At 39.3% G+C, this 57,671-nt stretch carries 52 protein-coding genes (2 of these 52 cut by a window edge); 21 read left to right on the forward strand and 31 right to left on the reverse strand.

Annotation, left to right across the window (positions count from 1 at the left end; genetic code table 11):
- Positions 1-1,508, reverse strand: the 5' portion of a protein-coding gene (locus tag QZ574_RS05215; RefSeq protein ID WP_297087510.1) for a TonB-dependent receptor. Its footprint begins 760 nt before the window's first position; 1,508 of the gene's 2,268 nt are visible here — the first part of the coding sequence; the start codon lies at positions 1,506-1,508; the stop codon falls past the left edge of the window.
- Positions 1,509-1,559: 51 nt separating this feature from the next.
- Positions 1,560-1,931, reverse strand: coding sequence for a hypothetical protein (locus QZ574_RS05220; protein WP_297087512.1), 372 nt, complete (start codon positions 1,929-1,931; stop codon positions 1,560-1,562).
- Between the two features lie 229 nt (positions 1,932-2,160).
- On the opposite strand from QZ574_RS05220, the gene QZ574_RS05225 reads away from it, so the two are divergent.
- From QZ574_RS05225 to QZ574_RS05255, 7 genes are read left to right on the forward strand one after another with little or no spacing between them, the layout of a single operon-like run.
- Entirely contained in the window at positions 2,161-2,523 is a 363-nt protein-coding gene (locus QZ574_RS05225) for a hypothetical protein (RefSeq protein WP_297087514.1), read from the forward strand.
- 4 nt (positions 2,524-2,527) lie between these two features.
- Positions 2,528-3,217, forward strand: coding sequence for an STAS domain-containing protein (locus QZ574_RS05230; protein WP_297087516.1), 690 nt, complete (start codon positions 2,528-2,530; stop codon positions 3,215-3,217).
- 3 nt (positions 3,218-3,220) lie between these two features.
- Entirely contained in the window at positions 3,221-3,610 is a 390-nt protein-coding gene (locus QZ574_RS05235) for an STAS domain-containing protein (protein WP_297087518.1), read from the forward strand.
- 13 nt (positions 3,611-3,623) lie between these two features.
- The gene (locus QZ574_RS05240) at positions 3,624-4,049 is read left to right on the forward strand and encodes an anti-sigma regulatory factor (RefSeq protein WP_297087520.1); all 426 of its coding nucleotides are present in this window, start codon (positions 3,624-3,626) and stop codon (positions 4,047-4,049) included.
- Positions 4,040-5,101, forward strand: coding sequence for an ATP-binding SpoIIE family protein phosphatase (locus tag QZ574_RS05245; RefSeq protein WP_297087522.1), 1,062 nt, complete (start codon positions 4,040-4,042; stop codon positions 5,099-5,101). The genes QZ574_RS05240 and QZ574_RS05245 overlap by 10 nt, the downstream gene beginning before the upstream one ends.
- A complete protein-coding gene (locus tag QZ574_RS05250) occupies positions 5,061-7,235 on the forward strand; it encodes an ATP-binding protein (RefSeq protein ID WP_297087524.1) in 2,175 nt (724 codons plus the stop codon). Before QZ574_RS05245 ends, QZ574_RS05250 begins: the two co-directional genes overlap by 41 nt.
- A gap of 10 nt (positions 7,236-7,245) precedes the next feature.
- Entirely contained in the window at positions 7,246-8,349 is a 1,104-nt protein-coding gene (locus QZ574_RS05255; RefSeq protein ID WP_297087526.1) for a hybrid sensor histidine kinase/response regulator, read from the forward strand.
- Between the two features lie 44 nt (positions 8,350-8,393).
- Here QZ574_RS05255 and QZ574_RS05260 read toward each other — a convergent pair whose 3' ends face one another.
- Both QZ574_RS05260 and QZ574_RS05265 read right to left on the reverse strand, forming a co-directional pair.
- The gene (locus QZ574_RS05260; RefSeq protein WP_297087528.1) at positions 8,394-11,759 is read right to left on the reverse strand and encodes a PAS domain S-box protein; all 3,366 of its coding nucleotides are present in this window, start codon (positions 11,757-11,759) and stop codon (positions 8,394-8,396) included.
- A gap of 1 nt (position 11,760) precedes the next feature.
- The gene (locus tag QZ574_RS05265) at positions 11,761-12,297 is read right to left on the reverse strand and encodes a heme NO-binding domain-containing protein (protein WP_297087530.1); all 537 of its coding nucleotides are present in this window, start codon (positions 12,295-12,297) and stop codon (positions 11,761-11,763) included.
- A 313-nt stretch (positions 12,298-12,610) separates the two neighbouring features.
- Here QZ574_RS05265 and QZ574_RS05270 point away from each other — a divergent pair, with 313 nt between their 5' ends.
- From QZ574_RS05270 to QZ574_RS05280, 3 genes are all read left to right on the forward strand, one after another.
- Positions 12,611-13,933, forward strand: coding sequence for a UDP-glucose/GDP-mannose dehydrogenase family protein (locus QZ574_RS05270; protein WP_297087532.1), 1,323 nt, complete (start codon positions 12,611-12,613; stop codon positions 13,931-13,933).
- Positions 13,934-13,939: 6 nt separating this feature from the next.
- Positions 13,940-14,890 (forward strand): UDP-glucuronic acid decarboxylase family protein, encoded by a 951-nt coding sequence (locus QZ574_RS05275; protein WP_297087534.1) that lies wholly within the window; start codon positions 13,940-13,942, stop codon positions 14,888-14,890.
- Between the two features lie 104 nt (positions 14,891-14,994).
- The gene (locus QZ574_RS05280) at positions 14,995-16,113 is read left to right on the forward strand and encodes a hybrid sensor histidine kinase/response regulator (protein ID WP_297087535.1); all 1,119 of its coding nucleotides are present in this window, start codon (positions 14,995-14,997) and stop codon (positions 16,111-16,113) included.
- 36 nt (positions 16,114-16,149) lie between these two features.
- Here the strand turns inward: QZ574_RS05280 and QZ574_RS05285 are convergent, their stop codons facing one another.
- The 18 genes from QZ574_RS05285 to QZ574_RS05370 all read right to left on the reverse strand — a co-directional run bounded on the left by QZ574_RS05285 (position 16,150) and on the right by QZ574_RS05370 (position 39,127).
- Positions 16,150-18,174, reverse strand: a complete 2,025-nt coding sequence (locus tag QZ574_RS05285) for a right-handed parallel beta-helix repeat-containing protein (RefSeq protein ID WP_297087537.1) — start codon at positions 18,172-18,174, stop codon at positions 16,150-16,152.
- Positions 18,175-18,327: 153 nt separating this feature from the next.
- Complete coding sequence (locus tag QZ574_RS05290; protein ID WP_297087539.1) at positions 18,328-19,515, reverse strand: glycosyltransferase family 2 protein; 1,188 nt, start codon at positions 19,513-19,515, stop codon at positions 18,328-18,330.
- 21 nt (positions 19,516-19,536) lie between these two features.
- Positions 19,537-20,733, reverse strand: coding sequence for a glycosyltransferase (locus tag QZ574_RS05295; protein ID WP_297087541.1), 1,197 nt, complete (start codon positions 20,731-20,733; stop codon positions 19,537-19,539).
- A gap of 4 nt (positions 20,734-20,737) precedes the next feature.
- Positions 20,738-21,883, reverse strand: a complete 1,146-nt coding sequence (locus QZ574_RS05300; protein ID WP_297087543.1) for a glycosyltransferase family 1 protein — start codon at positions 21,881-21,883, stop codon at positions 20,738-20,740.
- A gap of 11 nt (positions 21,884-21,894) precedes the next feature.
- Positions 21,895-23,103 carry a glycosyltransferase family 2 protein gene (locus QZ574_RS05305; protein WP_297087545.1) on the reverse strand — a complete coding sequence of 403 codons (1,209 nt, stop codon included), beginning with the start codon at positions 23,101-23,103 and terminating at the stop codon, positions 21,895-21,897.
- A gap of 11 nt (positions 23,104-23,114) precedes the next feature.
- Positions 23,115-23,735, reverse strand: coding sequence for an acyltransferase (locus QZ574_RS05310; RefSeq protein WP_297087547.1), 621 nt, complete (start codon positions 23,733-23,735; stop codon positions 23,115-23,117).
- A gap of 6 nt (positions 23,736-23,741) precedes the next feature.
- A complete protein-coding gene (locus QZ574_RS05315; RefSeq protein WP_297087549.1) occupies positions 23,742-24,701 on the reverse strand; it encodes a glycosyltransferase family 2 protein in 960 nt (319 codons plus the stop codon).
- Between the two features lie 2 nt (positions 24,702-24,703).
- Entirely contained in the window at positions 24,704-26,176 is a 1,473-nt protein-coding gene (locus tag QZ574_RS05320) for an O-antigen ligase family protein (RefSeq protein ID WP_297087551.1), read from the reverse strand.
- Positions 26,177-26,187: 11 nt separating this feature from the next.
- The gene (locus QZ574_RS05325; protein WP_297087552.1) at positions 26,188-27,336 is read right to left on the reverse strand and encodes a polysaccharide pyruvyl transferase family protein; all 1,149 of its coding nucleotides are present in this window, start codon (positions 27,334-27,336) and stop codon (positions 26,188-26,190) included.
- Between the two features lie 18 nt (positions 27,337-27,354).
- A complete protein-coding gene (locus QZ574_RS05330) occupies positions 27,355-28,353 on the reverse strand; it encodes a nitroreductase family protein (RefSeq protein WP_297087554.1) in 999 nt (332 codons plus the stop codon).
- A 12-nt stretch (positions 28,354-28,365) separates the two neighbouring features.
- On the reverse strand, positions 28,366-29,901 hold the full coding sequence (locus QZ574_RS05335; RefSeq protein ID WP_297087556.1) for an oligosaccharide flippase family protein: 1,536 nt from the start codon (positions 29,899-29,901) through the stop codon (positions 28,366-28,368).
- 24 nt (positions 29,902-29,925) lie between these two features.
- Positions 29,926-32,691 (reverse strand): SPOR domain-containing protein, encoded by a 2,766-nt coding sequence (locus QZ574_RS05340; RefSeq protein ID WP_297087558.1) that lies wholly within the window; start codon positions 32,689-32,691, stop codon positions 29,926-29,928.
- Positions 32,692-32,696: 5 nt separating this feature from the next.
- A complete protein-coding gene (locus QZ574_RS05345) occupies positions 32,697-33,449 on the reverse strand; it encodes a TolC family protein (RefSeq protein WP_297087560.1) in 753 nt (250 codons plus the stop codon).
- Positions 33,442-34,650, reverse strand: a complete 1,209-nt coding sequence (locus QZ574_RS05350) for a sugar transferase (RefSeq protein ID WP_297087562.1) — start codon at positions 34,648-34,650, stop codon at positions 33,442-33,444. Before QZ574_RS05350 ends, QZ574_RS05345 begins: the two co-directional genes overlap by 8 nt.
- A gap of 9 nt (positions 34,651-34,659) precedes the next feature.
- Positions 34,660-35,025, reverse strand: a complete 366-nt coding sequence (locus QZ574_RS05355; protein ID WP_297087564.1) for a response regulator transcription factor — start codon at positions 35,023-35,025, stop codon at positions 34,660-34,662.
- Positions 35,026-35,152: 127 nt separating this feature from the next.
- Positions 35,153-35,818: a hypothetical protein gene (locus tag QZ574_RS05360; protein WP_297087566.1), complete on the reverse strand. Its 666-nt coding sequence runs from the start codon at positions 35,816-35,818 to the stop codon at positions 35,153-35,155.
- A gap of 38 nt (positions 35,819-35,856) precedes the next feature.
- Positions 35,857-38,169: a type IA DNA topoisomerase gene (locus QZ574_RS05365; protein ID WP_297087569.1), complete on the reverse strand. Its 2,313-nt coding sequence runs from the start codon at positions 38,167-38,169 to the stop codon at positions 35,857-35,859.
- A gap of 373 nt (positions 38,170-38,542) precedes the next feature.
- Positions 38,543-39,127, reverse strand: coding sequence for a thioredoxin family protein (locus tag QZ574_RS05370; RefSeq protein WP_297087571.1), 585 nt, complete (start codon positions 39,125-39,127; stop codon positions 38,543-38,545).
- A gap of 150 nt (positions 39,128-39,277) precedes the next feature.
- On the opposite strand from QZ574_RS05370, the gene ligA reads away from it, so the two are divergent.
- The 8 genes from ligA to QZ574_RS05410 all read left to right on the forward strand — a co-directional run bounded on the left by ligA (position 39,278) and on the right by QZ574_RS05410 (position 49,092).
- Positions 39,278-41,797: an NAD-dependent DNA ligase LigA gene (gene ligA, locus QZ574_RS05375; RefSeq protein WP_297087573.1), complete on the forward strand. Its 2,520-nt coding sequence runs from the start codon at positions 39,278-39,280 to the stop codon at positions 41,795-41,797.
- A gap of 3 nt (positions 41,798-41,800) precedes the next feature.
- Positions 41,801-42,610 carry an exonuclease domain-containing protein gene (locus tag QZ574_RS05380; RefSeq protein ID WP_297087575.1) on the forward strand — a complete coding sequence of 270 codons (810 nt, stop codon included), beginning with the start codon at positions 41,801-41,803 and terminating at the stop codon, positions 42,608-42,610.
- Positions 42,611-42,668: 58 nt separating this feature from the next.
- Positions 42,669-43,244, forward strand: a complete 576-nt coding sequence (locus tag QZ574_RS05385; RefSeq protein ID WP_297087577.1) for a hypothetical protein — start codon at positions 42,669-42,671, stop codon at positions 43,242-43,244.
- Positions 43,245-43,253: 9 nt separating this feature from the next.
- The gene (locus tag QZ574_RS05390) at positions 43,254-43,772 is read left to right on the forward strand and encodes a hypothetical protein (RefSeq protein ID WP_297087580.1); all 519 of its coding nucleotides are present in this window, start codon (positions 43,254-43,256) and stop codon (positions 43,770-43,772) included.
- On the forward strand, positions 43,769-44,650 hold the full coding sequence (gene dapA / locus QZ574_RS05395; protein ID WP_297087582.1) for a 4-hydroxy-tetrahydrodipicolinate synthase: 882 nt from the start codon (positions 43,769-43,771) through the stop codon (positions 44,648-44,650). The genes QZ574_RS05390 and dapA overlap by 4 nt, the downstream gene beginning before the upstream one ends.
- 75 nt (positions 44,651-44,725) lie before the next feature.
- Positions 44,726-45,268 (forward strand): hypothetical protein, encoded by a 543-nt coding sequence (locus QZ574_RS05400; RefSeq protein WP_297087584.1) that lies wholly within the window; start codon positions 44,726-44,728, stop codon positions 45,266-45,268.
- Between the two features lie 55 nt (positions 45,269-45,323).
- Positions 45,324-48,578 carry a UvrD-helicase domain-containing protein gene (locus tag QZ574_RS05405; protein ID WP_297087585.1) on the forward strand — a complete coding sequence of 1,085 codons (3,255 nt, stop codon included), beginning with the start codon at positions 45,324-45,326 and terminating at the stop codon, positions 48,576-48,578.
- Positions 48,579-48,663: 85 nt separating this feature from the next.
- A complete protein-coding gene (locus QZ574_RS05410; protein WP_297087586.1) occupies positions 48,664-49,092 on the forward strand; it encodes a Rieske (2Fe-2S) protein in 429 nt (142 codons plus the stop codon).
- Between the two features lie 8 nt (positions 49,093-49,100).
- Here the strand turns inward: QZ574_RS05410 and QZ574_RS05415 are convergent, their stop codons facing one another.
- The 4 genes from QZ574_RS05415 to QZ574_RS05430 form a co-directional block, all read right to left on the reverse strand.
- On the reverse strand, positions 49,101-50,426 hold the full coding sequence (locus QZ574_RS05415; RefSeq protein WP_297087588.1) for an alpha-L-fucosidase: 1,326 nt from the start codon (positions 50,424-50,426) through the stop codon (positions 49,101-49,103).
- 63 nt (positions 50,427-50,489) lie between these two features.
- The gene (locus tag QZ574_RS05420) at positions 50,490-50,756 is read right to left on the reverse strand and encodes a cupin domain-containing protein (protein WP_297087589.1); all 267 of its coding nucleotides are present in this window, start codon (positions 50,754-50,756) and stop codon (positions 50,490-50,492) included.
- Between the two features lie 74 nt (positions 50,757-50,830).
- Complete coding sequence (locus tag QZ574_RS05425; protein ID WP_363313555.1) at positions 50,831-50,998, reverse strand: YjbQ family protein; 168 nt, start codon at positions 50,996-50,998, stop codon at positions 50,831-50,833.
- A 208-nt stretch (positions 50,999-51,206) separates the two neighbouring features.
- Complete coding sequence (locus QZ574_RS05430) at positions 51,207-51,617, reverse strand: secondary thiamine-phosphate synthase enzyme YjbQ (RefSeq protein WP_297087591.1); 411 nt, start codon at positions 51,615-51,617, stop codon at positions 51,207-51,209.
- Between the two features lie 196 nt (positions 51,618-51,813).
- Between QZ574_RS05430 and QZ574_RS05435 the strand changes: the two genes are divergently transcribed.
- The 3 genes from QZ574_RS05435 to QZ574_RS05445 all read left to right on the forward strand — a co-directional run bounded on the left by QZ574_RS05435 (position 51,814) and on the right by QZ574_RS05445 (position 53,970).
- The gene (locus QZ574_RS05435; RefSeq protein ID WP_297087593.1) at positions 51,814-52,182 is read left to right on the forward strand and encodes a YccF domain-containing protein; all 369 of its coding nucleotides are present in this window, start codon (positions 51,814-51,816) and stop codon (positions 52,180-52,182) included.
- Between the two features lie 172 nt (positions 52,183-52,354).
- Positions 52,355-53,125, forward strand: coding sequence for a DUF432 domain-containing protein (locus QZ574_RS05440; RefSeq protein ID WP_297087595.1), 771 nt, complete (start codon positions 52,355-52,357; stop codon positions 53,123-53,125).
- Positions 53,125-53,970, forward strand: a complete 846-nt coding sequence (locus QZ574_RS05445; protein ID WP_297087596.1) for a mechanosensitive ion channel family protein — start codon at positions 53,125-53,127, stop codon at positions 53,968-53,970. Before QZ574_RS05440 ends, QZ574_RS05445 begins: the two co-directional genes overlap by 1 nt.
- Here the strand turns inward: QZ574_RS05445 and QZ574_RS05450 are convergent.
- The 5 genes from QZ574_RS05450 to QZ574_RS05470 form a co-directional block, all read right to left on the reverse strand.
- Entirely contained in the window at positions 53,967-54,533 is a 567-nt protein-coding gene (locus tag QZ574_RS05450; protein ID WP_297087598.1) for a Crp/Fnr family transcriptional regulator, read from the reverse strand. The genes QZ574_RS05445 and QZ574_RS05450 overlap by 4 nt on opposite strands.
- 54 nt (positions 54,534-54,587) lie before the next feature.
- Positions 54,588-55,901 (reverse strand): pyridoxal phosphate-dependent aminotransferase, encoded by a 1,314-nt coding sequence (locus QZ574_RS05455; RefSeq protein WP_297087600.1) that lies wholly within the window; start codon positions 55,899-55,901, stop codon positions 54,588-54,590.
- A gap of 140 nt (positions 55,902-56,041) precedes the next feature.
- A complete protein-coding gene (locus tag QZ574_RS05460; protein WP_297087602.1) occupies positions 56,042-56,566 on the reverse strand; it encodes a flavodoxin in 525 nt (174 codons plus the stop codon).
- 17 nt (positions 56,567-56,583) lie between these two features.
- A complete protein-coding gene (locus QZ574_RS05465) occupies positions 56,584-57,414 on the reverse strand; it encodes a prephenate dehydratase (RefSeq protein ID WP_297087604.1) in 831 nt (276 codons plus the stop codon).
- Positions 57,415-57,586: 172 nt separating this feature from the next.
- On the reverse strand, positions 57,587-57,671 hold the final stretch of the coding sequence (locus QZ574_RS05470) for an ACT domain-containing protein (protein ID WP_297087606.1). Its footprint extends 344 nt past the window's final position; 85 of the gene's 429 nt are visible here — the last part of the coding sequence; the start codon falls outside the window, past its right edge; its stop codon occupies positions 57,587-57,589.

A 57,671-nucleotide genomic window follows, 5' to 3' on the forward strand; every position in this document is an offset into this window, starting at 1 on the left:
GTTCCACCAAAACTTAATGATGGGTGTACATGCGTCGGTTCAAGATCGCTATAAATGTTCTTAAAACGGGGATCTGGATTATTGGCTTTTGCCGAGTTATAATCCATACGCCCGGAAATTACAAACTTAAAACCAGGTTGTGTAATGTGCCATTCGCCAAATGCGCCTGCCCGGTTTACCTCGGCATCTTGCCAAACATTATCGGTAAATACCTTACCGGCCATAGGTCCCATTAGCATGGTACGCGTGCGATAACCGTCAGCCGATTCAAACCGGTAATCGGCACCCAGGTATAAAAACCCTTTTTTGAAATCAAAACGTAACTCACTCCTGCCACCGTAATTCCGGGTTTCTGCATCAGTTATTGCGTCAGTTTTTCTGGGGTCAAGCACTTTGTCGTAATTATCCATCAGGTGGTCAACCATCGTTCCATACAAACTTGTATTCCACGAGCTCAGCACTTTATCGTAAAAAATCGCCTTGTGGCTGGCATTAACCAACCAGGTGTTATCTTCGCGCAAATCCATTGGTAAAGCCGGAAAATCAACATCTTTGGCAATATTATTAGAGACCAGCAAACCCAGTTGCTGGGTGTTACTTAGTTTCACACCAAACTTTCCGCCCCAGTTTAAACGATTAAAAGCAGCAGGAATAGTAACACCATCGCCATCGGTGTAATCTTTACCTGAAGAATAGGCACCAAAGACCCTAAAATCAGTTTTGGCTCCCGATACACCTGCAACACCTTCTGTTCTAAAAATATTACCGTTACTTTCGTAACTGGTTCCCAATCGGCCAACAGCCTTTGTTTTCTCACTAAATGCCGGAGCCGAACTTTTAAAGTTGATTGTTCCGCCAAAAGCATTGCCATAGCGTAAACTATGTGGTCCTTTCTGCACTTCTGCCTCGGCAATCATATTTATAGGAATCTGACTTGCGGCAGGATCCATACGATTAGGACATGCTGCAGAAGCGGTTTGACTACCATCAAGTACCAGGTTTATCTGGTCGTATTTAAAACCACGTAAAACGGGGTCGAAACCATAGGCCCCGCTCTTTCTAATGCTTGAAATTGAGGGGACAGCCTCCAATAAGCTACCGGCATCGTGTGCGAGTTTGTTTTGTGCCGAAAATTCCAGTTTTCTTTTATCACCGGCTGTAGGATGCACCGCTACCACTGTTACCGGCAAAAAAGCTACCGATTCGGTGAGTCGAAGTGTTCCGTCATTGGCAAACTGTTCTACTTCGCTGTTCTTAAAAACAAGTTTCCCATATTGAAGATGAGAAAGAAAGAGTTCAGCTTCTGCAGTAAGTTCCAGAACAATGTTTCCATTTTCATCTGAAAAACCTTCTTCTCCATTGTATTTAAAATAGATATCTGCTATCCCTTGTTCTGTTTTGGTATCTATTATCCGAATTGATTTCCGCTGAGAATAAGAATAAAAAGTAAACATCGTCAAAATGAATACCCCAATTATTTTTATTCGGGAATTATAATTGTTTTTCATTCCAAAATAATTTATTGATAATACATTTGTCAATGCGAGGGTTACTGTACTTTAAACGGAATAATCAGGCGGATGAAAGACCGAATTAATATTTAATAAAGAATAGTTTTTGTGGTAGGCCCGACCATGTTTTTTATGCTGAGCATATAAAACCAGCATCACGCCATTAGTTTGTGCACAGAAGTCAATATTTTGCTTCTCTTTATGATTTGGAGGAAACTCCTTTTTTTGTTGTTCCTGCTCGTTTATTCGCTTTTTTAACTGGCAACATCCCTTACAGGTGGATCCTTCAATATCTTTCTCTACACACAAATTTTTAGCAATATAATCCTGATTGATTTTGAAGGACAAAAAAACCACCAATTCAGAAAACTGAAAAAGCAGCACCGAACACAATAGTATGATAGAAACAAGGTGTTTCACTAAAGATTGTTGATTTTTATCAAAGTTAGCAAATAAACAAATACATTTTATGCAAGTTCAAAATACTTAGCCCCGGTAGGCAAAATGCCTACCTCCACTCATCCATACACAACCCAAATTCAGCATTTTGCACCGCAAAAAACAGTTTTTGCAATAGCTTAAAACGCCTTGTGTTACCTACGAATTATTTATTTTTACGCCAAGTTTACAAACCATTAAAAGCATTATTATGGAACACAATCTGTGGTATGATGAGAAAACTCAAATCATACACCTTCAATTCACCCGTGATTATCTTACCAGCGACGTAGAGGCCATTCGCAAAGTGATGAACGAAATGGTGGCCGGGAAACCTTACCGGCAAATGGTCATTCAAATTAGTAAAACGGCAAAGGTTGAAAATCGTGAAACACGCGAAAAATCGAACCAGCTCTTAAAGGATTTTGATATTTCGCACGTGGCCTTTATTGGCGGAAGTGCTGCTAACCGAATGATAGCCAAGGTAATGTTAAAAACAGGTGCTTTAAAAATTCAGGGCGATTTTTTTAAAACGATCGACCAGGGAGTTGAATGGATAATGAGTAAACGATAGTATTATGGCAGAAACGATAGTATTTGAAAAAGCAAAAGAGAGAATTGAGCACATTGAAGATGTTTTATCATCGGTAGCTGCCGGCGACTTAGACGTACGAATTGAGGCCGAAATTGAAGATGATTTAACGGGAGTGGAAGAAGCAATTAATATTTTAATTGAAGATCTTACTTACGAGTTAAAACAGAGTAAAAAAATGCGTGAAGAGCTGGAAGAAAAGCTCTCAAAAATTGAAGAGCAACAAAAGACAATAATGCGCCAGCAAGACGATCTTTTGGAACTCTCGAGCCCGGTTACCAAAGTGTGGGATAATATTCTTATTCTACCTGTAATTGGCACCCTCGATAGCCAGCGTGCACAAATAATGATGGAAAACCTGCTGCAAAAAATTGTTGACACCGGTTGCACCATGTCGATACTTGATATTACGGGTGTACCAACCGTTGATACCCAGGTGGCCAACCACTTATTAAAAACGGTAACATCTGCCCGTTTACTTGGAGCCGATTGTATTATCTCGGGTATCAGCCCGGCAATTGCACAAACAATTGTCCACCTCGGAATCGATCTCTCGGTAATTCGAACCAAAGCCACTCTGCAGGATGCGATGATTTACGCCATGCGAAAAAACAAGCTTTTGGTTGATGGCAAAATTAAATCGGAAAATATATCTGAAACGGAAGAAAGCGAATAATTTATGAACTTAGATCTACACGAAAAAAGAATACCCATCATAAAGATTCGTGATTTCCTGATCGTTTCTATTCAGGTTGACATGCACGACAAACTTGCCATTCAGCTGCAATCGCAAATACTCGAAGAAATTGAAAGAACGGGGGCCAAAGGAGTATTGATAGATATTTCGGTACTCGAAATGGTCGATTCTTTTATTGGGCGGATGTTGTCGGGTATGGCTTCGATGGCAGCAATTATGGATGCTGCAGTGGTTATTGTTGGCATGCAACCGGCTGTAGCAATTACCTTGGTAGAACTGGGATTGGAAATGCCGGGAGTGGACACGGCACTAAACATGGAAAAAGGGATAGAAATGCTGGAACAACGACTGGCAAATTCAGAATTTTTGTAGAAGGAGGTAACCCATGAACGAAATTACTTTCGATAACAATTGGGAACAACTCGGCACATATCCTATTATTACTGAACACGACATTGTAAAAGTAAGGCAATTGGTTCGGCATCATGCCAAAGATTTCCGTATGGGAATTGTTGAACAGACACGAATTACAACTGCCGTTTCAGAGCTTTTTAGAAACATGTATAACTATGCAGGAGGTGGTAAAGTGCTTATAGAACGTGGCGATGTTGAAGGGAAAAATGCGTTAATTGTAACCTGCATTGACGAAGGGCCGGGAATTGAAGACATCGACCTTGCAATGAGCGATGGATATACATCAGGACAAGGTATGGGGTATGGACTACCCGGCACTAAACGCCTGGTTGATCGTTTTGAAATAAAATCGGAGAAAGATAAAGGAACTGTTGTTCGGGTAATGAAATGGAGATAACTCGCAATCAAATACTAACACTTCAAATTGAACATGAATCAGACGTGGGGATTTGCCGACGAAAGTCGGTAAGCCTTGCCAAGCAGCTGGGCTTCGACGAAGTGAAAACCGGGGAAATAGCCATCGTCGTTACCGAGCTGGTAACCAACGTATTGAAACATGGCGGCCGGCAAGGTAAAATTCTGGTTTGCGAGGTAAAAACCAACGACGGACAAAAAGCAATTGAAGTGTGGTGTTGCGATTCGGGGCCGGGTATTCCAGACATTGAAAAAGCCATAAAGGATGGTTTTTCAAATAAAGTTTCACTGGGAATCGGCATGGGCTCCATACGTCGTTTTTCGGATGAGTTTGAGATAAACCCAAATCATTCGCCCTTTAAAAACGACGATGCCCTAAATGGCCTTGAACAATACACTACTTGCATCAGAACGCTAAAATGGGTACCGGCCAAAAAGTGGATTGGCAGCAACCGCGCATTAAGCATTGGCGCCGTATCGCGAAGCAAACCGGGCGAGAAACTAAACGGCGATTGTTATGTGGTTAACCATATTGCAGCAACAAATACCGTAGCTGCAGTAATTGATGGGCTCGGGCACGGTAAGGAAGCACACATGGCATCTCAGCTGGCTCGGGAGCAAATAATAATGAAATCCGGACAACCGGTAAATATGTTATTGCAACACATGAATGCCGGAACAAGAGGAACGCGTGGGCTGGTAGCATCAGTTGTATCAATTGATACTGAAAGAAACAAACTGCAATTCAGTGGAATTGGCAACATCGAAGGATTTGTTGTAACATCGGGGGAGAAAAAAAACCTGCTTTCATATGGCGGAATTATAGGACACAATATGCGGACACCACGCGTATTTGATTACGATTTTAATCCGGGTGATTACCTGTGTATGTCCTCCGACGGAATAACATCGCGGTGGCGACCTGAAGATATTAACTGGAATGATCATCCGCAAAGTATTGCCGAGAGTTTACTAATTAATTATGCACGAGACAATGACGACGCTACCATTCTTATCATCCGCTACAACCCATAGTGTTGGCACCATACTGGTACAGTTCGAGTCGGATGTGGTTCGGGCACGAAACCTGGCATCGTTACTGGCACAGGAAAGTAAGTTTGATAAAACTACCTGTATTCGTATTGGCACAGCCGCCTCAGAGCTAAGCCGGAATATTATTGAACATGCCGGAAATGGTTCAATTGATTTTATGTTGGCCGAACGCGAAAATAAAAGTCCGGGTATTGTTATAATTTTCAAAGACAAAGGCTCTGGAATAAAAGACCTGGATTTGATACAGGCCGGCAACTTCCAATCAAAAAACGGCATGGGCGTTGGGCTTAGTGGATCGCAACGCCTAATGGATGACTTTGATATAAAAACCAGCGAAAAAAACGGCACACAAATAACCATCGCCAAATGGCTTCCACGCTTTTCAAAACAGCTCGATCATAAACGAATTCTTGAAATTAAAAATGCCTTTGAGAAAACCATCGAACGGGGCGACTCGAGTATGGTTGATACCATTAACTCGCAGAATAACGAACTGGTATTTTTGTTGCGCAAACTGCAAGAGCGTAACGAAGAAATAGAAACCATGAACCAGGAGCTGGAAGAAACAAACAAAGGCGTTGTGGCCCTTAACCGCGAACTTGAAGATAAAGCAGTTGATATTGAAAAAGCAAAGCAGGAAGCGATTCAGGCCAATAAAGCAAAAAGTGAATTTTTGGCCAACATGAGCCACGAAATCAGAACACCCATGAATGCCATACTTGGCTTTGCAGAAATTCTGGAAACAAAAATTAACGACGACGCTTTAAAACAATATGCTTCGGCAATTTCTTCCAGCGGATCGGCACTTCTGAGTATTATTAATGATATTCTTGACCTCTCGAAAATTGAGGCTGGAAAAACAGAATTACATTTTCTTCCTGTAAATCTGCCAAACCTATTAAAAGAAGTCGGGCAAATATTTCAACATAAAGCCGATGAAAAGCAAATTCAACTTATTGTTGATATTGAAAAAAACGTTCCTACCTGTATCGTAATCGACGATGTTCGTTTGCGCCAGGTACTTATTAACCTGGTTGGAAATGCCATAAAATTTACCGAAACTGGCTTTGTAAAACTCAAGGTTATTTTTGAAAACGCTGCGAATAACGACCAAAAGTACAACCTGCATTTTATGATACAGGATACAGGAATTGGAATTGACAAAGACCAGCAAGAGCTAATTTTTGGAGCTTTTGAGCAGCAAAAAAACCAAAGTATTAATAAATATGGCGGTACCGGCTTAGGTTTAACCATTACTAAAAGGCTGGTAGATATGATGAATGGATCGATTTGGGTAGAAAGTGAAAAAAACTCGGGAAGTATTTTTCATGTTATCTTAAACCAAATCGAAGTTGGAGCAGCCAACGATTTAACAACACAAGACGAAACCGATTTTGAAGGAGAAATAATATTCGAACCCGCATCGATATTAATTGTGGATGACATCTCTACCAACCGAAAACTGGTAAAAACCTTTCTGAAAGATTTTGATTTCACCCTTAATAGTGCCCGCAATGGAGAAGAAGCAATAAATGCTGCCCGCGAAATAAAACCTGATTTAATACTTATGGACATAAAAATGCCCATTATGGATGGATTTACAGCTACCGAAATTTTAAAGAATGATGAAAATTGCAGGCACATTCCAATTATTGCATTTACGGCATCGGCATTAAAAGAAGAAATTGAGAAAATACGTATTTCGAACTTTGATGGTTATTTGTCGAAACCAATATCTAAAAAGAGCATGATAGCTGAACTGGCTAAAGTTTTAAAACATGCCAAAAAGGAATATGACAACACTGATGCCTCAGAAAAGTTAACATTAAAAGATACAGGTAACAGGCAACAAAGTTGTTCTCGGGAATTCTTGGAAGAATTAAACAAAAAGCTCTATCCTCAGTGGGATTCGTTAAAAAACACATTTATTTTAGGAGAGATAAATGACTTTGCATCAAGTTGTTTGCATATTGGAAACAGCTACAATGCCAAACAATTGCTTGATTGGGGGAATGATATTCAGAAACAAGTTGTAAATTTAGACATGGAAAATCTGCCAGTTACAATAAAAAAGTTTGAGACCATTTGGCAGAATTATAACACTTGTGAAGAATAAACACAAATCTATGCAACAAAAAAAACCGGTAATTCTTATTGTTGATGATGTTCCTAAAAACATTCAGGTACTTGGTACCTTATTAGCCAAATTTAAATGCGAACTGGCCGTTGCCATGAACGGACAACAAGCACTTGATACCGTTGAAAAAGTTAAACCCGACCTGATTTTACTGGATGTAATGATGCCCATAATGGATGGACATGAAACTTGTCGGCAGTTAAAAAGCAATGAAGCAACCAAAGACATTCCGGTTATATTTTTATCGGCAAAAACCGAAACCGAAGATATTGTTGAAGGTTTTAAACTGGGTGCTGTTGATTATGTAACCAAACCATTTATTGGCAAAGAACTGGTTGCCCGCGTAAAAACACACCTTACCCTGAGGCAAACCCAGCAAACACTTAGCGAGGAGGTACATTCGAAAAATAAATTCTTTTCAATAATGTCGCACGACCTTCGCGGAGCTTTTGGCATAATAACCAACTTCGTTCAATTGATTCAGGAAGGAGGAGAATTTCTTACTCCCGATGAAACCAACGAGTTGTTAAAAGATATTGAAACCACATCAAAAAATACGCTCGAGTTACTCGAAAATCTATTAAAGTGGGCTCGTTCGCAAACGGGTGCCATTAAGTTTTCGCCTGAGAATTTAAAAGTTAACTGTGTGTTTGATGAAATTATTCGTAATCACCAAAATATTGCACAGGCCAAAAACATAAGCATTAAAGTGGTTAACAAATCAGAACAAATGGTTTATGGCGACCGGAACATGATTCTTCTGATTATCCGCAACCTGGTATCGAACGCAATTAAATTTACAGAAAAAGGAGGGCAAATATCCTTGAATGTTGCAAACCAGGGCGATTTTATGAGAGTGAGTGTTACCGATACAGGGGTTGGTATTGCTCCGAATAAAATAAACGATCTTTTTTCTATTGAAGCAAAAACAACCTCTACCGGAACAGCGAACGAACAAGGCCACGGATTGGGTCTGGTTCTGTGTAAGGAATTTGTAAAAATTAACGGCGGCGAAATTGGTATTAACAGTGCACCGGGCAAAGGAACTGAAGTGTGGTTTACCTTACCTGAAGGTAAAAAAGAACAAGAATAAATGAATAGCAAACATAAAAAACAAATAAAAGGCTAACTTAAAAGTTAGCCTTTTATTTGTTTCAGCTGCTCAATAAGCATCGGAAACTCCGCCAACTTCTTGTCAATCAATTCAATATCAAACGACTGCAAGCCAACATCAAGTTCGGTACAATAGCGCTTAATTGCCGGACAGGCGTTGGAAAATGCCATCTCCGACAGACGTATTTTGAATTCCTCAATTTCGTAAATCACCAGACTTCCTTTAATGTTTTCCCAAAGGGGCAGGTAATCATTTTCAAGTATTTCAATAGTTTTAGGCAACTTCGCGAGGCATTCTTTTGTAAGTTTCTCTTCAAACTCTTCCTCCTTAACACGTTTGTCTTCAACATACATAAATTTATCGGGCAAAAACTTGAGAAGAAGTGTCTCCAACTCTTTCTTAAATACTGGTTTTTGCAGGAAATCATCAAAAAGCATCTCAATTAAATCACTGCGCGATTTTAAGGTAGATGCAGAAAAGGCAATTACGGGTATTTCTTTGAGTTTTTTATCTTCTTTAATAATCCGGGTAACTTCAAATCCATCAATCCCCGGCATACGAATATCCATAAATATCAGATCGGGTTGAACGGTATTAAGTTTTGCCAGTGCTTCCGATCCATCCGAGGCTTCAACATAAGTTACTTCCTCCGAATTTATTAATGCCTTTAAAACATCAATATTGTAGTCAATATCATCAACAATCATAACCGTACACGGCCCCAGTTTGGCATTCAAATTGGGCATTTCGCTACGCTCTTGTTTTTGGTCTCTTACCGTTTTATCAACCTTTACCCCATGCAAAGTAACCGAAATTGTAGTTCCCTTTCCTTCGCTACTTTTTAACGATATTGTTCCATTCAACCTTTTTAGTAATCCATCAACAATAGCCAATCCCAATCCGGTACCTTCATATTTTCGGTTGCTTGTTCCATCCTGTTGCGAAAACGATTTAAAAATTAAATGTTGTTTATCTTTTTTAATTCCTATTCCGGTATCCTCAACGGTTATAACCAAATCCACTTCATCATCTTGTTCGGTTTCGGTGGCAAAAGCAAATACATGAACATACCCTTTTTCAGTAAATTTTACGGCATTACTAACCAGATTAAAAATTATCTGGTAAAACCGCAACTCATCCATTAAAATATATTGTGGCACCGACTCTTCGGTTGTAAGTTTAAAGCTTAAACCTTTTCGCTCCACCTCACTCATAAAAGCCAACTTCACATCCGATATAATTTCATTATAGTTCATCGGATTATATTCCACATCAATTTTTCCTGATTCGATTCTCGAAAGATCGAGAATGTCGTTTATAACATTCAATAAATTTCTACCGCTGTTAATTATGGAAGACAGGTAGCCCTTATGCAGGTTTACGTCGGTATTATCGTATAACCACTGGCTGAATCCGAGTATGGCATTTAACGGGGTACGAATTTCGTGTGAAACATTGGCCAAAAATTCCGATTTCATTTTTGAAGCTTCTTCGGCCTTGTTTTTTGCCTGTTCCAACACCTTTTCGTTTTGTTTTATAATGCTGACATCCCTGATGATTATCAATACCTCTGTCTCATTCAACTTCACCAGGCGAGCTTCATAATACTCTACTTCATCCCAGTTCAGGTTTTTAAACTCAACTTGCGATTCGCTCTCCACCAGGCATTTGGCAATCGATTCAATAAATAATTCAGAAAGTTTTTTGTTAAATGCCTGCTGAATTGATCTGCTTTTATTGTCTTTAACCAGGTTTGACAAATTAGACCCAGGAGCTGCTTTTAAGGCCTTTATCTCTCCTGTGTTTTTAGCATGAATAATTACATCGGGGATGGAATCAATTATAATCCGGTTTTCTTTTTCACTCTCAACAAGTTCGTTCTGAACCCGTTGCCTCAAAAAGTTATGCGAAATCAAGTTTGAGATGGTACGCAGTAATTCTAATTCCGATTGACGCCACATCCTGTTTTTCTCGCATTCATCAAAACCAATAAACCCAAGTTGATTTTCTTTCCCAATTAAAGGCAACACCAATATAGATTTAATTCCCTGTGGCTCTAAAATAGCAATCAGGTCTTCGGGTAATTCCGAGATGTTTTCGGAAAATATTATTCCTTCTTCATCAAGAAATTTTTTCCACGATGGAATGGCAGTATAAGGAATATCCTGCAGTTCATCCATTTGCGGCTCTATTCCCGTGTTGCACCACTCGTAAGTATTGCTGGTAAGATTACCATCAGTACTGTCTTCAAAAATATAAACACGGCTCACGTTTAAATGCTCTCCTACTATACGTAAAGCTGCAGTGGTTTTATTTTCAAAATCAGTTAGCGAGTTATAACTCATTGATATTTCGGAGAGTAAAACCTGTTGCTTTAGGTTTTGTTCGATTTCAAGCTCCTGTTTTTTTCGTAAAGTAATATCAAACATTACTCCTCGTATACCAATAACCTCTCCCTGTAAAATAATCGGGCTGGTATAAACTATTACTGATAAACGTTCGCCGTTTTTCTTTTCAACAATATATTCGTTTGATGAAGTTTCTGAAGTTTTAATAATTTTCCTGATATTATCGCGCACTTTTTTGCGGTACTCATCCGGAAATATTTTAAGAATATTAAAATTGTTGCTTAGCACTTCCTGCTTGGTATAACCAAACTTCTCAACAGCAAAATGATTGGCGTAGGTTACAAATCCATTTTTATCCAATTCGCAAATCATTTCCGGCAGCGACTCGGTAAGTTCCCGGTAACGTTTTTCACTTTTTTCCAGTCGTTCCTGATCAAGTTTTTGTTGTGTAATATCATGGGCCACAACTATTATTTCAGAAAAAACACAATCTTTCTCTGATAACAATTCAACGTTTGGTTTTGAAAGGGCCTGTTGTTTTATTACACAAAACTTACATTTTTCGCTCGAGAATTGCAGGTTGATGCGCAACCAAATCCGATTGCCAGCTTTTGATTTCACCGAAATCTCGTAATAATTCAAACAACTCTTCTCCAGAAACTTGCGGGCAAAATGTATAAATGTCTTTTTTCGTTCGGCAGGAGCAAGAAAATCCATTACATTTTTTCCTTGTAACTTTTCATCTTTGGTGCCAATAATTTTATCAACAATCTGGTTGGTAAACTTGATGTTTCCTTTCATGTCAAGCCGGAATATCATGTCGTTGATACTCTCAACCATGGTTTGGTATTCCAACTCCGATTCATGAAGCGCCCTTGTTCTTTTTTCAACCAGCGATTCCAGATTGGCGTTTAAGTCTTTTAACTGTTCATTTGAATGGTATAATTCCAGCGACTTTTTTTCCAATAATTGTTCTGCTTCTTCTCTGGCTGCACTCTCTCTAGCCAGTTTTCGTTTTATGAGTTCAATCTCCTTGCTCATATTATTTTACCATTCTGAATCGAACCACCGATCCATCCTTTTCAATGTTTTCCTTTTCTATGGTTACCTTCTCTCCAAAATGCTTTATGCATCCGTGTATTAATCCTTCCGCAAAATCACCAAGTTTTCGGGCAGAATGGTATACCATAACCATTTTATCTTTGCTTAACTCCTCCACTTGAAAAGTAGGTAACTCTGCATCGGGGTATAGTTTTAATACCTCAACATGAATGGTATTTTCCACATCAGCCAGCAGTTCAAACGAATTGGTTTTTCCTTCAAAAAAAGCAGGATATCCTTTTACAAAAACTTTAAAAGCATACTCTCCAAAGGCATACAATAATTTATCAACAGGAATATTCTTTGTTTTACTCAATGCTACAACCAGGGCAACCATCTCTGCAGCATCGTAGGTTCCAACGTTTGTATAAACACCATTGCGCGGCACCTTTGATTGTTCAATAATGCTATCAACTGTTTCGTAACCGAATTCCTTTTCAACCATTTCAAGAAATTCTTTAAAGATTAATCCTTTCATAAAATATTGATTTTAAAAGTGCGTCTTATCCTTCTGATAGTTATAAAAAATTTGACAAAATCAGATATGAAGATAGTTGTTTTGATTTACGATTGCAACAGTAGATTTCTGTGAACAAAGGTTTTTTTCAAAAAGCGCATATTTACTGCTTTTTTACCCCATTTTTAGGCAAAAAATGATAGGTAAAAATCAAAAATATTCTTATTTTGTAATGGATTGGTTTAATTGTTTTATAATCAGATGATATCAAACAAACCACTTAGTTTTTGACGCGATTAACGATACGAAATTTACAAATTAAATTAAATCAACTATGAAAATTTCTGTAGTAGGAACAGGTTATGTTGGATTGGTTTCAGGAACATGCTTTGCAGAAACCGGTGTTAATGTTGCTTGTGTTGACATTGACGAGAAAAAGATTGAGAACCTGAACAATGGAATAATCCCCATTTATGAGCCGGGCCTGGAAGACATTTACAAAAAGAATGTCGAAAAAGGACGGCTTGAATTTACCACAAATCTTGCCGAAAGTATAAAAGAAGCCGAAGCAGTATTTATTGCTGTTGGTACCCCACCCGACGAAGATGGCAGTGCCGACCTAAAGTATGTGTTGGGTGTTGCCAGGGAAATTGGAAAAAATATGGATCACTACCTGGTAGTTGTTACTAAAAGTACAGTGCCGGTAGGAACTTCGGCTAAAGTAAAACAGGCCATACTTGAAGAACTGGAAAAAAGAAATGAAGATATTCCCTTTGATGTTGCTTCAAATCCGGAGTTCCTGAAAGAAGGTAGTGCTGTTGATGATTTCCTGAAACCCGACCGTATTGTTATCGGGACAGAATCGAAAAAAGCACAAAAAGTAATGAAACGCTTGTATAAACCATTCCTGTTAAATGGTCACCCCATTCTTTTTATGGATATTACTTCTTCTGAAATGACCAAATATGCTGCCAATTCGATGCTGGCTACCAAAATTAGTTTTATAAACGATATTGCCAACCTGTGCGAAATTGTTGGAGCCGATGTGGATAACGTACGTAAAGGAATAGGATCGGACGTACGTATCGGTCATAAATTTATTTATCCCGGTACAGGCTACGGCGGCTCTTGTTTCCCGAAAGATGTACAGGCACTTATTAGAACTGCCGATGAGCACAACTACTCGCTTGAAATTTTAAAAGCTGTTGAAACCGTAAACTACCGCCAAAAAGAGGTACTGTTTAGCAAGTTAAACAAAAGGTTTGGCGGCGATTTAAAAGGTAAAAAGTTTGCCATGTGGGGACTGGCTTTTAAACCCAAAACCGACGATATGCGCGAAGCACCTTCCTTGGTAATCATTGAAAAGTTACTTGCTGCCGGTGCATCTGTTGTAGCCTACGACCCCGTTGCAATGACCGAAGCCAAACGTATTTTAGGCGATAAAATTAGTTATGCAAAAGATGAATACGAAGCCGTAATTGATGCTGATGCACTGATTCTTGTAACCGAATGGTCGGAATTTAGGTTGCCTAACTTTAAAGTGTTGGAGAAACTGTTAAAGAACAAGCTCATTTTTGATGGAAGAAACATTTATGATCCGGAAGAATTAAAAGAAATGGAGTTTGAGTATTATGCAATTGGTAGAAAAACAAACTAAAAAAATATGAAAAGAATTTTAGTAACAGGAGGTGCCGGTTTTGTGGGATCTCATTTATGCGAAAGACTGTTAAATGAGGGAAACGAAGTGATTTGTCTCGATAACTACTTTACCGGTAAAAAACGAAAAATCATACATCTGCTCGACAATCCGTTTTTTGAATTGATTAGGCATGATGTTACTCAACCCTATTTCATTGAGGTAGATGAAATTTATAACCTGGCCTGTCCTGCCTCGCCGGTTCATTACCAATACAACCCCATTAAAACGATTAAAACTTCGGTTATGGGAGCCGTAAATATGTTGGGCCTGGCCAAGCGAATTAAAGCTAAAATTCTTCAGGCATCAACCAGCGAAGTATACGGCGACCCGGCTATTCATCCACAAACTGAAGACTATTGGGGAAATGTAAACCCAATTGGTATTCGCTCGTGTTACGACGAGGGGAAACGATGTGCCGAATCGCTCTTCGTAAATTACCACGCCCAAAACGAAGTTCTAATTAAAATTATACGCATTTTTAATACTTACGGACCAAAAATGGAACCGGATGATGGCCGTGTGGTTTCTAACTTTATTATTCAGGCACTTCAGGGGCAAGACATCACCATTTTTGGCGATGGACAGCAAACACGGAGCTTTCAGTACGTGAGCGACCTGGTTGAAGGTATGATACGAATGATGGCAACGGAAGACAGTTTTACCGGACCGATAAACATTGGGAATCCGGGTGAATTTACCATGCTTGAGTTGGCCAGTGAAATCATTGATATCACCGGGTCAAAATCAAAAATTATTCACCTGCCTTTACCAAAAGATGATCCGACACAACGCCAGCCTGACATTACTTTGGCCAAAGAAAAACTGAATGGTTGGGAGCCGAAAATACCGCTGCGCGATGGACTTACAAAAACCATTAATTATTTCGACCAGCTTTTAAAAGAAGGAAAAGCATAAAGCTACATCCATATTTCGACCTTAATTAAGATGAAATCTGCCGAAAATAACGTTATTTAGCCCCGGCAGTTTTCATCTTTATTTTTTTATTGATAATGAACAGTATGAATAGTAACCTTAAAGAAACAACCCCAACCATTCTTATTGTAGATGACAACCCGAATAATATTAAAATTGTTGCGTTAATATTACGGTCGTTAAAATATAAAATAGTAATTGCAACCAACGGAGAGCAGGCTATTGATTTGGTAGAACAAACAAAACCAGACTTAATATTACTGGATGTGATGATGCCAAAAATGGATGGTTTTGAAGCCTGTAAAATAATAAAATCAAAAGAAGAAAATGAAAGTACTCCGATAATTTTTATTACTGCATTAAATGATTCTGAAAGTCTGGTTAAGGGATTTCAGGCCGGAGGGGTTGATTACATCACCAAACCATTTAACAAAGATGAGCTGGTAAGCAGGGTTAAAACCCACCTTGATTTAAAACAAACGCGCGATAGCCTTGAAAGAACCACCCAACACTTATCAGAGCTAAATGCGTTGAAAGATAAAATGTTTTCGGTTATTGGTCACGACCTCAGATCGCCATTGAGCAGCGTAAAAATGACGCTTGAGTTTTTATCAAAAATTACCAACTCTCCGGATGATCCGATTGCCGAGAACATAAACATTATGCTTAAAACAACCGATGAGGTTTTTGGCTTGCTGGAAAACCTTTTGGGCTGGGCAAAATCGCAAAGCGGCAACTTAAATATTAGTAAAGAAGAAATTCAGATTTCGGATTTAATAAATAGTGTTTACCTGCTAAACAAAGGTAATCTTGAACTTAAAAAAATTTCATTTAAAACAGATGTTGAAGATAGTGATACCGTATTTGCCGATTTAAGTACGATTAAAGTTGTACTTCGTAATTTGGTATCAAATGCCATAAAATTTACGCCTGAAAGTGGAACAATTACAGTTTCGGCCAGCAAAAAAGAGGGAAAAATGCAGATTTGTGTGGCCGACACCGGCATTGGTATTTCGGAGGAGGATTTGCCCAAAATCTTAAATCCGAATACGCATCACACCACTTACGGCACCAACCGCGAAGCAGGTAGCGGACTTGGATTAAACCTGTGCAAGGATTTTGTTGAGAAAAACGGCGGAACCATTTGGGTAGAAAGCGAACAGGGAAAAGGCAGTACCTTTTGCATTGAGCTTGATGGCGTTTAAAGCTGTCTGTTGATTTTAGATTTGTTTTTGGAAAAATTAAAACCCGCTTCGCAAAAATTTAACTGATTTTGAATATCCGGCATTGTTGGTGTAGCGCATTATAAACATGCCCCCACTCACCAGTTTGTCGGATAAACCCACCGACAACTTTGATGAATAACTATGACCAACTTGCATTTCCTGCAATTTAACTCCCCTGATATCGTAAATCTCAATACAAAAATCATCGGCCATATTTTCAGGTATATTAACCAGTAAATTTTCTCTGACAGGGTTTTGTATAATGCTAACCTCTTCCGGTTCCCAGGCATTTATTTGCTGAAGATATTTTTCCATATCTTCTTCCCACAAGGTGCCATTTTTGCTGGCCACTGCTTTTCGTTCAGCAAAATAATAAATCAGAATCTCGTTAACCGCAGCATAAACCGACTCTGTCATGCTAAACCGAATATACCTGCTGGTATCATTAATGTTATGTATTTTCCAGGTGTTATATTTGTCGCAGCTCTCAACAAATAAACGGGTCCAGGCTCCGGGCTCTCCAACTGAGACTTCAAGATTAGCAATTCCATTCATATCGTGTAAGGATATATTGGCCAAACTATATTCCTCTCCAAGATCAATATAAAAATGATATGGGCCTTTATCCATATTATAGGCAGGTTTCCACGACTCACTAATGGGATGCTCTCCAGCATCAGGTGTAAAATCCTGTTCATCAACCAGGTAAGCCGGAGGATTTAAACTTCCTCCATCAACCTCATCTACTAACATATCAGCCGAAAGAATTATTTGTTCCTGGTAAATTTCGTATTTATCGCTGCAATCTTTAAAGTACTCCGGTCCGCCTGGTGCCCCCATACTTTTGTATTCATCGGGGTTATTGTCCTTTAGCGAGTAATCGTTTTGCGATGGATTAACAAACTTTAGTGGTGATAAATTTTGAAGCTCGTTATCCTTTACCTCGTAATTGGTATTTACTGTGGTATAATTTTTAAAAATTACAGAATATTTGTCGTCATAAAAATTGTTTTTTACCTCTAGAAAATTCAATTCATTCATATTTCGAATAATCTCATGCTCCGAATTATTAATGTCGAGAAAATAATTTCCGGAGAACTCGATGGGTGCATTTTCTGTGGTAAATTTTCGGTTGTCGACAAATACACCGCTACAGGAAGCAATGTAATTGTTGTAAAAATAATTGTTACCGCTGCCCATGGTTATAATTCCGTACGAAGCTCCCCCAATTAAAATATTGTTAAACACCGTTGCCACACTGTTGTCGCCAATTTGCAGAATGTTACCCTGAAAAGTATCGCCATCATTACCGGCAAACAGGAAGGTATTGTTGTAAATTTCAACATCTTCAACCATATTGGCAATTTGTAACGATTCGCGACCGGTGTTTTTTACAATGTTATTAAAAACCCGCACATGCCTGAATTCCATTCCCGGACTTTTAGTTTCGCCCAGGTACATACCTTCTGTAACATCTTCAATAAAGCAATCGTGTATCAATAAATTCTGAAATACCGGTGCTGGGTCGGGGGGACTGCCACCATAGTCTTTTTTAGCCATGATACCGGCAAAACCACTGTCGCTAACTTTTACAAACGCTGCCTCGCAATCCGAGCTCAAACCTGAAAAAGCAAGTCCGCAGGTACTTGCCGACAGCAAAAATCCATATTTAAAAAAACCGTGCCCGGTTCCGGTAATCTTTATATGCTGGCAATCATGAAAAGTAATTCCTCCCCATTGTTCTTTATCGTTTATGTGAACCTGACCACCTTTATTGATAAATACAATTGGATTTGACTCTTCTCCCTCCAAATCCATAAATTTTAATGCTTTGGTACGTCCTGAGGTAATAAAAACGGTGTCGCCGGCCACTGGTATAGTTTCCCAGTAACTTGCAGGAATGTAACTCGGTGCAGCATGGTCGATTGTATGGTTTTTGGCAATTGCCTGGTTGACAACACCTACAAACAATAAAAGCAAACCACAACAGAATAAGCTGATGTTATTAATATAATTTATGCACCGAAAGCTGCCTGACATTTATTAACTTTTTGTGATTGATATGGTTTTACACCGGGCAATATACAAAATGTTTAACTCGGTATGTTTAATAGAATTCTGAAAAACACTGTAAAAAATGCTGATTTAAGGCTTAGATCGGCATTTTCGGTATCAGAAATATTGAATATTGTTCTATCCACGTTTTGCCCGTTGCCAGTTAACCGACTGATTTCCTTTCATGTACCGTTTAAAACCCAAAAAAACGGAAAGATTCATGATAAAAAAGTAATACGGTACAAAAAGTACTTTTACTTTTATTTTACGATTTTCAAGAAACCAGCCCAAAAGCGCAGCTACATAAAATAACACCTGGCCGTAAAACAACAGGGTATAAAGGTTTTGAATAGCAAAACCAGACTGCATGGCAAGGAAAAAATTAAGCGGAATGATGCAAAGTAATAGCAATGGGGTAAGCGTCCAGCGTAAAACCCTATGCGAAATATACTGAAACGAAAGTGTTCCGTATTTAAAAACATTAAGCAACGAACGTAAACGCACCACCGATTGTATTCCTCCCGCTGAAATCCGGATTTTTCGTTTTAATTCTTCTTTTACGTTTGCCGATGCCGTTTCAATGGCATAAGCTTCAGGATTATACTGAATGGTATAGCCCGACATGGCCACCCGAAGTGAAATGATAAAATCATCGAGTAAAGTATCTTTTTCAACCTCTTGCCATAGTTCTGTTCTAATGGCAAACAACTCGCCTGCTGCTCCGACAACCGAATACAATTCTGCATCCCATTTTTTCAAAGTCGACTCGTATTTCCAGTAAATCCCCTCTCCTGCTCCGGCAGCTGCATCAGCATCCTTATTTATTATACGTTTTTCTCCGGACACACATCCAACTTTTGGATTTTTAAACAGGTTTACTATTTCCTGAATGGAGTCTTTGCCAAGGGTTGTATTGCCATCAGAAAATATTACGATGGGTGTTTTTACAAATTTCATCCCCCGGTTCATGGCGCCAATTTTTCCTCCGCGTGCATCTTCATGGTACACTTCAACTCCATCGTACTTGCGTAACTCATCAGGGGTACCATCATCGCTACCATCAGTTACCCACACGTGGCGCACCTTTTCGCGCGGATAATTCAAACTAAACGAATTTTTAACTTTTTCATCGATATAATCTTTTTCGTTATAGGCAGCAACAAATAAGGTTACTTCCGGCTCGTAATCATCGTTTCCGGTAAAGGGTTTTGCAATGCCGAGAATTCGTCTGATTTTTATCAGGATAAATAATAAAATGCCATAGCCCAGGTAAGAATAAAAAATAACAAACAACGAACTCCAAAATAATATCTCTACTGCATTCATGGTTGATTGGTTTTAGTGTTATTAATGTTTTGTTTTGTTTAATAATTGTTCAAGCACCTCTGAAAATTCATCGGCTTTATTGTTCCACGAGTTTTTGCTACTAAAAGCTTTCCGCTCAGCAATTTTTTCTTTTGAATCGTTACTCAGTTCCTCATTTAATTGCCGGGTAAACTCCTCTTTATCTGTTGCAAAACGCACAATCTGTTCAAACTCGGGAAGTTTGGCAAACGAAGTTAATACCACCGAAACGCCAACGGCCAGGTATTCATTTATTTTCAGTGGGTAAATATTTTTATTCACCTCGTTAACAATGTATGGAATAACACCGAGATCGTATGATGCTAATAGAGCAGGTACTTCGTGCGGTGCAATTGGCGGAGAGAATTTTACATTCGGATAGCCATCAAGTCGATCTTTAATAAGCTTATTGCGCAGGTCGCCGGTAAACTCGAAATTTACCTCAGATAATTGTTTGATTGCGTATTCCATGGTATCAATATCAAACCGATGATCGAGACTTCCGATGTAACCTATAATTTTTCTTTTTCGATCGGAATGAAGATCCGTTTTTGCTTCGGAAATAAACAGGTCGTAGTCTACACCATTTTTAACCACGTAGCTATTGGGGTTCATCTTTTCCTTGTCAATATTAAGGTAATCAGATGTGGTGATAATGCCATCTACCGCTTTCGAAAAATCTTCATCAATTTTAAAAATCCGCTCCCCATGTCTACGGGTTTCAATACCATCGTAGCAGTAATACACATTCATCTCCTCGTTTAAGCACCCCACAAGTGGCAAACCGTACAAGGCATTAAAAGCAGTAATTACAACCGGCGATTTTATATCCAGCTTTTTCATGGTTTGCTTAATGGCCCAACGATACAGCAAGTTATTCACGCGGTAAAAGGGCTTAAATATTTTCTCGTTCTTTATAAAATCCACCGGAAATACAGGTGGTGCAATTAATTGGTAAACCTCGCTTTCAACATCGGTTTGTAACACCTTTAAGCGATTTTTAAAGCCAAACATTCGAGCCAAAGGCACCTTGGTTTTACCCAGCAAGGTGGTAACTACATCTTTTAAAGTAAAGGGATATTCAATAAAAACAAGCCGATTGTGTTTTGCCAGACGCGACAAAATCTGAACCGTTGATTTAGTGTAAGGTCCGTACCAGGTGGTATACGAGACACAAATTATATCTTTTCCCTTCAGCATAATTCTAAGAATTTAGTTCGTTATAAACTTCTTCGTATAATGCCACATTTCGCTCGGCCATTTTTCGCCACGAGAATTTTTTTGCATTTTCTATTCCCTTCTCGCACAGCATGGCTTTATAGTCCTCGTTGGCTAATATTTTAATAATAGCTTCGGTAATTTCTTCGGGTTTATGCGGATCGACAATTGCAGCAGCATCGCCTGCTATTTCAGGCATCGATGAGGTATTTGATGTTACCACAGGCACTCCACAGGCCATTCCTTCGAGAATTGGAATTCCGAAGCTTTCGCGCAAAGAAGGGTAAAGAAACACGGTGCACTGATTGATTATGGCAGGTAAATCGGTATTTACCACATAACCAGTTAAATAAATATCGTTGCGTAAATCGGGATGTCCAATCTCGTTTAAAATTTTTTGCAAAGCTGTTTCGTCGTAATCAAGCATTACCAGCTTGTATTTTATATCGCTTTGGGCATTAAAATCGGCAAATGCTTTAAGTACATTAGGTGTGTTTTTTTTGGGGTCGGTATTCCCCAGGAAAAACATAAAATTATCGGGCAATTGGTATTTTTCTTTGGCAGCTTTCAGCAGGTTTTCATCTTCAATTTTTTTAAAATGTTCGCCAACTCCATTATAAATGGCCACCAGGTTATCGCCTAAACCCATAAAATTTTTAATGCGGTTTTTCTCGAAATTCGACACGGTAACCACTCTTTTGCTTCGTTTTACAACCGGCGGAACCACCCATCGTCTGTACATGTTTCCCAGCTTTTGATACCAGGTGCCTGCCTTTTTAAAAATACTAACACTTTCAAGATAAATAATATCGTGTAAAATTGTAATTAGCGGCACACTGCTCCAAATAGGTCCGGTGTTGCTGGTACAGTGTAAAATGTCGCAACCCTCGGCTTTGGCGGCACGCGGCAAGGCAAATTGCTCCCATGTAGGATAAGGTCCGCCGCCTAATTCAACCACTTTAAAATTTGGGGCTGCCGGAATGCAGGTATTGTCTTCATCGGGTTTTACAAAAACCACGTATTCGTTGTTTTTATCAATAACCTGGAGGTTTTTTATCAGCTCCAGCGCTACCATATCCATTCCGTGTTTCTTTTTACGGTAGAGTCGTTGTCCTTCAATTCCAATCTTCATGGTTTAGTATTTTAGTTTTCGTTAATTCCGTGTTGTGTATGAATAAACTTTTTATTGGCCCCGCCCAATTTAAAGAGCGAGATAAACATTAAAAAGAAAGCTTTAGGCAAGGTAAGCACTGCACGCAGGGTTTGCATGCTGTAGAATTTACCCGGAATACTCAGCAAGAAGGCAATGAACACCAATGCCCACACCGGCAACCATTGCTGCATGCTGTACTTCAGAAAATCCATGTCGGGGAAAAACACCCCAAGCACAACATAAACAAGTGTTATAATGCTTACCAGCCCGATTAACAAGACCCGTGGCGGAGAAACCATTTGGTACACCTTATCGAAAAAATCGACATTTCCTTTTGTTAACAGATGAAATAAGCCAGAAAAGAAATAACGCCTGAAATACACAAATTGTGCCGACAACCAACGTTTACGCTGTCGGGCAAACACTTCCGATTTTTGCACTTTTTCGTCCAGCACCAGGGCATCGTGCAGGTATTCAATTTTATTCCTGTCGCGTAATAATTTCAATTCCAACTCTTTATCAAAACCACCAATGGCTTTTACATTGGCCATAGTTTCTTTAAAAAAATGATAATCAAAGGCCATTCCAGAACCAATTAATGCTGAAGACAAGCCCAGTTTTCGGTGTCCTTTTCTGAAAATGTGGTTATTAACTTCCTCACTAATGGCATCAAGTACGGCAAAAGAAGTATTTGTATTTTTTGCAACCCGATGCCCCTGAACCACCATAAATCCGTTTTCAAAGGCGTGGTTAACTTTTGTAAGGAAATCTTTTTCCATCAGGTTGTCGGCGTCCAGAATTACTGCCACCTCATAGTCGCCGGGCAATTGGGCCATAGCTTTGTTAAGTGCTTTTGACTTGGTACTAACATCAAAAGAAACCACGACCACTTTAATGGGTAAGCTATTCAACTCATCCAGCGTTTCCTGCTGAAAAGAATCGGCAATTACCACCACATCGTATTTTTCTTCCGGATAATCCTGGTTTAATGCATCTTTTGCTACCTCAACAATTACTGCATCTTCTTTATATCCGGGTATAAGCACGGCCATTTTCCTTTTACGCGGGTTTTTAGGCACAACTGCTTTTAGCGGAAATACACCGACAAATGCAAACAGAAAAATATAAATGGCTGCAAAACCAAAATAAACGAGAAAAACAATCTCGAAACCATGTATGATAAGTTGAATCAGTTCCATAAAAAATAAATTTACTGGTTAATATTTTCGCGGATAACACGAGCGGGTACGCCAACCGCCAAACAGTAATCGGGTACACTTTTGGTAACCACCGAACCGGCAGCAACTACCGAACCTTTACCAATTGTTACCCCTTTTTTCAGAATTACACGGTTGCCTATCCAAACATCATCCTTAATAATTACGGGGTCTGATTTTCCTTCTTCCGATTTATTGCCAACCTGGTGGTGGTCGCCATCTAAAATGAGCAATTCGGGAGCTAAAAAAGTATTGCTGCCAATTTCAACCCGCGACGATACACTGATGCGCACACCGCTAATCCAGTTGTTATCGCCAATTATAAGTTCTGCATTCTTTCTAACGCTTATTCGGGTAATATCAATGTCAGAGTTTATCCGGTTTAGATTACCCATTTTTATAAAACCTTTGTTTTTTATTATCGGACGTTTTTTAGTAAATGTAACCTTTCCTTTCTCCTGAACGTTACGCAGGCGATACCTTGTTACTACCAGGTTTAAGGCATAGGAAACCAAACGAAATAGCAAGATGATTTTCACCTTCAAATTATTGGAAGAATAATCATATTCTTCGCGTATCTTTTGCTGTTCTTTGTTGATTAAAGATCGTATCATAAGGTTTTATTTAAAGTTTGCATAGATAATTTCGTTCTGTTCATTCAGGTATGGGTTTACCTTTACTTTGCAGTGGGTAATATTCCAGAAATAGGCTTGAATTATTTTTGAAATAAATTTCATTTCGCCTTTTAACAGAAACTTAAGCACATTAACCGGCAAAGCCACAAACGAATAGAACAGGAAACTAATAACAGCAATGAGTGGTTTAGCGTTACGACGTACAAATATTAAGCGGTTACGGTTCATGTAAAACACTTTTAACGGATTGTTTTTTCCTACCGACATCGACTCTTTATGGTAAACTGTTGATGTGCCACAGTAATATATTTTAAAACCATTGCGCATTACCATGTGTGCCCAATCGTGCTCTTCGTAATACAAGAAGTAAATTTCGGGCATTAACCCAACCTCGCGAATAACGCGCATTGGCAGCATCATTGCTGCTCCGTGTGGCAGGTTTGTTTCGATGGTATGGTTAAAACTTTCGTTATCCTGCTGTTTAAACCCAATGGTTGACCCCCGTGCTGTAAAAAGGTTAATATGGTTAGACCCCGCATATTGCACCAGGTTTTTGTTCTCGCTAAAAAAATAAACCAGTTTTGGCGAAACAATTCCAATGTTCGGATTATTTTCCAGCAAATTCACCAATGGCTGAAGAAAATCCTTATCCACCTCGGTATCCGAGTTCAGGAACAAAACATATTCGCCGCGGGCCTCCTTTATTCCTAGATTATTTCCACCGGCAAAGCCCAGGTTTTTATCGCTGCGAATAAATTTAATGTTGGGGCATTGCTGTACAATTACCTCAGGATCTTCCTTTGAAGCATTGTCTACAATTATAATTTCGAGATTAGGATAAGACACCTTTTGCAGGCTTTCAATTGTTTCGATGGTAATTTGTGCCTGGTTATAATTTACACTTATCACCGAAACCAGCGGATATAATTCGTTTTTAGCGTCCATAATCAATTTTTGTCGTTTAATGCGTTTAATTCGGTTTGCTCTTTATCAAGCTTTTGGGCCATAAACAAAAAGGCCATGCTTGAATAAATTAAAATACCGGTTGGCATTTGCCCCAAAACACCATTGCCGTATGATGCGCCCATAATTCCGAAGATGCCGCACACCAATGCCGACATTTTTGCCTTAATTTCCTCGTCCTTCAGCTTAAACATAATAACATAAGCACCTTTTCCTACAATGTAAAAGAGAATACACAAATGTAAAACGAGGCCAATTACCCCTTGCTCTGCCCAAATCATTACATACCAGCTATCGGTTGCTGTTTGGGCTAAAAACGTGTGAGGCGAGAAACGTAAGCCCCAGCCTCCGGCCGACCCAATTCCTCCGCCAAATGGTCGGCTGGCAAGGTAAGTTTTAAGCTTGCGCTGATTGGCAAGGCGCACCTGCAACGAAGCATCGTTGGGATCGAAAGCAGTACGCATGCGTTGTATAGTATAGTTGCCGCTACCAATTGATGTGTATTTAAAAAATACTAAAACCGCCACTCCCATTACCAAACCCAAAGCCAGTATTTTTATATTTTTTTTGAGTACAAAATAAAGTGCCCCACCAACAATAGGTACTGCAATGGCTCCGCGGGTTCCGGATATCATCATTCCATACAATCCCAAAAAACCAACCACCAGGTAAAATACTTTAAGTTTAAACGATTTTTTCTCGTGCCAGCCAAGTATGCTAAAAACTACGCCGGTATGCCCCATTGCAGCTCCAAACTGTCCGGCATCAGAATAATAAGAAAACACCCTTAATTTTCCGAATAAGAGATGTGTGCTATCATTTCCTTCATCCAGCCAGGCCTGTTCAAACGGATCAACACCAATAAATTTTTGCATCAGTCCTTTAAGCACGGCAAAAACTGAAAACACTGCCCACAGTTTCAGAAACATATCCAGGTCTTTGTTTTTATTGAAAAGAATAAAGAGCACAGGTATGGCAAAAAGCATATATAACGAAACCCCACGCATGGCATAAAACCACGCTACCCTGCTCACCGCCTCGGGATTTACCAATTGAAACAATGCATAAGCATACCACACCACGGCCAGAAGTGTTAAATCGTTTTTTGCGTTGCTCCACGGTATTTTTCTAAAAAATGCCATAAAAAACAAGGAGGCATAAATTAAAATAAAATGTGCATCGATGGTAAGTCCCATTGGTACACCCTTTACATACCTGCCAATACCAATAGCGGTAAAATTTAAAATATACATTCCAACCAATCCCGCCTTGGGAACCATAAAAACCAGGTAGATGTATGAAATAATAAAGGGAAGTATGATAATACCGATACCCGAAACCATTCCTCCATGAGCAGTAACGTAACCCAGACCCAAAACAACAGCAATAAGCACAGCTGCAAATTGCGGCTTCCTGAGGATTTCGGCACCATATTTTCGGGTAAAGCTATTGGTCATCAACAGTATATTTATGCTTCATCAAGTGCATTTCTTAGAAAAGCAAACGCTTCTTCCTGCTTTTCTGCGAGTTTTGTATTTACGGCCTCAAAGTCAATTTTCTTTTTTGCCAAACTTAATAGATCGTTTCCCGGATCGGTTACCAGACGGTCCTCTAATCCGAGTGCATTTAACAGCGAGGAAAAGCGGGTAACCCCTCTTTTTGCATTACCAACGGAAATAAACGGCTTGTTAAAAATAATGGAGAAAGCGGTACCGTGGAATGAATCGGTGATAACAAACTCAGCATCCATAAACCCGCGTATCCAATTTGTTACGGGCGGAAAAATACAATCATTAAGCCCTTTTTTACCAACTTTTGCAAAATCGCTTTTTGGCATTGTTGAAACAGTTTTAAGTCCCAGTTCTTTTGCAATGGCAGCTATCATTTTTTTCTTTTCCGGCGACTGGTCCAATACGTAGTTTAGCAAGCTTCCATCCAGTTTTGGGGTCTTATCTTTTTCAACCAGGGCTATGTATTCTTCTTTTGGAATAAGCAAAGTAGGATCGAGTACCTGGCGGGCTTCAACGCCCAGGTGTTTTATACAAAGTGCCACTCCCGAATCTTCGCGTACCGAAATGGCATTGTATTTTTTAGCCAGTTTGCTGCAAACCGCTGTCTGGTTTTTTGAGTATTCCCAGTGATCGACACCAAACGATGCAGCAAAAGCAATACGTTTTGCCTTGCTATCTTCGGGTAGAAAGCCTAAAAAATGATTTTCAATACTTGGCGAATACCGCGGGCGCCAAACCTGATCGCTTCCACAAACGTAGGCTTTAAATCCATATTTTTCTAATTGCTGAAAGCCTGCCTCGTCTTTCAACAGATGCGTAACCTTCACATGTTCTTTAATAAACCTATCGGTGTGCTGACGAAGCTTCTCGATTTCATTTTTGCGTGGCCAGGTACGCACAACCACCTTTTTTTGCAACACATAACGAAGAAGAAAACGCTTGCCAAATGAAAGAATTTTCATTTTTAAGGGCACATTAATTTTTGAATTTCGATTAATGGTTAATGCTTCGTGCCCCAGTTTTCGGAGTACAACCTGCAAAGCATAGGTTTGCAATATTCCGCCGTAATTCCAAACAAATGGTAATGTTACTATTCCTATCTTCATTATTCAGCTGTTTTTGAATTAAAGATGCGCTACTGTAATTTGTTTCGCCGTTTTTCGGGGCGATGATGCAATAGCAAGTTGTTCGGGCACCTTTCCACAGGCTATAACCAACAAAACAACTTCGGTATCCGGAATATTTAAAATTTCTCTCATCTTTTGATCCCGGTCGTCAGACACGCTCCAGTTTAAGGAACATGCTCCTATCTTGTAAAAATGTAAGGCATTCAATAAGGTCATGCTAAACATTCCGCCATTCAGGTGGTTTTCGTTACGCTCGTGTATATCTTTTGTAGTTGAAATTACGGAACTGATAACCAGCAATGTTTCAGCCAAATGCCCAAAACCTCTGTTCCCGTTTTGAATTTCAAGAATTGCTTTTTTCTGCTGTTCTGATTTTACAATGTGTACCCGCGTTGGCTGACGGTTGCAAAACGATGGCGATTTCTGTGCCAAATCAATACACTTGTAAAAAGTATCTAAAGGAATTTCTTCGGTAGTAAAGTTACGCACTGTATACCTCGACATACAGAATTTATCAAAACTTGCATTTACATCAGCAAAATACGCTTCCGAATTAATGTGCAGTTGTTTTAATCCCTGCACAGCTTTAAAATCGCTGGCAATTCGTTCCAGTTTTGTTTTTATTTCATCATCCAGGTCATAGCCAACTTCCTGGTGAAATTCAAGATATTCGCGCAGCACCGACACTGCCTGGTTAAATTCGAGGTCGGATTCAAGATTTAGCTCTTTGTATCGAAAAACATTATCTGCAAGGCCATTTACAACAGCTCGTCCAAAACCGTGTCGCGGTTCGGGCATGGTAAGTCCTTTTTCAACAATATGATAAGATAGCGTTAAATCGCGTTTAAGTTTCTCTTCCCGCGAGTTGTTATAAACCTTATCGCGCACCCGTCGTTTTAAATCGGGCAAAACAGCCTTTTTTGCCGTATGTAAATAATACCTGTATAAAACTTGTTTGGGTAAAAGTTTTTTGATTTTTGATGTTATCGTCCCCATAGTTGATTGTGTTTATATGGGCACAATGGCCCTGAGTTTTGTAAGTCCCGTTTTTAATGGTTGATAGATCAGGTCGCGTTCGTACTGGTTCATCGAGGTAAACCAAAAAGTTGGAATATAACAGGCCGAAAAGAGTACAATTGCCAGAGCCAGGTTAAGCACCGAGCTGGTATCAACCTGTTTAAGAATAAAAAAGGTTACGCCCCCAAGTGCGGCAGGTGCAACGGCCATTTTTCCTATTTCTTTCCAGAAAAGCGGTATATCAATCGCTTGTTTTTTGAAATAATAAATATTCATTATTAACACATGCCCAATCACCAGAGCAGAACCGATGGCAAAAGCACATCCAACTCCACCGTATTTTTTTACCAGTAAGAGTTGCATTACCAAACTTAAAACGGCGATGGCTATATATAGTAGTGCCCTGAATTTAATCTGATTACGTGCCTGAAGAATGGTTATACCCACATTCTGGATCAGCGGAATGATGAGTGGAATAAAAAAGCATAAAGTAATTAAATAGGTGTCTTCGTATCCTTTTCCTGCCCACAAATCAATAAACTGTCGGCCAAATAAAATAAAACCGGTTAAAATAAATGCCATTACCACAAACTGAATTCTGCCGGTACGAATAAAAAGGTCTGAGATTTCCTTTTCTGATTTTTCGCGAGTAGCCATTGCAGTAACTTTCGGTAAAAAAACGCCTTGAATAGCGGTTGAAAATCCCATGTACATTTGCTCCAACTGAATGGCTACAGCAAAAACGGCTACCGCTGCAGTTCCGGCAAAGGCTCCCAGCACTAACTGCCCCGAACTCCAGTAAAGCCGATCGATTATGGCCCCAAGGAAAATATAAAAGGAATAACCGGCTAATTCTCCCATAAACTTCCAGTTAAATTTTACATATCTGATTTTAATGCGGAGTTTACTTCGGCAATACCAAAAGTTTAGCAGCTGTGTGCTAACATTAAAAACGGTAATAAGTACCACCATTCCAATGGCTCTAAAACCAAGTTCCAGCAATACAACCATTATTAGTGTATTTAACAAAATACGGCCAATCTGAACTACTTTTAGAAATACAAATTTCTCGTGCGCAGTAATTATGGAGCCAAAAATGCTAAACGGGAAAGTGAAGGTGAGGTTAAAAACCATTAACAGCATTAGTATGCGCGTGGTTTTTAATTCAGCAGGTGTTAAAGTAGCGCCAAAAAGTGTTTCTACATTGGCATACAAAATCATACCTGCGCCAAAGGCAATAACCCCGATTAAAGAATACAGCATAACAAACATGCCATACATAGCCTGCAGTTCGCGCTGTTTTCCTTCGGCTCTGAATTTTGCAGTATAGCGTACAATGGTATTTCCAAAACCCAAATCAAGAATGGTGAGATAAGCAACAACCGAAGCTACGAGCGAATACATTCCATATTCGCTTTGTCCCATCATTCGTAGCATGTACGGTGTATAAACCAAGCCAACCACGTTGCTTAGTCCCATAACAACGTAGGATAATAAAGCCCCTGATTTTAACTGATTAACCTTCATTTTATCGTCCCTGTAACTTAATGGCTACCTAATCACCCAGTTAGGATTCGCTTTCAGAATCCAGGCTTTTGATTCCGGATCGACCTGCAAATATTTTTGCAAAATTGCATTTGCTTCCTGATGTGAATCAAATTCTCCGATGAGCACGGTAAAAAGGTCAGCATTTCGTTTTGCGCGAAGAGGTTTGTAGCCCAATTCGATTAACTGCTCCTGGTATTCCTGTGCATTTGTTTCTTTTGAAAAACTTCCGCCAACCACATAAAATTTTTCCGTGTTTTGCACCAGAGATTTTTGGGTTTGTATTTTTTGGTTTGCTTTTGCTGTTATATTAAAGTCATTATCCTTTATTGTAAGCGATTCAGCATGTTCCTCTTCCGGCATTTGGACTGCTGTTTCATCCGATTGTATTGTAACCACCGGAACAGTTACCAATGCAGGTTGTTTGCGTGCTTTTGCCCTGGCAATTGTATTACGCCCCAGAGTTAACGAAGTAAAAACCGAAAGCAAAACAAGTAGTAACCACAACATGGTGCGGTTGTTGCGCTTTTTCATTTTTCGCTTTCCTCTTTTCGAAAGCAAACTTCGTTTATTAAAAAACTGCAATTGAAAAATATCTTTCATTTTTTGGCGAAAGAACGAACGTTTACGAGGCAAATCGCCAATAACATCCTCCATTTGCTGAAACTCAACGCCATTCAGCCACACTTGTGTTTTTTTGTCGCCACACTGCTCAAGAATATCACTCAATGCATATTTATCAGCTTTTGTCCAGGCCCGGTTAGCACGGGTTACCAGAAAGGAATGATCGGTATTTTTAAATAAATTTATGGGATACGAATGTGTACGAATGCCCGGCAGTTCGATAAAAACATAATCGAACATGCTGGTTGATACCGGGCCAGAATCGGTATGAAGCCCCTCAAGGTTTTCGGTTTTATGAAAACTATTATCAATAGTGTATTTTTTCAGTTCAACGCCCTCAACACCTTCTACATCGTTATAGGTGTAAAACAGCACCTTATACCCTATTTTCGATAATTCTTTAACCAGCAACATTATTAATGTTGTTTTGCCTTCACCTTCAAGATTACTAAAAATGATATTCGTTTCGGGGCCCTTAGGCTGTTCTTTATTTTCGGCGTTCAGAATTAAACGACGTGCAATAATTTGCAGACTTTTTTCCTTTACTGCCGCTATATCAATTTTACCACTGTTTCGGGCCAGGTTTGGAAAAATAGCCGCTACTTTTAAGCCCATAAATTGTTCGGCACGTACCTGCGATTTGATATTACGGTCTAAAAATTCAAGTACAATAATTACAAAAGCAGGAATAAAAACACCGATAATAAAAGCAATGGCCAATAAAAATTTTCGTTTACTTGGTTTGGCAACTATCGGGAAAAGCGGTAGGGCAACAATCTTCAAATTTGAATTCAGCTCTACATTTTGTTGTTTTAGTTTGGCAACTCCAAGGCTGTACAACAACGAGAGGTATTCCTTTTCTGCCACATCAATTTTACGTTCCAAACGTTTCATGGTGGCGCCCAGCGGAGCATAGCTTTCAAACAAGCGATCGAATTCAAGGTTTTGAGCCTCGGCAACAACCAGTTGTGCTTTGGTGGATTCGTATTCAGCCACGCGGTCAACCCATTCGGCTAAAACATTATCGGTAGGCACTCCCTGTGTGCTGTTATCAATGTAATATTGTTCGCCAACTGATGTTCGCAATTGCTGCTCAATTTCAAAAGCCCTGGTGCGCAGGTTGCCAATTTCTTCAATCAATTGCTGTTCATTAACCTCTGACGTCTGGTCTTCAAAGGTTTTCATTGCTATATCAAGGTTTACCTGGGCCAGTTCTTTTCGCAAATCGTAAATACGCTGGTTGGTAATGCGCTGTTTTTCACGGGTTGACATCTTATTTTCGAGTACCTCGATAACTCTTGCTGCACCGGCATTGGCCAGTTTAATATCCAGATGTTTATTATTAAACAGTTCTTTTTCGGCAGCAATATGCCGGGTTTGCTCGTAGTAGTTAATAATTGAATTTGAACGGTTAAATTCCAGCAACTCGTTTTCGGCTTCTTCCAGTTTATCGGTTGCCAAAGCAATTTGGGTTTCAAAATATTGAACAACAGCATCCGATTGATTTACTTTTATGTTGGTATAATTATGGATAAAGCGTTCGCATAAAATATCAAGTGTTCCCTTACATATTCCCGGATCGCTTGACTCGTAAATCAATTCAATTAAGTCTGAAGATTGTACTCTGCGAACCCTTAGTTTTGCTTCAATTTTATTGCTGCTGTAGTGTGGATGGTCATAATTCAGTAACTCATAAATAAAATTGTCATAACTTGAATTTTTAAAGTCATTCAGGTTCTTAATAGTTGCTTCTACATCATCTTTTACCACCAGGTCTTTTACCTTCTGGGGTACAATTTCCATTAAACTGCGGTACGATTTTGCTGAAATTATGGCAGGGTCGGGTTTTTCCAACATTAAGTGTTGGGCCAATAAACCAATCCCCACTTCTTCCATAGTTGTGCGCAACCGAATAATATTGATTAAATTATCAAAAGCCGCGTTGGTGGCAAAAAGATCAAGTTTAGAACTTTCCATTGATACGATTGAGGATCCAGTGGCAATTCCGGTGTAAACCCTGGTGCTGGTGCTGTATATTTTTGGTTGATCTTTGGTAACATAAAACACCATCGCTACAAGCAAAATAGGCAAAACTATCAATAGCCAGATATGTCGTAATAAAAGCCGTATAAAAAATAAAAGGTTCACCTGTTCTATTTTTTTAATTGTATTTTAGTTCCAACCGTTTCCTCGAGAATCATAAATGCCGTAATAAAATCTGTTTTTGCATCTTCCAAAGCCAATACAGCTTTCGACAGCATATCATCCAAACGTGCATAATCCGAGATATTTATTTTACCATTTTGGTAATCGTTTTGTGCCCGTAACATTTGCACCCTGTAATTTTCAACGGCATTATTTTTTATAATCATTCCGCGGTGTTCTTTCACCACATTGCCATACTGGATAATTATAAGCTGACGAAGTTCTTTTATTCTTGCTTCGCGCTGATAACTTAACTTTTCTTTTTCGGCTTTAGCAACTTTTACATTGCTTTTATCGGCTAACGACGAAATAGGCATTTTTAAAAACAGCCCCCCGTAATAGCGGGTTTGCTGTGTTTTAGCTGTTGACAGTTCAACATCACCAAGCTCTTCGCTCAACACAATATTATCGAATAAGCCATATTTTACTCCGCCTTCAAAACCCAGCCAACGCATCCATTCACGTCGTTCTTCTAGGATCATGTATTCTCCAATAGCCACATCGGCATCAAGAATTTTAAAAACGGGTGAATATAAAATCGCATTTTCCTGCAATTCTGCCAATGGAGGCAACATATCCACAATATCTTTCTCAAACGAACTGTTTTCGATAAGTTCGTTATAAGTTTGCGCATTAAGTGCTCCAAAATAGCAGCTAAAAACAAATATTGATGCAAATATTTTTACTAAATTCTTATACATTCTCTTTTTGAAATACAGCTTTAAATGTTCTGATAATAATCCAAATATCTTTCCAGAAAGAAAAACGGCTATTGGCAATTTCCGAATACGTATTATCCAACTGTTTTCTTTCTTCGGGCGACATTTTTGAGGTTTTACCTCTGGCCTCCACCTGCCAGAGTCCGGTTATTCCGGCCGGCCCGTTAAAACGGTCTGTCCAATCGTCAGTCGTTAACATTTCTGCTTCGTAAAGCGGCAAAGGCCTGTTTCCAACTATCGACATATCGCCTTTTAACACATTTATAAGTTGAGGCAATTCGTCGATACTTAATTTACGAATTATATGACCAACTTTTGTTATTCGCGGGTCGTTTTCGAATTTTACAAAAGCGCTTTCCTGCTGTTCCTTTTTTTGCTGAATATGGGAAGCTTCATCTACCTGAACATCGTCGCCAAAAAGAATGGTGCCCGAAGCTGTTTCATTGCTCGTTTCGGTTTCGGCAACCTGCTCCTCAATTGCAGCTTCTTCTTCCTCTGCATTTTTATATTGATTGAGGTGCTGAAATTCTTTAAGGCGCTGGTCAGCATCAGGATACATCGATCGTAGTTTCAGAAAATTAAAAATACGATAACCTGTTCCAACCCTTTTTGAAATGTAATAGACTTTTCCTTTTGACTCCAGACGAATAGCAATGACAAAAACAATTAAAAGCGGAGATAAAAGCAGTAATGCCAGTCCTGAGAAAAAAATATCGAAAGTACGCTTAAAAAAAGGTGTTTTATAAATATGTGTTTCCGGTTCGCTTTTTTCTTTTTTCATAAGTGCCATTCGCGGCTTTAAAACGGTAAGGGTTTTTAGCCGCTTATACACCATCTCTGCATCAACGGGTTTCTGAAAAAAATCGTCAACCTTTTTTTCAAATGCATTTTTTATGTCTTCTTTGGTTTTTTCGGCTGCTAAAACCACATAAGGAATCTGATTTACCCGATCAAACTCTTGAACAAAAGTTTCATGAAAATCGATACCATTAATTCCAGGCATTTCACGCTCACAAATAATACCATCGGCATGATTGCCTTGCTTTAACCAGTTAATGGCATTTAAAGCATTCGGAAACGATATTAATTTGGCATGTCCGGATTGTTCTTTAAACGATTCAGTAATTGTCTCATCTGATCCGATATAAAGAATGTCCAGCCTTCGTTTGTTTTTGATTGCCATAATAATTTTTTAGCGGTTCAGCACACGTTCAATTCTAATCAGTAATTCTTCCGGATTAAAAGGTTTTACGAGGTAATCTTCAGCTCCCATTTTCAAGCATTTAATCCGGTCGCTGCTACTGTCAAGGCTGCTAAGTACAATCATTGGCACATCTTTAAAATAGCCGCTTGATTTAACGTGTTCAATCAGCTCAAATCCATCAAGGTTGGGCATTTGCAAATCGGTAAGAATTAAATCAGGGATGTTACCTTCCTGCAACCAGGTTAAGGCTTGCAGACCATCTTCTTTGGTTTCAACATCAAAATCGGTGCTAAGAAATTGTACGATTAGCTTGCTTATCGACGATTTATCGTCAACAACTAAAATCTTTTTCATTGCTTTTAATTAATGGTTTGTAAAATGTCCTCATAACAAATATATGATACTGAATAAAATAACAGCTATAATCTCTAAGAATTTGCTATATTTTGAGCAAAACGCCCATTGATTCCTTCCAATTTTCCTAGTGTTTTCTAGGAAAAAAGAAAAAACGAACGTACAAATAGCCAAGCCCCTCGCTTAAAACAGTGCGAAGCCCCCTGCTGGTTTGCCACCATCGTTTACCATTATAGCCCATATCTTCCACTGCCACTACTCCTACAGCTATGTGCTCATCAAGAGCTCTATCAAATAAATATTTACTTCTTGCCGCATGGCAACCCACTGCCAGCACATCAATTTTTGTTATATTAAGTTTATTATCCTTTATCCAACTATTTAACTTCAGGGCTGAAGTAAAAGTTCTGTTACGAACTACATTTCCTGTTGGCAAACTGGTAATATTGTCCGCTTCAAACCCCAGTTCAATAAATGTAGCGTAACTAAGTCCGGCCATAGTTTTTATATCAGCAATTGCATACCCAACCGACAGAATTTCGCCGGTTACAACCACCTGTTCATAATTTCCGGATTCGTACAAATCAATTGCAGCTTTAATTGCGTAGTCGGGCATTAAGCCATCGAGAACAAGAATTTGTCCGTTAACCGGATTCGACTGGCTCAGAAATTTGGGGATGAACAGGGCTAAAAAGAACAAAAATGCAGTAAAAAACAGCAGAACCAAAACACGCCCTATCCATGTAAGACGGTAACATTCAGACTTCTTAACAAGCTTCAATTTAGCAGGCATATTGTTCAATTCGGTTTCAACCAAATCTACACAATATTTTAAGAGGAAGCAATAATTTCAAGCACCAAATCTTTTGTTAAATTGCGGCCGGCAGCCTTTTGTCTTATCGCCTCGAAAGAATAACGAAAATCACACCCTTGTTTCCAGTTACTGCAACCATAAGCAGTTTTTCCTTTTACCAGGTGTCCTTTTCCACACTTTGGACACAAGGGCATTCCAGTGTCAGCAAGCTTTTTACCGGGTGATTTATTTTCAAAACTTACGTTAAAATCGCTGGTGAGTTTAAGTATACCTTCCACCATTTTTTCGCCCATTTTAAAACCTTTCAATTTTGTGGTAGCACCTTTTTTTAGCAGCCGTTCAACTTGTTTATCGCTTAGCTTTTTACCCATAAAAACAAATGGCAGCCTAAAATCACAACCTTCCTTCCACCGGTTGCAGCCATAAGCGTTTTTACCTTTCAGCACTTTTCCCTCCGAACATTTTGGGCAAGTCATTACTGCATTGGCGTTGTCAACTGCCTTTTTCCCTTTTCCTGTTTTACTTTTCCCTTTTGCCTTCCTTTCCGGTTCAGGAGCTGCAAGTTTTACCGAGCTCCGATCTCGTAGCACTTCAACAACCAAATCATAAACCATACGTTTCATCTCGTAGATAAACTTCGATGCACTGTACTCTCCCTGCTCAATTTCGCGTAATCGTTTTTCCCATTGCCCCGTTAATTCGGCCGATTTTAACAGTTCGTTTTGAATGGTATCAATTAACTGAATTCCCATTTTTGTTGGATGTATCTGCTTTTTTTGCCGCTCGATATATTTGCGGCGAAACAAGGTTTCTATAATGGCTGCACGTGTTGATGGACGACCAATACCGTTGGCTTTCATCAGGTCGCGCAACTCCTCGTCGTCCACGTTTTTACCGGCAGTTTCCATGGCCCGTAACAACGAAGCTTCGGTGTAATAACGCGGCGGCTTGGTTTCCTTTTCGGTAAACGACGGCTCGTGCGGACCATGTTCTCCTTTCTCAAAAACAGGAAGAATGGTATCGCCATCGCCACTCCTGGAATTCTCATCCTGAAAAACTACACGCCAACCGGGTTGCAGAATTTGTTTCCCCGTAGCCACAAATTGCACCGTATCCACCTCTGCTTTTACCTGTGTTTTTGCCACCTTACAATCGGGATAAAAAGCCGCCAGAAAGCGTCTGGCAATGGCGTCATATACCTTTTTCTCGCTTCCACCCAACAATTTCTCTTCACCAGTTGGAATAATCGCATGGTGATCGGTAACTTTTTTATCATTAAAAACCTTCGTCGATTTTCGGATTTTCTTTGCCAGCAACGGCTGCGCCAATTCGCTGTAACTTTTTAATCCCTTTAAAATTCCAGGTATTTTGGGATACTGATCGTTAGGCAAAAAAGTGGTATCAACACGCGGATAAGTAACCACTTTCATTTCGTACAAGCGTTGTACTGTTTTTAAAGTTTCATCGGCAGTTAGTCCAAAACGCGTGTTACAATGCACCTGCAAACTGGTGAGGTCGAAAAGTTTCGGGGCATATTCTTTTCCGTCTTTCTTTTCAACATCCGTAATATACAAGTCTTTACCCAAAACCTGGTTCAGCAGTTTTTCACCGTCTTCCTTTTTAAAAAATTTCCCTTCGGTATTGCTAAAAACCGTTTCGCGGTATGTGGTCTGCAGCTCCCAGTATGTTTGCGGTTTAAAGTTTTCTATTTCGTAATGACGGCTAACCAACATGGCCAGCGTAGGTGTTTGTACTCTCCCTATTGATAAAACCTGCTTATATCCACCGTATTTTAGTGTGTACAAACGGGTCGCATTCATGCCAAGCAGCCAATCGCCAATGGCCCTTGAGCTTCCGGCATAATACAGTTGATCAAAATCGGTGGCAGCTTTAAGGTTTTTAAAGCCATTTTTAATGGCCTCGTTGGTAAGCGATGATATCCAGAGCCGTTGCACAGGGCCTTTATAGCCGGCTTCTTTCATTACCCAGCGTTGAATAAGTTCTCCCTCCTGCCCGGCATCACCACAGTTGATAACGCTACTAGCGTTATCTAGCAATTTTTTAATGGTATTAAATTGTTTGGTAACGCCTCCGTCGCCTGTCATAACCTTGGTTTCAAAACGATCGGGCAACATAGGCAAAGTCTGAAGGTCCCACTTTTTCCAACTGGCCTTATAGTCCTCGGGAGGCCACAGCGTACAGAAATGGCCAAAGGTCCAGGTTACCTGATAACCGTTTCCCTCGTAATAACCATCTTTTCGCGAACCTGCACCAATTACCTGGGCAATTTCTTTGGCAACACTTGGTTTCTCTGCTATACAAACAATCATAAGTGCTGCAAATATACAACGAATGCGTTGCGCTAAAAAAGGGAGTTATTAACAAGCTTTTAAGAAAGATGGATGCGAAGATTGAATTCAATTGTTAAATTGTAAAACTGTTAGATTGTTAAATTGCAATCTACGACTGAGACTGAAAACTGCGACTGAAACTTTTCCTCCTCTCGGTGAAACTCCGTGTCTCCTTGATGCAACTCTGTGGTAAAAATTAATTATTGAATGGTTAAATTGATAAATTGCAAAACCTAAGATCACTCGCTCCGTAACTTGTGGTCAATAAACGTTTCATCGCAACAGATCTCTCGCTTTGCTTCGAGATGACAGAGCGCCGAAAGTTCTTCCTTTTTACTTTTGCCTTGAAACGCTACCAAACCAAATCACAGGCATCGGCAGGCATCCAGTGTTTATGTTTACCATCCCATTTTACGTTGCAACCAATTGGGTTGGTAACCGGTACCGAAATTTCTTTCCCTCTGGTCAATTCCTCAAGAGCATTATCCAAATCGTTTACTGTGATTTTTGAAGCATCGCGCGGACTGTCAACTCCCCTTCCGGTGTAAACCAGTTCACGATTTTCATTAAACACATAAAAATGTGGTGTTCGCAAAGCTCCGTATGCCAATGCAATTTCCTGCGACTCGTCGTGCAAATACTTCCAGGGGAACCGGTGTTCCTTCATTCGCTCTACCATGTGTTCAAAATCATCTTCCTTGTAAGTGTGTTTACTGTTGGAGTTAATTCCTACAAACTCTACACCCAGCGGTTTAAACCTTTCTGCTGTTTTTCGGGTAATCTCGTCGCTGTTAATCACATAAGGACAGTGGTTGCAGGTAAAAAACACAACAAGGTATTTCGATTCCTTAAAGCTGTCCAAAGTGTAGTTGTTTCCATCGGTTGCCGGAAGATTAAAACCAATTGCTTTTTTTCCTATTTCAAGTGTAAATGCCATAATTCTATTTCTTTTTACTACTTAAAGTATTTCGCGTGAAAATTGTTTAATCGCACCAATTGTAAATTTGGCATGAAAAATTTTATGCTCGTTTCGTCCAACAAATTATCTTTGAAAAATCATCTTGAAACATTTACAATTAGTGTACAAATGAGCAGCGAACAGGACATCAAACGAATTAAAGAATTGCAAGCCGAACTGGCGGAACACAACTATAAATATTACGTTTTAGCGCAACCCTCAATCAGCGATTTTGATTTCGACATGAAGTTGAAAGAGCTGGAGCGCCTGGAAAAACAATACAAGATTAACGATCCGAACTCACCAACACAGCGCGTGGGAAGCGATTTGAGCACGGATTTCAGGCAGGTTACGCACAAATACAATATGCTGTCGTTATCGAATGCTTACTCGCAGGAAGAGCTGAAGGATTTCGACAACCGCATTCAGAAAATTATTGGCACCGACGATTTTGATTATGTGTGTGAACTGAAATTCGATGGTTCATCAATTAGCCTGACTTACGAAAATGGAGAACTGGTGCGTGCGGTAACCCGTGGCGATGGGGTGAAAGGCGACGATGTAACGACCAACGTACGTACCATTCAATCGGTACCCTTAAAGTTGCGAGGAAACGATTACCCCGAAAATTTTGAGATACGTGGCGAAATTTTAATGCCATTCGACGTTTTTAACAAACTGAATGCGGACTTAGAAAAAGCCGGAGAACCTTTATTGGCCAATCCTAGAAACACAGCAGCCGGAACGTTAAAAATGAAAAATTCGTCGGTGGTAGCATCCCGGCAACTGGATGCCTACCTGTATTACCTTTTGGGAGAAAAACTACCGGAAGACGGGCACTACCAAAACCTGCAGAAAGCGCGCGAATGGGGTTTTAAAATTTCGGAACATACGCAGCTGTGTAAAAATATTGATGAAGTGTTTGCTTTTATTGAAAAATGGGACAGCGAACGTTTTAACCTGCCCGTTGCTACCGATGGTGTAGTTATAAAAGTAAACTCCAGGAAACTGCAAAACAACCTTGGTTTTACCGCTAAATCGCCCCGCTGGGCCATTGCCTATAAATTTAAGGCCGAGAGCGTTTCAACAATATTAAAATCGGTTTCGTACCAGGTAGGCCGCACGGGCGCTGTAACACCTGTTGCCAACCTCGAGCCGGTGCACATTGCCGGAACAATTGTTAAACGTGCCTCCTTACACAATGCCGATATTATAAATAACCTTGACCTGCACCTTGACGACACGGTTTTTGTGGAAAAAGGTGGTGAGATCATTCCGAAAATTACAGGTGTTGATCCGGCAAAACGAAATCCGAATGCTCAGCGAGTTAAGTTTATTGAATTCTGCCCAGAGCCTGAATGTAAGACGAGACTAATCAGAAAAGAAGGGGAAGCCGCTCATTACTGTCCGAACGAAGACGGCTGTCCGCCGCAAATAAAAGGCAAGATGGAACACTTCGTCAGTAGAAAAGCAATGGATCTCGAAGGACTTGGTAAAGAAACTTTGAGTTTGTTATTTGATAAACACTTAGTTAAAGATGTATCTGACATTTATAACATACCGAATAACGAAGATCAAATTGTTGGATTAGAGTCATTAAAAGAACCTGAGAATGGACTTTTACTTGGAGAAAATCGTATTCCTGTTGATCGATTATTGTTTTGTGTAAAAGGGGCACCTGCATTGAAACATATACAGTCGTTACTCGAAACTTATTCTAAATCTCAGTTATTTGATTTAGATACAGAATCAATTAAAAACTCGTTAAATATAAAAACTGATTTAGCTGAAAATATTCAAAAGTATTTCAAAAAAATACAACGAGTTAAAAGAGTAGTGCTTAAAATGTCTGAAAATGAAAATTCAGTTTTCCCTTCTGTTGTACTCAATGAAATAGGAGGAATATCAAAAGAGAAAGCCGAACTTCTAGAAGAAAAGTACATTTATTACTATTTTATTAGTCAATTAAAACAGAAAGAAATAGAAGAAATCAGCTTTTTGGATTTCTTTGAGAAAGCACGATTAAACGATTTTTTAAATGATAAAAACATTCAACATCAAAAGCTTAATCATTTAGGGAAAAATAGCATCCAACAAAAAACCTTTGACAATATCGTTCAAGGAATTGAAAAAAGTAAAGAGGTCCCATTTGAACGTGTTTTATATGGTCTTGGAATTCGATTCGCTGGAGAAACAGTAGCGAAAAAGCTTGTCAAAGAATTCAAAAGTATTGAAAGGCTTCAAACAGCTACTATTGAGGAGATGGTTGAAGTTGAAGATATCGGAGAGAGAATCGCTGAAAGTGTGAAAGTTTATTTTCAAAATGAAAAGCATTTGCAGCTCATTGGCAAACTTAAAATAGCTGGTCTTCAATTCGAGGCTCAAGAAAAGGAATCAAGTTCAGACCAAATATTGAATGGTCTAACTTTCGTTGTTACTGGAAACTTTGGTTCAAAAGTTATCAGGGAAAATCTCAAGTTGAAGATTGAAGAACTTGGTGGTAAAGTTTCTTCAAGCATCTCAAAAAACACTGATTACTTAATTGCTGGAGAAAAAGCTGGACCAGAGAAATTGAAAAAAGCAGAAACGATAGGCGTAAAAGTTAGAACTAAAGACCAATTCGAAGAAGAATTTAACATCAACCAATAAAATATGAATCCTCTAAATTTCACTGCTTTAGATTTTGAAACTGCGACATCAGCACACAATAGTGTGTGTCAAGTTGGATTGGTAATCGTAAATCAAGGAGTAATTGAAAAGAAATTTTCTGCATTGATTAAGCCACCAGATAATGATTTTGCATATCATAACATTAGAGTGCATAAGATTGAACCTTTCATGACTCAAAACGCTCCAACATTCGATCTTATTTGGAAAGACATTTCAAAATATTTTGAAAATCAACTCATTGTCTGTCACAATGCAAATTTCGATTTATTAAAACTTCAATCAACTTTAGATTTCTACAGTCTGCCAATTCCAAAATATACTTATGCGTGCACTATGGAACTATTTGGAGGTAAGCTTGATAAATGTTGTGATGAACACAACATTGTCTTTAATAACCATCACGATGCGCTAGCTGATGCCGAAGCTTGTGCTCAGCTTTTTCTTAAATTTCAAGAAATTAAAGGTACATATAAGAAACCTGAAAAGGGAAATATACCTTTTGCCCAAAAACGAATTGAAAAAACTGATCTTCGGCCAGATTTTGAAGTAGAAAATAAAGACAATCCATTTTATATGAAAAAAGTGGTTTTCACCGGGGATCTTATATCATTTTCAAGAAAAGAAGCTGCTCACAAAATAAAACTTTTAGGTGCAGACGTTAATACAAGTATTAGCAGAAAGACTGACTTTGTAATTCTTGGAGCGAAACCAGGTCCTTCCAAAATAAAAAAGATTGAAGAATTAGGAATTCAAACTTATTCAGAGGACGAATTCTTAAAAATGATCAAATAGATTATTTTAATTACTACAACAAAGAATTACATTTGAAACGAAATACGCGGTTATTAAAATGACAAAAATATTTCTTTTTATATCATTGGCGCTAATGGTTTCGGTGCATGCAGGAGCTCAGAATCTTATACAATGGTCGGCCGATTATAAACTTACCAAGGATGATTTTCAGGCGCAGGCGCCTAACAGCGGACAAATGCAAACAGCATTGGGTAGTTTTTACGTGGAATACGAAACAGGTGGTTTAAACCTAATGATGAATCGAAATTTGAATGAAAACGTTTCGTGCTACTTTCAAAAAGATGCATCGTATATTGATGAAGGAACAGAAGCAGCTACATCCCGCCTGCTACGTTACCAACAGTTAATTTTTAACCTTTACGAAATTCAGGCCCGAAATCTGCGTAAAAAGTTTTTTGAAGAGCGAAAAACGATGCTCACAAAAGGCCCCTCGGAGTTGCATCAACAGGTTTATGCCGAACATGCAAAATTGCTTTCGCAAGTAGAAAGCGATACTTTTAACGGCACACTGGATTCGGAAATTGATAAGTGGATGAACTGGTCGTTAACAGAACTGGAAAAACTTGGTGAGTTTTGTAAAACCTGCACACCCACAAAAAAGAAGAAAAAGTAACGAACCATCATGGGATTTAAACAAAAATACGCGTATCGGAAGCTTCAAAAATTAATGCAGGCACAAAACCGCAAACCTGTAATTCCTGAGCTTTCGCTGCATCTTAAAGTTGGCGTTATTTGGCAACCTTGCGAAAAACCTGCTGTACAATATTTGCGCGATTATTTTAACCAGCATGGTGCCATATTTCGCGATTATTGTATTTTCGATAAAGACTCCAACCCATCGGCCGAAGCCAATTCGTTAACAATTAACGACCTCAACTGGTGGGGAATTCCGAAACCCGATAAGGTTGGCGATTTTATGACAATGCAACTGGATCTCTTGTTATGTTTGGCTGCCGAGAAGAACTTCGCCGTTGACTACATCACTGCACTATCAAAGGCCAAATTTAAAATTGGCAGTTCTGAAACAGACAATTCTTATTTCGATTTAAATATTAAGATTGGCCAAAATAAGGATGCAATGTATCTGGCCAAACAACAAATTTTCTATCTTGCGCAGCTAAACAATAAGACAGGTAAATGACTCGATATTTCACAGGCGCAGGAGTAGCTTTAATCACTCCTTTCACAACAAATAACCAGGTAGATTACAAAGCTCTTGAAACCGTAATTGACAACCAGGTAAAGGGCGGCATGGATTATTTGGTAGCACTGGGCACAACTGCCGAAACAGCTACTTTAACCAACGATGAAAAAGCACAGGTTGTGGAGCTTGTAAAAGAAAAAGCAAGCGGATTACCTGTGGTAGTTGGAATGGGCGGAAATGACACACGTACCATTTGCAACCAGATTGACTCATTTAATTTTGAAGGCATTGATGGTATTTTGGTGGTTACTCCGTACTACAACAAGCCATCGCAGGAAGGGATGTACCACCACTACCTTGAAGTGGCCAAAGCAAGTCCGGTGCCGGTTATTTTGTACAATGTACCATCGCGCACAGGAGTAAACCTTGAGGCAACAACTGTGGGCCGGCTGGCAGAAGCTTCAGACAATATTGTTGCTGTAAAAGAAGCATCAGGCGAACACTCGCAAATGACCAAGATCGGTAAATATACCCCTGATGATTTTACTGTAATTTCAGGAGACGATTTACTGGCTATAACCATCACGGCTATTGGCGGACAAGGTGTTATATCGGTTGCTGCCAATGCCTATCCCGAAAAAATAAGTAAGTTAATTAAGTGTGCAATGGCCAACGATTTTGCTGCTGCCCGCAAAATTCACTTCGAACTTATAGAACTTTTTCAGCTGCTCTTCAGAGAAGGAAACCCGGGAGGCATTAAGGCACTAATGAACATACAGGGAACAATTGAAAATGTTTTGCGATCGCCTTTATACAAAATCAGCGATGGCTTGTACGAAGAAATCAAACAACGGCATCAGCTAATTTACGGTTAAGGCTTTTTAACTTCGCATTTTTGATAGCTCTTATAAATGGTGCTATTTTTGTATAGCAGCATAAAAATCAAGGCTATGCGTATAATCATAACCATATTTGTTTTGCTTACCGGCATGCAGTTGTTTGCCCAGCAGGGCTTACAAATGGATTTTGGAGAAGTTGACTCAAGCGAAATTGCATTACAACGCCAGCTAGAGTATTACAACCTGGTTAACGGCAGCCTAAATAACAATGCACTTTTACAGGAACTTCAATTACCTGATTTCAACATCAACAATGTTTACCAAAGTCGTTATACTCTGGCCTTATCATCATTTCCACAGTTTAATACTACCGACCTCTCGCTGCATGGTTCCAACATTGTTTCTCCCCTGTTTTACAATGCTGAAATGTTAAGTTCGGCAGCTTACCAGTTGGGCGATAAATTTGTGTTTGGAGGTTATAGCTACGGTGCCAACCATGTTTTATCGGCCCCCACCCCCAATCCAAACTCCAGCTATTTTGATGCTTATGGCTCCACCATGTTTTTGCAATACAAAGTTTCAAAAAAATTTAAAATTGAAACCAGTATCAGCATTCAGCAAAACAGGCAGGGTCCAGCGGGAATATTACCTTGATTACTGCCCGCAAAACATTATCTTTAACTCCTGAAACTTTAACTCAATCGCTTCCATGCTTACTGTTTACAAAGCTTCCGCCGGATCAGGAAAAACCTTTCAGTTGGTTGTTGAATACCTTAAAATAATTCTTAACAACCCATACGACTACAAACACATTCTGGCGGTAACTTTTACCAACAAGGCTACCAACGAAATGAAAAGCAGAATTTTAGAACAGCTGCACCTCCTGGCCACTGAAGAAAAATCTGCCTATATTGAGCCACTGCAACAAGACAACAACCACACCGAACAGTTCATCAGGCAACGTGCCCGCCAGGTTTTAAAAAATATTCTTCACGATTACAATCATTTCTCCATAAATACAATTGATTCGTTTACGCAAAAAGTAATTAAGGCCTTTAACCGCGAGCTGGGGATTTCGCCAAATTTTACGGTTGAACTCGATAATGACATTCTTTTGCAGGAAGCCGCCGATCGTTTGCTGGCCAAAATTAACGACGACAAAAACCTCTTACAATGGTTGCGCGATTTCAGTAAAGAAAAGATAGAATCAAATCGAAGCCAACGAATTGATGACGACATTAAAAACCTGGGACAGGAACTTTTTAAAGAGTCTTTCCAGGTGTTTTTCCCTGATGAAGGCGAATCGGTATACAACCGCCAAAGTCTGAATGAGTTTAGCAAAGAATTGCAAAGTATGATTCGGCGCTTTGAAAGTGAACTAAAAGCCAAGGGTAAAAATGCAGTAGCCAGCATGGAAAGCTTTAGTCTTGGACCAGCCGATTTTTCGGGGGGAGCCCAAAGAAGCATTGGCAATTTTTTTGTAAAGCTTGCCAATGGCCAACTGCCTAATTTTACGCAAACCATACGAACATGTGCCGAAGAGGTGGAAAAATGGAGTTCGAAAAGCAGCAAACGACGCGATGAGATTTTGCACGCTGCCGAAACCCGACTTATGCCAATTCTTGTTGAAATTGTAAACTATTACGATTCAAACTGGCAAAGCTACAACACTGCTTTGGCCGCGATGAGCCAGCTTCGAATGCTGGGTATTCTCACCGATTTAAAAGAAGAGATACAAAAAATTCAACAGGAAAAAGGAGCTTTACAACTTTCTGATTCCAACCTCTTGCTCAGCAAGATTATCGGGCAAAGCGATTCGCCATTTGTTTACGAGAAAATTGGCAACCACTACAAACATTTTATGCTCGACGAGTTTCAGGATACCTCGGGGCTTCAATGGCGTAACTTTAAGCCATTGCTCGACAACTCGTTGGCCGAAGGCAATGCCAACCTTATTGTTGGCGACGTGAAACAATCGATTTACCGCTGGCGAAACAGCGACTGGAGTATTTTGGCAGAACAGTTGGATGCCCAGTTTTCGCCTAACCAAAAGCAAGACTTTACCTTGCAAAAAAACTGGCGTAGCGACAAAAATATTATTGCGTTTAACAATGCCGTGTTTGGCGAGTTAAAACAGGCTTTTGACCAATATTTATTAGGCGGTTTGGAAGAACATGATGCCTACAAAGCCAAATTCGACCATATTTACGCTTCTTATACCCAGGAACCCGGAAAAACTACTGACCCGGCAAAGGGCTTGGTGCAAGTTAATTTTTTACCTGAAGATGATTTTGAAGAGAATGCCACCGAGCAGTTATTAAAGCAAGTAAAATACCTTCAGGACCAAGGTATTAAAGCCGAAGAAATTGCTATTCTAATCAGAAAAAACAAAGAAGGAGGCCCCATTATTGATGCGTTTTTGGCTGCAGCCAGGCTGCCTGAAAACGAAGCATATAACTTGTCGGTTTTGTCAAATGAATCTTTATTTCTTCATGCCTCCAAGGCCGTCTTATTTGTCATTTACACCATCGAGCTGCTGATAGATCCGGAGAATTTGATAACCAAAGCCAGCCTACTTCAGCTTTGGCAGAACTGGCTTAAACCCGGATTAAAAGATAAAGGAATTCCGGTTTATTCGAACCAGGCACAGCCAATGCTTGATTTTAACGACTATAACGGCTGGCATTTGCAATCCGATTTTATTGAAGAATTTGAGACCGAACTTGTTGAAAAACTACAAGTGGTAAAAAGCAAGGTATTGCTAACCTCTCTTGATGAAACGATTACACATATTTCTTCCTTGTTTGGCCTATTTAATTTTGAGTCGGAACTTCCTTTTCTGCAAACATTAATCGACAAAGCCGGCGAATTAAAAACATCGCTTTCCAACGATTTATCCAACTTTATTTTTTGGTGGAACGATAAAGGCAGCAACACATCGGTAAATGTTAACGAAGAAATTAACTCCATTCGTTTAATGACCGTGCATAAATCAAAGGGGCTGGAGTTTAAAGCGGTGCTTATCCCCTACCTGAATTGGGAAACCGCCTGGCGCGGCAACACGGCGCCTTTACTTTGGTGCAAACCAATAAGCCAGCCATTCAACAAATTTCCTTTACTCCCCATTCAGGCCGGAAAACAAATGGAAGCGTCGGAATTTTCCCCTGTTTATTACCAGGAAAAAATGAATTACTACATCGACTCCTTAAACCTGGTTTATGTGGCCTTTACCCGTGCCGAATCAGTTTTAATGATTAACTGCCCGGCTCCGAAAGAAAGCCAAAGTGGCTCAAGCTCGGGAAAACCAACCAATTACCTCTTAAACAAGGCCTTAATTAACCAAAGCACTCACGAAACTTTTTCGGCCTGTTTTAATGAAGATCAAAATTGCTTTGAGTTTGGAAGCCTTTCTCCGGTAGCTAAAGTTACCGACAGCCAACAGGCTGTTCCTATAAAAAAATATAATTTCAATGATTTTTCAACAAAAATAAAATTACGATTAAGTGGTGAGGATTTCTTAATTGAAAACGAACACCATCACTCCGTTAAAAATACCGGAAAAATTATTCACGATATTCTTTCGGCCATTACCACCACGGCCGATACCGAAAATGCGTGTATGCAAGCATTTTATGACGGAAAAATATCGGAGCAGGAATTAAGCGACATTCGTAAAAACATTGAACAAAACCTAAACCAACCCGAAGTTAAGCCCTGGTTTGATGGCACTTACCACGTATTAAACGAGCGGGATTTGCTTACATCAACAAAACTGTTACGCCCAGACCGTGTAATGTATTCTGGTAACGAAGCCATTGTTGTTGATTACAAAACGGGCGATAAACAAACAAAATATAATTACCAGGTACAGGAATATGCCCAGGTCTTGCTTCAATCAGGATTTAAAACAGTAAGTGGCTATCTTTGGTACCTGCACACCGGAGTACTTGAAAAAGTTTGTTAATGGTATAGTTGCATAAAAATACTTCTGCCCCGAACAATAAAATACCTTTAGGTGTTTTATTACAAATAACATTCATTAAACTGTCATGGAAAGAATCGATTTTATTAAGAAGTTTGCTTTGGGTGGAAGTATTCTTTTAACAGCTCCCGTAATTTTCAGTTCCTGCTCTGATGATGATGAGGACCTGGAACCTAATCCTCCAGGAAATTCAGGAAACGATATTACAATTAATTTAACAAGTAGCACATACGCCAGTCTGGGCACAGTTGGAGGTTATGCCTACACAGGCGATATTATCGTGTTCAGAACCGGCCAAAGTACCTACCTGGCGTTATCAAAAGTATGTACCCATCAGGGGTGCACAGTTGCGTACAGCCATTCGGATGGTAACGTACTTTGCCCTTGTCACTCATCGCGTTTTTCAACAGGAGGTGCCGTATTAAACGGTCCGGCAACAAGTAGTCTAAAAAAATATGATGTTGAAAAAGATGGCGACACGCTCACCATCAGTTAAATTTCTTATTAGTTACTCTCAATTACCTGCCCTTGTTCGCGGTAAAGGTCTACCTTACCATCGAGCAAAACGGCAATAACCGTAACCTGTTCGTCAAGTATTTTTTCCGGCACATCAATGTAAACAATTCCGGGAACAGCACTCCAATATTGTTTCATCTTTACCTCCCAGTTTAGTTTGGTTCCGTTTCCAACCACCCACATTCGGTTAATTTTGTTTTTAAGCCCTTTAATCATTAACGGCCCATTTGGGGTATGAGGAACAAATAAATAGAGGATATCCCCTTTTTTGTTTAAAGCAGTAGGTCCGTAATAATGTTCGTAGGGTATTCCGGCCTGTGTTTCGTATATGGCTTCAGCATGTTTACCGGTCCAACGCCCTAACTCTTTTAAAATATGTTTTTGCTCTTCGGGAATTGAACCATCGGCTTTCGGGCCAATGTCGAGCAACAAGTTTCCTCCTTTGTTAATACAGTCTACCAGAATTCGAATCACCTGGTTGGGTGTTTTGTAGTTGTCATCGTTGTGCTGAAAGCCCCAACTATCGTTCATGGTCATACAAAGTTCCCAGTAGGTATCGTTGGGCTGTGTAACCGGCAAGCCTTGCTCGGGTGTTGCATAATCTCCGTAACCTTGTATACGACTGTTGAGAATTACATTCTTATTCCATCCCCTTAAGGCCTCGCTCAGCTCTTGTGCTTTCCATTTCTCTGCCGATTGTTCCCAGTCGCCATCAAACCAAAATAAATCGGGTTTGTACCTGGTACTCAACTCCTCCAGTTGGCAAAAATTAAAATCAACAAATCTCGACCAACGAAGCGAATCCGCTTCATACCGTTTTATTTTTCTGGTTTTGTTCGGATAATCAGGATGCGACCAGTCGAGTAAGGAATAATATATTCCGACTTTTAAATTGTTTTTACGAAGTGCTTTAACATAGGGGGCAACCAAATCCTTTCCGGCGGGTGTTTGCTCCACCACATTTAAATCGCCACATTTGGTATCCCACAGGGCAACCCCATCATGATGTTTTGAAGTAAGCACCGCATATTTTGCTCCGCTTTGAGCGATTAAATGTGCCCACTCATCAGCATTGTAGTTGTCAGCGGTAAAACCGTCAAGTTGCTTCATGTAATCATCATACGTAATGTAATCGTTAAAAAACGACCAGCTTTCATCGATTCCATTTACTGCGTAAATTCCCCAATGAATAAAAATACCCAGCCTGGCATTACCAAACCATTCCATTCGGTTTTTACTTTGCTTGTTAAGATCCTGAGAATAAACCGAACTAACCAGTATACCGGCCAATAAAAGTAAAACTATCTTTCGCATAGACTTTAAAATAAGATTTAATACCTATGCAAACTTCCAAAATATTTTTAAAAACTCAAATGATTATTCAAAAGAATAATGTTTTTTTATGGCATCGTGAATATCCCATACACATTCCAGTCCTTTTGGAAAAGTAACAAAATAGCCTGCTCTAATGGTAATCGCCTCAAATTCGGTAGTTATTGTTGCTTCTCCTTCTGTAATATAACACAACTCAGTCTGGTCGTAATACCAATCAAATTTGGCTTCTTCGTGTTCCCAAACCGGCCATTCAAAAACTCCTTCTTCCTGTAATTCTTCTTCAGAATACTGATCAACTGAAATTTTCATACAAATTGAATTTATAGCGGACTAAATTTAAGAATTTATGATGATAAATATATCAACGAAAAAAGTATAAATCATTAACTGTATATTGTTAATACCAGCCTGCGAGCTCCCCCATAATTTCGAAATTCGCAAAAATAAATTCCCTGCCAGGTTCCTAAATTTAAACGATGCCTTGTTATTGGAATGGTTATTTCTGCCCCAATAACCGAGCTTTTTAAATGGGCAGGCATATCATAGTTCATGTATTTTAATACATATCAGTTCTGATTCAACTTAGATCCTTTGTGAACCTCTGTGTATTCTTCTTCGTGTGGCTTTGTGATACAGCAAAAGTTATTACACAGAGTTCCACAGAGTTTGCGCAAAGTTTCACAAAGGATTAGTTCAAATCGTTCCCATGATGAACCATTTATAAATGCATTTCAAAATTGTAAAGCCATCGAATTGGTGCTAACTTAAAATAGTTAAAACAACCTTTCTACTACCCCCATAATCCCGAAATTCACAAAAATAAATCCCCTGCCAGGTGCCTAAATTTAAACGGTGATTCGTTATGGGAATGGTTATTTCAGCACCAATTACCGAGCTTTTTAAATGTGCGGGCATATCATCAGATCCCTCGTAGGTATGTATATAAACCGGATCGTTTTCCGGTATCATTTTATTGATAAAAGATTCAAAATCGCTACGTACGGTCGGGTCAGCATTTTCGTTAAGGGTAATTCCGGCCGAAGTATGTTTTACCAAAATATGCAGCAAACCTTTTTCCGGCAGTTCAGGAAGTTGTTTTTCAATTAAACGGGTTATTAAATGATACCCTCTGCTAAAAGCTGGTAGCGTTATTTCAATCTGTTCAACCATAGCTTAAAATATTCTTTAGTTTTAAAGTAAAAACATCTGTATGCGCCATCAAAATTAATCGTTTTCGGAGCTTTTTGTATAACACTTATCTCTTATTTTCGGCCGTTTACCTTTTATCAGCGTATAAAACCTGATGGATTGTGTACATTCGGACTCTTGTTTAGTTCACAGAAAATATAATTTAAATATTGTGATTATGAAATTTCTGGGTAATTTGATTTGGTTAATTTTTGGCGGTTTTGCCATATTTTTAGAATACATGTTGGCCGGTTTGGCGCTCTGTATTACCATTATTGGAATCCCCTTCGGACTTCAATCGTTTAAACTTGGCGTATTGGCTTTATGGCCATTTGGGCAAAAAATTGAGTATATGGATTATGCCCCGGGCTGCCTGTCAACCATTATGAATATTTTGTGGTTATTAATTGGTGGCATCTGGATTATGCTAACCCACGTGTTTTTCGGGCTGTTGCTGGGAATTACTATAATAGGAATCCCGTGGGCAAAACAGCATTTTAAAATGGCATCGCTGGCACTTACGCCATTTGGCCGAAGAATTGGGTAAAACCGCAGGATAAAAACCAAAATTGGGTAAACCGGAAAACACAATCTATTGTTTTAGTTAAAAAAATAAAAACGATTGGTGTTGTTAAAAAAAGGAAGGCCTTGCCCTATTTTTTAATTACATCATTTATCAGGAATAAAAAATTGATACTTTAGTATATCAAATAGTGACAATGGAAAAATTATCGATATACGGGAAGAAACAGTTAGAGCCGGGGAAGCAGAGTTTTATCGACTGCAACAATTTTATTCTTGGCGTAAAACGCAATACCGAAGGATGGTACCTTAAATCTTTTGAACGTAATGCCGACGAATCAGTAACTAATCCGGAAGAAATTGAGGAAGGCATGTATTACCACACCGGAAAATCAAACACCCTTATTCTGGCACCTGCACTTCCGGTAAAACCAATGGTTTTTAAAGGCAAGCGCATAACCATATCTCCGCACCAACGATTAACGTTCTTTGTAAAAATTCCGCTTTTAATGCAAGTTTATTACGCAAAAAAACAGGATGAAAACCTGCTGGCCGAGTTTCCATTTCATAAAATTTCGGACACCTGGTTTGGCGAACCCGTTAACGGAGAAGCTGCCTATGCCCTCGATGCCGAACATTTCCTTGATATAAATGCTATTGAAAGGGATGAAAACAGTGCTATCTGCCCCATAAATATTTTTAATAACAACGATGCTCCGCTTGAACTTGAACGGCTCATTTTACGAGTTGACCAAATGAATTTATTGCGGTTTAAAGAGCAGATTGTCACCAGCTTGGTAAAACTCGAATACAAAGGAAAAGATCATTTAAGCGCTGTAAATTATGGCTTTTCAAAAGCCTTGCATGGCGAAAATCACGAAATTCTTGCCAAAGCCAGAAATCCGGAGAACAAAAGCCTGCTAAAAATTAACTTTCATTTTATTAAAAACATTTATCGTACTGAATAATGGAATTTGAATGGTCGAAATATTTTAACGCCGACAACTTTGAGAAGTTATTGCGCACACTAATTATTCTGGCAATAGGTATTGCCTTCATCTACCTGTTGGCATTTACGGTAAAAAAACTCTTGCCAAAATCCTTGTCGCAGCAACGCAAAATGATTATCCAGCGACTTATTTATTACTCCGGCTTCCTGGCTCTTGCTTTTATAATTATTGCCGAATTAAAAATAAACCTTGCACCATTTTTTGGGGCAGCAGGCGTTATCGGGCTTGTAATTGGTGTGGCCTCGCAAACCAGCATTGGCAACATTGTCAGCGGATTCTTCCTGGTTTCAGAAAAATCGTTTGAAATTGGCGATGTTATTAAAGTTGGTGACAAGGCAGGGGTTGTTTTTAGCATCGACCTGTTATCCATTAAAATCCGCACTTTTGATAATCAATTGTTGCGCATCCCTAATCAAACCATTATTTCTACGGAATTGATAAACGTGACCCGTTTCCCCATCAGGCGCCTCGATTTTTTAGTTAGTGTGGCCTACAAAGAAGATCTGGCACGTGTAAAAACAATATTGGAAGAAGTTGCCAAAGCCAATCCATTAAGCTTAGATGAACCCGAGCCACTGATTGTTTTTAAAGATTTTGGCGCAAGCGGAATCGATATTTTACTTGGCGTTTGGTTTGAAAAAACCAATTACCTCAAGGTAAAAAATTCCATTTTTCAGGAAATAAAACAACGTTTTGATGAAGAAGGAATAGAAATTCCGTTCCCGCATGTTACCTTGTACACCGGCGAAGCAACCAAACCATTTCCGGTTACAACTACTTCAGCAAAAAAGCAACAATCTTAAAGTTTATATAAAATCCGGGTTAAAATATTGCGGTGGATACCCAGATAAGAAGCAATATGCTGGCGTTGTAATTTTTGTGCCAATTCGGGGTATTCTTCCAGGAATTTACGAATACGCTGTTCGGCATTTAGCGATTGGAAAGAGTGAATACGATCCATGGCCTGTATGTAACTTTCTTCGGCCAGAATTCGCACGGTACGCTCAAATTTATGATTGGAATCGAGTAGATTCTTAAACTCATCCTTTTCAATAAATATCAGCCTCGAATCTTCGTAAGCTCGAATTGCCTCGGATGAATCTTTTCCTAGTACAAAGCCACGGTGGTTGCTAACAATAAAATTATTAGGTGGAAAAAAGAATCGCGACACCCATTCAGTACCACTATCCGACAGATAGGAGGCGTAAAGCAATCCATCAATTAAAATGCCGAGCTTTTTATTCTTCTCGCCATAATTAATAAATAACTCCCCTTTTTTCAACACTACCGGTTGGTTCTTCAAATCAAAAGAATCAATCAGGCTCAGGGTGTGCTCAAATCGGGATATTATTTTTTTTCTATCCATAATTTTTCTATCAACAACCTCTTATCAAAAAAGGTAAAAAACCGAAGGCTATTTTTATTTTGAAAAATGCGTGTTAAACAACTTTAATCGTTTCTCGAGATCAGGAAACTGATTCGGCAGTACAAAGGATACGCAGGCCCTGACTCCTTCTTCTTCACTCCCCGTATTATCAAGGGCAATGGCGCTTATGCCGTAAAACAGCAGGTTGGCTACCAGTTGGTTACCCGTCATTCCCGGGTAGGCGATGGTAAAATAAAAGCCATCAGCAATAGGCACTCCTAAATCATTCTGATAAACTATTCGGAAACCATTTTCAAGAAACAGGCGTTTCATTTCTTTGGCACGTTCGCCATAAGCTTTTACCCCATCAACAAAATTAAACTCGCCATTATTAGCTGCTTTTAGCATGGCGGTTAAAGCCCACTGCGCCGAATGACTGGTTCCGGAAGATAAAGAATAAAGTAAACGAAGCGTGATTGTAGCACCAAAAGTTGTTCCTTTAAAACGTTCCTGTAAATCGGGGTAATCGCGATTAAACAGTTTATCGGAGATGGCCATGATACCAATTCGCTGACCGGCGTATGAAAATATTTTTGAGCTTGAAATAAAGAGTACATAGTTATCGGTGTAATTGGCAACCGATGGTTGAAAAGGTGCTTGTCCCGGTTTTGAGAAATCCGTTCTGAAATCCATTCCGAAATACGCCAGGTCTTCCATTACAATTACATCGTATTTGTTGGCCAATTCACCAATTATCTGCAATTCGGTATCGTTAAAGCAAATCCACGATGGGTTGTTTGGATTGGAGTAAACAATGGAATTAATGTTCCCTTTTTCAAGAAACGCCTCCAATTTGGCTTTTAGTTTTTCGCCTCTGAAATTAAAAACATCAAAAGTTTCGAATTTTTGCCCCAGCACCATCATTTGCTGCTTTTGTACCGGAAAACCAGGGTCGATAAAAAGCACCGTATCTTTTTTCTTATCGCAGTTTCCGGCTGCCATAAATGCGGCATAGGTTCCCTGCATCGATCCGGTAGTGGGAATACAACCGGCAGAAGCCACATCAACATCCATAAAATTTTTAATGAATTTTGATGCTTCTTCTTTTAAGGGTTTAATCCCGTCAACCATCGGATAAATAGCCGAAACGCCACGGTCAAGAGCTTCTTTTTCGGCCTCAACGCCCACCTTGGCCGGAGGCAAACCCGGCACCCCCATTTCCATGCGGATGTATTTAAAATCACTGGCTTCTTCAACCAGGTTTACTAAAGCAACAACTTCACGAATTGATGCTTTTCCGATATCAGGAATACGCAGTTGTGCTATTTTTTCTTCAACAAGCTTTTTATCCAAAGGAGAGTTATTCATACTTAACAGGTTAAACCTTTTTAGTTAGTAAAATGGTGCTCAAATATCACAGTCGCAATAGTAAGCTGAAAAAAAGAAACCAGTTATTCTTACCGGTTTCTTTTACAAATTATGATCGTTAATTTTTTCTGCAATGGAAATTAGAATCCAAAATCTGGTTTTATTTGTTCAACCCAGGCAGCAACACGTTCTTCAGTCATTTCCGGCTCAAAATCTTCATCAATTGGCAGGCCGATAAATTTACCGTCAACCACTGCTTCCGATTCTTCAAACTCGTATCCTTCGGTATCAACAGGGCCCACCAAAACAGCACCATTCTTCATTAATTCTTTGCCAAGCAAGCCAATGTGGTCAACAAAAGCGTGGGCATAAGTAACATGGTCGCCAAGACCGAAAACGGCAATCGTTTTATTGCTGTAATCTACTTTTGATATTTCTGGCAGAAATTTTCCCCAATCGTTGTTGGAGTAGTTCGAATCCCAGGTGTCTTTACCAACTGTTGACAAGCCAAAAATTATTTTGTCGAATTTCTCTAAATCAGCCGATGAAGCGCTTTTTACTTCAACCATTTCCACTTTATCAGCACCAATTAATTCTTTTATTTTGTCTGCTACACGGTTTACCGATCCTCCAACCGGACCATAAAAAATTGCTATTTTACTCATATCTTTCGTTTTAGTTTTTACTGATTATGTAAATTCCCTTTTTGGTATTCTCCCAATATTGATAAACTCGATGCACTCTTTAATACCTGATGAATCGCTTTATCGTAATTTTCGCCTTTTTCCCATTCAATATCCACATGAAAAGTGTACTCATTGGGCTTTCCTATTTTTGGCACCGATTGAATTTTCGTCAGGTTAATTTCGTTTTCGGCAAAAGTATTTAGCACAGCCGCCAGAGCGCCATAAAAGTGCCCAACTTCGAAACACACAGAAGCTTTATTTGTTCCTTGTGTTGGATTACCATGTTTTGAAAGAATCCAAAAGCGGGTGTAATTTTTCTTGTTGGTTTCAATGCCGGTTTCCAATACCTGCAAATCGTACAGTTCAGCCGACCGCAAATTAGCGATTGACGCTGCATCTTTTAAGTTATTATCGGCCACCAGTTTCGATGATGCTGCCGTATCCAGCTTTTCATGTAATTGAGCATTGGGAAAATGATGTTCGATATATTCCATACATTGCCTTAAGGCAATCGGATGCGAATGAATATCCTTAATATCCTCTGGCTTAACACCTTCATTCACCAACAAATTCATCTGAATGTGTAAATAAATTTCACCGATTACCCGCAAATGATAATCGCGAATTAACTGATAATTATTGAGCAAACTGCCGGCAATAGAATTTTCGATTGCCATAACTGCAAAGTCCACCTCGTCATTATCCATTAATTCACATACGGTTTTAAAGGTCTTGCATTCAACCACCTCGATGTCATCTTCAAAATATCTCCTGGCCGCATCTTCATGAAAAGAGCCGGCTATTCCCTGTATTGCTATCCGTTTCATTTAAAATTTTTAAAGCGTATCAAATATACGAATTATGCGCTAAGTGAGCTGTTTCATTGGCAGATTGCGATTAAAATTAAAGTTTGTATTATGTGGCTGCAGTTTTTTTTATAAAAAAGGGCTGGAGCTTCGCAGAACACCAACCCTTTTTTTCTTCTATTTTTAAGCGCACCTAAAACTGGTAGAGTTCGTCGGCTTTTAGCAATTCGGTTTTATGTTTTTGAAGCATCTCGACGGCACGTTTTACGCGGGTTGGC

This window comes from uncultured Draconibacterium sp., from assembly GCF_913063105.1.
Lineage (GTDB): Bacteria > Bacteroidota > Bacteroidia > Bacteroidales > Prolixibacteraceae > Draconibacterium.

What these genes read in the sequence shown, in the direction of transcription:
- QZ574_RS05225 (WP_297087514.1), top strand. Translation starts at nt 2,161, where the DNA reads ATGGAACACAATCTGTGGTATGATGAGAAAACTCAAATCATACACCTT.
- QZ574_RS05230 (WP_297087516.1), top strand. Translation starts at nt 2,528, where the DNA reads ATGGCAGAAACGATAGTATTTGAAAAAGCAAAAGAGAGAATTGAGCAC.
- QZ574_RS05235 (WP_297087518.1), top strand. Translation starts at nt 3,221, where the DNA reads ATGAACTTAGATCTACACGAAAAAAGAATACCCATCATAAAGATTCGT.
- QZ574_RS05240 (WP_297087520.1), top strand. Translation starts at nt 3,624, where the DNA reads ATGAACGAAATTACTTTCGATAACAATTGGGAACAACTCGGCACATAT.
- QZ574_RS05245 (WP_297087522.1), top strand. Translation starts at nt 4,040, where the DNA reads ATGGAGATAACTCGCAATCAAATACTAACACTTCAAATTGAACATGAA.
- QZ574_RS05250 (WP_297087524.1), top strand. Translation starts at nt 5,061, where the DNA reads ATGACGACGCTACCATTCTTATCATCCGCTACAACCCATAGTGTTGGC.
- QZ574_RS05255 (WP_297087526.1), top strand. Translation starts at nt 7,246, where the DNA reads ATGCAACAAAAAAAACCGGTAATTCTTATTGTTGATGATGTTCCTAAA.
- QZ574_RS05260 (WP_297087528.1), bottom strand. Translation starts at nt 11,759, where the DNA reads ATGAGCAAGGAGATTGAACTCATAAAACGAAAACTGGCTAGAGAGAGT.
- QZ574_RS05265 (WP_297087530.1), bottom strand. Translation starts at nt 12,297, where the DNA reads ATGAAAGGATTAATCTTTAAAGAATTTCTTGAAATGGTTGAAAAGGAA.
- QZ574_RS05270 (WP_297087532.1), top strand. Translation starts at nt 12,611, where the DNA reads ATGAAAATTTCTGTAGTAGGAACAGGTTATGTTGGATTGGTTTCAGGA.
- QZ574_RS05275 (WP_297087534.1), top strand. Translation starts at nt 13,940, where the DNA reads ATGAAAAGAATTTTAGTAACAGGAGGTGCCGGTTTTGTGGGATCTCAT.
- QZ574_RS05280 (WP_297087535.1), top strand. Translation starts at nt 14,995, where the DNA reads ATGAATAGTAACCTTAAAGAAACAACCCCAACCATTCTTATTGTAGAT.
- QZ574_RS05285 (WP_297087537.1), bottom strand. Translation starts at nt 18,174, where the DNA reads ATGTCAGGCAGCTTTCGGTGCATAAATTATATTAATAACATCAGCTTA.
- QZ574_RS05290 (WP_297087539.1), bottom strand. Translation starts at nt 19,515, where the DNA reads ATGAATGCAGTAGAGATATTATTTTGGAGTTCGTTGTTTGTTATTTTT.
- QZ574_RS05295 (WP_297087541.1), bottom strand. Translation starts at nt 20,733, where the DNA reads ATGCTGAAGGGAAAAGATATAATTTGTGTCTCGTATACCACCTGGTAC.
- QZ574_RS05300 (WP_297087543.1), bottom strand. Translation starts at nt 21,883, where the DNA reads ATGAAGATTGGAATTGAAGGACAACGACTCTACCGTAAAAAGAAACAC.
- QZ574_RS05305 (WP_297087545.1), bottom strand. Translation starts at nt 23,103, where the DNA reads ATGGAACTGATTCAACTTATCATACATGGTTTCGAGATTGTTTTTCTC.
- QZ574_RS05310 (WP_297087547.1), bottom strand. Translation starts at nt 23,735, where the DNA reads ATGATACGATCTTTAATCAACAAAGAACAGCAAAAGATACGCGAAGAA.
- QZ574_RS05315 (WP_297087549.1), bottom strand. Translation starts at nt 24,701, where the DNA reads ATGGACGCTAAAAACGAATTATATCCGCTGGTTTCGGTGATAAGTGTA.
- QZ574_RS05320 (WP_297087551.1), bottom strand. Translation starts at nt 26,176, where the DNA reads ATGACCAATAGCTTTACCCGAAAATATGGTGCCGAAATCCTCAGGAAG.
- QZ574_RS05325 (WP_297087552.1), bottom strand. Translation starts at nt 27,336, where the DNA reads ATGAAGATAGGAATAGTAACATTACCATTTGTTTGGAATTACGGCGGA.
- QZ574_RS05330 (WP_297087554.1), bottom strand. Translation starts at nt 28,353, where the DNA reads ATGGGGACGATAACATCAAAAATCAAAAAACTTTTACCCAAACAAGTT.
- QZ574_RS05335 (WP_297087556.1), bottom strand. Translation starts at nt 29,901, where the DNA reads ATGAAGGTTAATCAGTTAAAATCAGGGGCTTTATTATCCTACGTTGTT.
- QZ574_RS05345 (WP_297087560.1), bottom strand. Translation starts at nt 33,449, where the DNA reads ATGTATAAGAATTTAGTAAAAATATTTGCATCAATATTTGTTTTTAGC.
- QZ574_RS05350 (WP_297087562.1), bottom strand. Translation starts at nt 34,650, where the DNA reads ATGGCAATCAAAAACAAACGAAGGCTGGACATTCTTTATATCGGATCA.
- QZ574_RS05355 (WP_297087564.1), bottom strand. Translation starts at nt 35,025, where the DNA reads ATGAAAAAGATTTTAGTTGTTGACGATAAATCGTCGATAAGCAAGCTA.
- QZ574_RS05360 (WP_297087566.1), bottom strand. Translation starts at nt 35,818, where the DNA reads ATGCCTGCTAAATTGAAGCTTGTTAAGAAGTCTGAATGTTACCGTCTT.
- QZ574_RS05365 (WP_297087569.1), bottom strand. Translation starts at nt 38,169, where the DNA reads ATGATTGTTTGTATAGCAGAGAAACCAAGTGTTGCCAAAGAAATTGCC.
- QZ574_RS05370 (WP_297087571.1), bottom strand. Translation starts at nt 39,127, where the DNA reads ATGGCATTTACACTTGAAATAGGAAAAAAAGCAATTGGTTTTAATCTT.
- ligA (WP_297087573.1), top strand. Translation starts at nt 39,278, where the DNA reads ATGAGCAGCGAACAGGACATCAAACGAATTAAAGAATTGCAAGCCGAA.
- QZ574_RS05380 (WP_297087575.1), top strand. Translation starts at nt 41,801, where the DNA reads ATGAATCCTCTAAATTTCACTGCTTTAGATTTTGAAACTGCGACATCA.
- QZ574_RS05385 (WP_297087577.1), top strand. Translation starts at nt 42,669, where the DNA reads ATGACAAAAATATTTCTTTTTATATCATTGGCGCTAATGGTTTCGGTG.
- QZ574_RS05390 (WP_297087580.1), top strand. Translation starts at nt 43,254, where the DNA reads ATGGGATTTAAACAAAAATACGCGTATCGGAAGCTTCAAAAATTAATG.
- dapA (WP_297087582.1), top strand. Translation starts at nt 43,769, where the DNA reads ATGACTCGATATTTCACAGGCGCAGGAGTAGCTTTAATCACTCCTTTC.
- QZ574_RS05400 (WP_297087584.1), top strand. Translation starts at nt 44,726, where the DNA reads ATGCGTATAATCATAACCATATTTGTTTTGCTTACCGGCATGCAGTTG.
- QZ574_RS05405 (WP_297087585.1), top strand. Translation starts at nt 45,324, where the DNA reads ATGCTTACTGTTTACAAAGCTTCCGCCGGATCAGGAAAAACCTTTCAG.
- QZ574_RS05410 (WP_297087586.1), top strand. Translation starts at nt 48,664, where the DNA reads ATGGAAAGAATCGATTTTATTAAGAAGTTTGCTTTGGGTGGAAGTATT.
- QZ574_RS05415 (WP_297087588.1), bottom strand. Translation starts at nt 50,426, where the DNA reads ATGCGAAAGATAGTTTTACTTTTATTGGCCGGTATACTGGTTAGTTCG.
- QZ574_RS05420 (WP_297087589.1), bottom strand. Translation starts at nt 50,756, where the DNA reads ATGAAAATTTCAGTTGATCAGTATTCTGAAGAAGAATTACAGGAAGAA.
- QZ574_RS05425 (WP_363313555.1), bottom strand. Translation starts at nt 50,998, where the DNA reads ATGAACTATGATATGCCTGCCCATTTAAAAAGCTCGGTTATTGGGGCA.
- QZ574_RS05430 (WP_297087591.1), bottom strand. Translation starts at nt 51,617, where the DNA reads ATGGTTGAACAGATTGAAATAACGCTACCAGCTTTTAGCAGAGGGTAT.
- QZ574_RS05435 (WP_297087593.1), top strand. Translation starts at nt 51,814, where the DNA reads ATGAAATTTCTGGGTAATTTGATTTGGTTAATTTTTGGCGGTTTTGCC.
- QZ574_RS05440 (WP_297087595.1), top strand. Translation starts at nt 52,355, where the DNA reads ATGGAAAAATTATCGATATACGGGAAGAAACAGTTAGAGCCGGGGAAG.
- QZ574_RS05445 (WP_297087596.1), top strand. Translation starts at nt 53,125, where the DNA reads ATGGAATTTGAATGGTCGAAATATTTTAACGCCGACAACTTTGAGAAG.
- QZ574_RS05450 (WP_297087598.1), bottom strand. Translation starts at nt 54,533, where the DNA reads ATGGATAGAAAAAAAATAATATCCCGATTTGAGCACACCCTGAGCCTG.
- QZ574_RS05455 (WP_297087600.1), bottom strand. Translation starts at nt 55,901, where the DNA reads ATGAATAACTCTCCTTTGGATAAAAAGCTTGTTGAAGAAAAAATAGCA.
- QZ574_RS05460 (WP_297087602.1), bottom strand. Translation starts at nt 56,566, where the DNA reads ATGAGTAAAATAGCAATTTTTTATGGTCCGGTTGGAGGATCGGTAAAC.
- QZ574_RS05465 (WP_297087604.1), bottom strand. Translation starts at nt 57,414, where the DNA reads ATGAAACGGATAGCAATACAGGGAATAGCCGGCTCTTTTCATGAAGAT.